The sequence below is a fragment of the Pseudonocardia sp. Ae717_Ps2 genome (assembly GCF_001932475.1).
Classification (GTDB): domain Bacteria; phylum Actinomycetota; class Actinomycetes; order Mycobacteriales; family Pseudonocardiaceae; genus Pseudonocardia.
Window position 1 is genome coordinate 111251 of record NZ_MCIS01000007.1, and the last position, 47706, is coordinate 158956.

General features: G+C 70.8%; 37 protein-coding genes and 6 pseudogenes (1 of these 43 running past the window's edge). 35 read left to right on the forward strand and 8 right to left on the reverse strand.

Annotation, left to right across the window (positions count from 1 at the left end; all coding sequences use genetic code 11):
* The 6 genes from Ae717Ps2_RS31290 to Ae717Ps2_RS31315 all read left to right on the forward strand — a co-directional run.
* A protein-coding gene (locus Ae717Ps2_RS31290) for a polysaccharide biosynthesis tyrosine autokinase (protein WP_083702673.1) crosses the window boundary here: on the forward strand, positions 1-270 show its 3' portion. Its footprint begins 1365 nt before the window's first position; the window shows 270 of its 1635 coding nt (coding positions 1366-1635); its start codon lies beyond the left edge, outside the window; its stop codon occupies positions 268-270.
* A gap of 12 nt (positions 271-282) precedes the next feature.
* Complete coding sequence (locus tag Ae717Ps2_RS31295) at positions 283-1362, forward strand: glycosyltransferase (protein WP_075334611.1); 1080 nt, start codon at positions 283-285, stop codon at positions 1360-1362.
* Positions 1359-2465, forward strand: a complete 1107-nt coding sequence (locus tag Ae717Ps2_RS31300; RefSeq protein WP_158071592.1) for a glycosyltransferase family 4 protein — start codon at positions 1359-1361, stop codon at positions 2463-2465. Before Ae717Ps2_RS31295 ends, Ae717Ps2_RS31300 begins: the two co-directional genes overlap by 4 nt.
* Positions 2466-2533: 68 nt before the next feature.
* Positions 2534-3898, forward strand: a complete 1365-nt coding sequence (locus tag Ae717Ps2_RS31305) for a lipopolysaccharide biosynthesis protein (RefSeq protein ID WP_075334613.1) — start codon at positions 2534-2536, stop codon at positions 3896-3898.
* A gap of 5 nt (positions 3899-3903) precedes the next feature.
* The gene (locus tag Ae717Ps2_RS31310; protein WP_143510737.1) at positions 3904-5061 is read left to right on the forward strand and encodes a glycosyltransferase family 4 protein; all 1158 of its coding nucleotides are present in this window, start codon (positions 3904-3906) and stop codon (positions 5059-5061) included.
* Positions 5058-6509 carry a hypothetical protein gene (locus tag Ae717Ps2_RS31315; RefSeq protein WP_075334615.1) on the forward strand — a complete coding sequence of 484 codons (1452 nt, stop codon included), beginning with the start codon at positions 5058-5060 and terminating at the stop codon, positions 6507-6509. The genes Ae717Ps2_RS31310 and Ae717Ps2_RS31315 overlap by 4 nt, the downstream gene beginning before the upstream one ends.
* Before the next feature lie 210 nt (positions 6510-6719).
* Here Ae717Ps2_RS31315 and Ae717Ps2_RS31320 read toward each other — a convergent pair whose 3' ends face one another.
* Both Ae717Ps2_RS31320 and Ae717Ps2_RS31325 read right to left on the reverse strand, forming a co-directional pair.
* Positions 6720-7445 (reverse strand): sugar transferase, encoded by a 726-nt coding sequence (locus tag Ae717Ps2_RS31320; protein ID WP_083702675.1) that lies wholly within the window; start codon positions 7443-7445, stop codon positions 6720-6722.
* A gap of 229 nt (positions 7446-7674) precedes the next feature.
* Positions 7675-7998 (reverse strand): histone-like nucleoid-structuring protein Lsr2, encoded by a 324-nt coding sequence (locus Ae717Ps2_RS31325; protein ID WP_075334616.1) that lies wholly within the window; start codon positions 7996-7998, stop codon positions 7675-7677.
* Between the two features lie 330 nt (positions 7999-8328).
* Between Ae717Ps2_RS31325 and Ae717Ps2_RS31330 the strand changes: the two genes are divergently transcribed.
* From Ae717Ps2_RS31330 to Ae717Ps2_RS31345, 4 genes are all read left to right on the forward strand, one after another.
* Positions 8329-9582, forward strand: a complete 1254-nt coding sequence (locus Ae717Ps2_RS31330) for an MFS transporter (protein WP_075334617.1) — start codon at positions 8329-8331, stop codon at positions 9580-9582.
* A gap of 1119 nt (positions 9583-10701) precedes the next feature.
* Complete coding sequence (locus Ae717Ps2_RS31335) at positions 10702-11925, forward strand: GGDEF domain-containing protein (RefSeq protein WP_233147861.1); 1224 nt, start codon at positions 10702-10704, stop codon at positions 11923-11925.
* A gap of 94 nt (positions 11926-12019) precedes the next feature.
* The gene (locus Ae717Ps2_RS31340) at positions 12020-12877 is read left to right on the forward strand and encodes a hypothetical protein (protein ID WP_075334618.1); all 858 of its coding nucleotides are present in this window, start codon (positions 12020-12022) and stop codon (positions 12875-12877) included.
* A 136-nt stretch (positions 12878-13013) separates the two neighbouring features.
* Positions 13014-13697, forward strand: coding sequence for a hypothetical protein (locus tag Ae717Ps2_RS31345; protein ID WP_075334619.1), 684 nt, complete (start codon positions 13014-13016; stop codon positions 13695-13697).
* 46 nt (positions 13698-13743) lie between these two features.
* Here Ae717Ps2_RS31345 and Ae717Ps2_RS31350 read toward each other — a convergent pair whose 3' ends face one another.
* The 5 genes from Ae717Ps2_RS31350 to Ae717Ps2_RS31370 all read right to left on the reverse strand — a co-directional run bounded on the left by Ae717Ps2_RS31350 (position 13744) and on the right by Ae717Ps2_RS31370 (position 19585).
* Entirely contained in the window at positions 13744-14934 is a 1191-nt protein-coding gene (locus tag Ae717Ps2_RS31350) for a DUF6545 domain-containing protein (protein WP_075334620.1), read from the reverse strand.
* Positions 14931-15497, reverse strand: a complete 567-nt coding sequence (locus tag Ae717Ps2_RS31355) for an ImmA/IrrE family metallo-endopeptidase (protein WP_075334621.1) — start codon at positions 15495-15497, stop codon at positions 14931-14933. Before Ae717Ps2_RS31355 ends, Ae717Ps2_RS31350 begins: the two co-directional genes overlap by 4 nt.
* Positions 15498-15626: 129 nt before the next feature.
* Complete coding sequence (locus Ae717Ps2_RS31360; RefSeq protein ID WP_083702676.1) at positions 15627-16979, reverse strand: diguanylate cyclase; 1353 nt, start codon at positions 16977-16979, stop codon at positions 15627-15629.
* 28 nt (positions 16980-17007) lie between these two features.
* A complete protein-coding gene (locus Ae717Ps2_RS31365) occupies positions 17008-18909 on the reverse strand; it encodes a prolyl oligopeptidase family serine peptidase (protein WP_075334623.1) in 1902 nt (633 codons plus the stop codon).
* Between the two features lie 151 nt (positions 18910-19060).
* Entirely contained in the window at positions 19061-19585 is a 525-nt protein-coding gene (locus tag Ae717Ps2_RS31370; protein ID WP_075334624.1) for a helix-turn-helix domain-containing protein, read from the reverse strand.
* A gap of 515 nt (positions 19586-20100) precedes the next feature.
* Here Ae717Ps2_RS31370 and Ae717Ps2_RS36740 point away from each other — a divergent pair.
* Positions 20101-20490 (forward strand): hypothetical protein, encoded by a 390-nt coding sequence (locus Ae717Ps2_RS36740; RefSeq protein ID WP_143510742.1) that lies wholly within the window; start codon positions 20101-20103, stop codon positions 20488-20490.
* Here the strand turns inward: Ae717Ps2_RS36740 and Ae717Ps2_RS31380 are convergent.
* Complete coding sequence (locus tag Ae717Ps2_RS31380) at positions 20487-21035, reverse strand: helix-turn-helix domain-containing protein (protein WP_143510744.1); 549 nt, start codon at positions 21033-21035, stop codon at positions 20487-20489. The two genes, Ae717Ps2_RS36740 and Ae717Ps2_RS31380, sit on opposite strands and share 4 nt — an antisense overlap.
* Before the next feature lie 609 nt (positions 21036-21644).
* On the opposite strand from Ae717Ps2_RS31380, the gene Ae717Ps2_RS31385 reads away from it, so the two are divergent.
* The 24 genes and pseudogenes from Ae717Ps2_RS31385 to Ae717Ps2_RS39595 form a co-directional block, all read left to right on the forward strand.
* The gene (locus Ae717Ps2_RS31385; RefSeq protein ID WP_143510747.1) at positions 21645-22277 is read left to right on the forward strand and encodes a hypothetical protein; all 633 of its coding nucleotides are present in this window, start codon (positions 21645-21647) and stop codon (positions 22275-22277) included.
* A 350-nt stretch (positions 22278-22627) separates the two neighbouring features.
* A complete protein-coding gene (locus tag Ae717Ps2_RS31390; protein WP_233147862.1) occupies positions 22628-23590 on the forward strand; it encodes a MinD/ParA family protein in 963 nt (320 codons plus the stop codon).
* A complete protein-coding gene (locus Ae717Ps2_RS37610; RefSeq protein ID WP_083702679.1) occupies positions 23590-24873 on the forward strand; it encodes a glycoside hydrolase family 16 protein in 1284 nt (427 codons plus the stop codon). Before Ae717Ps2_RS31390 ends, Ae717Ps2_RS37610 begins: the two co-directional genes overlap by 1 nt.
* A 54-nt stretch (positions 24874-24927) precedes the next feature.
* Positions 24928-27435, forward strand: a complete 2508-nt coding sequence (locus Ae717Ps2_RS40125; RefSeq protein WP_075334628.1) for a transglycosylase family protein — start codon at positions 24928-24930, stop codon at positions 27433-27435.
* A 6-nt stretch (positions 27436-27441) separates the two neighbouring features.
* On the forward strand, positions 27442-28395 hold the full coding sequence (locus tag Ae717Ps2_RS31410) for a serine protease (protein ID WP_143510754.1): 954 nt from the start codon (positions 27442-27444) through the stop codon (positions 28393-28395).
* Positions 28392-29417, forward strand: coding sequence for a hypothetical protein (locus Ae717Ps2_RS31415; protein WP_075334630.1), 1026 nt, complete (start codon positions 28392-28394; stop codon positions 29415-29417). The genes Ae717Ps2_RS31410 and Ae717Ps2_RS31415 overlap by 4 nt, the downstream gene beginning before the upstream one ends.
* 52 nt (positions 29418-29469) lie before the next feature.
* A complete protein-coding gene (locus Ae717Ps2_RS31420; protein WP_075334631.1) occupies positions 29470-29790 on the forward strand; it encodes a hypothetical protein in 321 nt (106 codons plus the stop codon).
* Positions 29791-29801: 11 nt separating this feature from the next.
* Positions 29802-30632: a hypothetical protein gene (locus tag Ae717Ps2_RS37615; RefSeq protein WP_158071593.1), complete on the forward strand. Its 831-nt coding sequence runs from the start codon at positions 29802-29804 to the stop codon at positions 30630-30632.
* An 86-nt stretch (positions 30633-30718) separates the two neighbouring features.
* Positions 30719-32458: a hypothetical protein gene (locus tag Ae717Ps2_RS31430; RefSeq protein WP_075334632.1), complete on the forward strand. Its 1740-nt coding sequence runs from the start codon at positions 30719-30721 to the stop codon at positions 32456-32458.
* Between the two features lie 73 nt (positions 32459-32531).
* Entirely contained in the window at positions 32532-34061 is a 1530-nt protein-coding gene (locus Ae717Ps2_RS31435; RefSeq protein ID WP_075334633.1) for an SCO6880 family protein, read from the forward strand.
* Positions 34058-35755 carry an ATP-binding protein gene (locus tag Ae717Ps2_RS31440; protein WP_075334634.1) on the forward strand — a complete coding sequence of 566 codons (1698 nt, stop codon included), beginning with the start codon at positions 34058-34060 and terminating at the stop codon, positions 35753-35755. Before Ae717Ps2_RS31435 ends, Ae717Ps2_RS31440 begins: the two co-directional genes overlap by 4 nt.
* Positions 35756-35763: 8 nt before the next feature.
* Positions 35764-36903 carry a C40 family peptidase gene (locus tag Ae717Ps2_RS31445; RefSeq protein WP_075334534.1) on the forward strand — a complete coding sequence of 380 codons (1140 nt, stop codon included), beginning with the start codon at positions 35764-35766 and terminating at the stop codon, positions 36901-36903.
* The gene (locus Ae717Ps2_RS31450) at positions 36900-37634 is read left to right on the forward strand and encodes a J domain-containing protein (protein WP_075334535.1); all 735 of its coding nucleotides are present in this window, start codon (positions 36900-36902) and stop codon (positions 37632-37634) included. The genes Ae717Ps2_RS31445 and Ae717Ps2_RS31450 overlap by 4 nt, the downstream gene beginning before the upstream one ends.
* A gap of 95 nt (positions 37635-37729) precedes the next feature.
* Positions 37730-37972: a hypothetical protein gene (locus Ae717Ps2_RS31455; RefSeq protein WP_075334536.1), complete on the forward strand. Its 243-nt coding sequence runs from the start codon at positions 37730-37732 to the stop codon at positions 37970-37972.
* A complete protein-coding gene (locus Ae717Ps2_RS31460; RefSeq protein WP_075334537.1) occupies positions 37972-38748 on the forward strand; it encodes a hypothetical protein in 777 nt (258 codons plus the stop codon). Before Ae717Ps2_RS31455 ends, Ae717Ps2_RS31460 begins: the two co-directional genes overlap by 1 nt.
* Positions 38749-38803: 55 nt before the next feature.
* Positions 38804-40246, forward strand: coding sequence for an alkaline phosphatase PhoX (locus Ae717Ps2_RS31465; protein WP_075334538.1), 1443 nt, complete (start codon positions 38804-38806; stop codon positions 40244-40246).
* A complete protein-coding gene (locus Ae717Ps2_RS31470; RefSeq protein ID WP_075334539.1) occupies positions 40246-42177 on the forward strand; it encodes a type IV secretory system conjugative DNA transfer family protein in 1932 nt (643 codons plus the stop codon). The genes Ae717Ps2_RS31465 and Ae717Ps2_RS31470 overlap by 1 nt, the downstream gene beginning before the upstream one ends.
* A gap of 3 nt (positions 42178-42180) precedes the next feature.
* Positions 42181-43470, forward strand: a complete 1290-nt coding sequence (locus tag Ae717Ps2_RS31475; RefSeq protein WP_233147847.1) for an acetylxylan esterase — start codon at positions 42181-42183, stop codon at positions 43468-43470.
* 166 nt (positions 43471-43636) lie between these two features.
* Positions 43637-44450, forward strand: a pseudogene (locus tag Ae717Ps2_RS31480) (transposase family protein).
* Positions 44451-45090: 640 nt separating this feature from the next.
* Positions 45091-45693, forward strand: a pseudogene (locus Ae717Ps2_RS40640) (MFS transporter); the annotation flags it as partial.
* Positions 45617-46440: pseudogene (locus tag Ae717Ps2_RS38605) on the forward strand (MFS transporter). The pseudogenes Ae717Ps2_RS40640 and Ae717Ps2_RS38605, both read left to right, overlap by 77 nt.
* A 390-nt stretch (positions 46441-46830) precedes the next feature.
* Positions 46831-46935: pseudogene (locus tag Ae717Ps2_RS40645) on the forward strand (hypothetical protein); the annotation flags it as partial.
* Positions 46917-47312: pseudogene (locus Ae717Ps2_RS40650) on the forward strand (mannitol dehydrogenase family protein); the annotation flags it as partial. The pseudogenes Ae717Ps2_RS40645 and Ae717Ps2_RS40650, both read left to right, overlap by 19 nt.
* 60 nt (positions 47313-47372) lie before the next feature.
* Positions 47373-47706, forward strand: a pseudogene (locus tag Ae717Ps2_RS39595) (mannitol dehydrogenase family protein); the annotation flags it as partial.

Below are 47706 nucleotides of genomic sequence, written 5' to 3' on the forward strand. Positions count from 1 at the left end.
AACCGGGTGGACCCGGCCAAGTCCGAAGTCTACGGCAAGTACCACCGCTACCACGCGGACGGATCCGCGGCCGCCGCGAGCACCGACTCCGCCGACGGCCCGTCGCGGGCGGTCACCGCCCCGGCCCGCGCCGCCGACACCAGCCGTATCCAGCAGCCCAGCGGGCGCCCCCCGGGGCAGCCGCAGCCCCCGGGATCCGGAGGTCCGCAGCCCTGGCCACGGCGGCTCGATCCCGATCACCGACCTGACCACCGACCCGATCACCGTTAGGAGCCGTTCGGGATGCGAGTCGCACTGGCTCACGACTATCTGACCCAGCGGGGCGGCGCCGAGCGCGTCACGTTGGAACTGTGTAGGGCGTTCCCCGACGCTCCGCTGTTCACCTCGGTGTATCAGCCGGATCAGACCTTCGCCGGGTTCGCCGACGTCGACGTGCGCACCAGCTGGTTGCAGAAGGTCCCGGTCCTGCGTTCGGACCCGCGCCTCGCGCTGCCCCTGCTCCCGTTCGTGTGGGACCGAAAGTCGGCGGAGCAGTTCGATGTGGTGCTGGCCAGCTCCAGTGGTTGGGCGCACGGCGTCGACCTCGGCACCGCGGCGAAGGTCGTGTACTGCCATAACCCGGCCCGGTGGCTCTACCAGGCTGATGACTACTTCGCCTCGGACCGAGTGGCCCGGCTGTTTCATCGAGGCTCGTCGGGGCTGCGGCGCTGGGATCGCAGGCAGGCCGGCACCGCGACCACCTATGTCGCGAACTCCTCGGTCGTCCAGCAGCGCATCCAGGACCAGTACGGGCTGGCCTCGGAGTTGCTGTTCCCGCCCGTGTCGTCCCACCTGGCCCACGGCCCGGCCCAGGCCCCCACGGGTGTCCAGCCGGGGTTCTGGCTCACCGTGGCCCGCGGCCGCGGCTACAAGAACGTCGAGCTCATCCGGGCCGCGTTCGACACGATGCCCGATCAGCGCCTGGTCGTGGTGGGTGGACGGGCCGACGACGACACCGGGGCCGCCGGGAACATCACCGCACTCGGGGTGGTGGCCGAGCCCGAGCTGCGGTGGCTCTACCGCCATGCCCGCGCCCTGGTCACGGTCGCGCACGAAGACTTCGGGCTCACCCCGATCGAGGCGAACTCCTGCGGGACGCCGGTGCTGGCGCTGCGCGCCGGCGGGCATCTCGACACCGTCCGCGAGGGGGTGTCCGGGTGGTGGATCGAGCAGGAGAGCATCGACTGCATCCGAGAGTCGGTCGAGTCGTTCGTCGACATCGACCCGTCGGTCGTGGCGGCCCACGCCGAGGGCTTCTCCGTCGAGAACTTCGTGACCCGCCTCGAGTCGATCGTGCAGAACGCCGCGCGGAGCGCGGTGTGAGCGCTGTCCGCCGCCGCGTGACGCACGTGCTCAACGACGTGCGGGAGGTCGGTAACGGCATCAACAACAGCACCGTCGATCTGGCCTGCGAACAAGCCCGCAGGGGCGACGACGTCACGGTCGTCAGCCGCGGCGGGGACTTCGTGCCGCTGCTGACCGAGTGCGGGGTCGGGAACCACACCATCGACGCCGCCTCGCGCCGGTGGGAGTTTCTGCAGTACGTCCGGGTCATCCGGGGCCTGGTCCGCACCGGCGGTCCCCGCATCGTCCACGCCCATACCCTCGCCGCAGTGCTGCTGAGCTGGATCGCCGTCCAGACGACACGGATGCCCACGGCACGAGCGACCGTGACGCTGGTGTCGACGATGCACCTGGAGAACAAGCGCGGGGTGTGTCTGCACGGCCTGTCGCAGGCGGTGATCCTGCTGAACGAGACCGCCCGTGCCCGACTCCCCCGCCTCCGACGCGCCCGCGGTGTCGTGGTCGCCCAGGGCACGATCGGTGGAGCCCGCGATCGCGCGGCGAGCGACAGCCCGGCCAGGCAGACGAGCGCAAGCGGAGGCGATGGAGTGCGGATCGTGACCGTGTGCGGCCTCTACCGGCACAAAGGAATCCTGACCTTGGTCGAGGCCTTCGCCGGGCTCCGGGACACGATCCCGGCCGCGACGCTGGTGTTCGTCGGCGACGGCCCGGACCGTGCGCTGCTCGAGCAGCGCATCGACGCCCTCGGCCTCCGGGGCTCGGTGACGCTGGCCGGCTTTCAACGGGACCCTCGGCCGGCCATCCGCGACGCCGACCTGTTCGTCCTGGCCAGCCACTCCGAGCCCGCGGGTCTCGTCCTGGCCGAGGCGCGCTCGGCCGGGACACCGATCGTCGCCTCCGACGTCGACGGCATCCCGACCATGGTCGATCACGGCCGCTGCGCCGTGTTGGTGCCGCCCGGGAACGTGCCTGCGCTGGCCGAGGCGATGCGGAGGGTCCTGACCTCGGAGCAGCTGCGTGCACAGCTGCTCGCACGGTCGGAGGCGACGCTGGAGCAGCTGTCGATGGCTCGGGTGGAGCGCGACGTCGCCGACGTCTACGCCCGGGCCGGTCGGCCCTGATCCTCGACCCGTGCCCCTCCCCCGCGTGCTGCCCGACGTGAGATGCCGACCAGGACAGAGCAGATGACATGGTGAACCAACAGCGGTCGCTGGGCCGGGTCATGGCGACGAACAGCGCCCTGTCGCTGGCGCTGCCTTTGACCGCGGTGGTCACCGGCCCGCTGCTGGCCCGAGCGCTGGGCGCTGAGGGCCGCGGCGCGCTCGTCGCGGTGATCGCACCGACGTTGTTCGCGGCCAGCCTGGTCAACCTCGGCCTGCCCACCATGTGCGCCTACTTCGGCGCCCGCGGCCGCCGTCCCCGACGCACCGCCCTGACCTTGGCGATGATCTCCGCGGCCGTCCTCGGCGGGCTGACCAGTGTCGCGCTGATCCTGCTGGCCCCGGTACTGCTGCCGGACTACCGCCACTACTGGGGCGTCTACTACGGGGTCTGCGCCACCCTTCCCGCAATGCTCGCGGTGGAGAGCCTTCGCGCCTCGGCGCAGGCCTCAGGCCAGTACTCGACGCCGATCATCGAGCGCGCCCTCGCCGTCGGTACCCGTTGCCTGGGTGTGGTCGTCCTGTTCGCGTTCGGCGCGCTCACCGTCCCGACCGCCGCCGTGGCCACCTGGGGTCCCGGCGCCGTCGTCGTCCTGCTCTACACAGCGTTCGCGATCCGCACGATCCGCACCCCCGCACCCGCACCCGCCCCTGCCTCGGTAGCTGTCGGTTCAGATGTCGCCGCCGGTGCTGATCGGGACGAGGTGCAGATCGGGCCGATGCTGCGCTTCGCCATGCTGTCGTGGGGTGGCAGCGTCGCGGGCGTCCTGGTGCTGAAGCTGGACCAGCTCATGCTGGTGTTCCTGACCTCGGCCGCCGAGATCGGCTACTACATCGTCGCGGTCTCGGTGTCGGAGATCGTCGTGGTCGCCGTCGTCGCCCTCCGGGAGATCCTGACCGCCCAGAGCGCGTCAGCCACCGGCCCGAGCCTGGTGATGCGCACCGCTCGACTGGTGCTCTACGGGGGCCTGCTCGTCGCCGCGGCGGGCGCGGTGGCATGCCCGGTCCTGCTCCCGCTGCTGTTCGGCGCCGACTTCACACACGCCGTGCTGCCCACTCAGATCCTGTTGGTCGGTGCGGTGTTCTCCGGTGTGTCGATCGTGCTGGGCGCCGGACTCGCCGGCGCCGGTCGGCCGGGGCTGTTCTCGACGGCGCAGGCCTTCGGGGTCGTGGTCACGGTCGTGGCGATGCTGCTGCTCGCGCCGCGCTACGGCGGCATCGGCGCCGCGGCCGCCAGCTCGATCACCTACGCCGCGACCGCGCTGGTCACGATCCTGATCTACACCCGGGTGGCGTCGGTGGCCTGCAGTGACATCCTCCGCCCCGCCCGCGGCGACCTCGCCCCCGTCCTGCGCCTGGCCCGGCGTCTACGCGCCGGCCGAAAGGAGCTGTGAGCCCCGTGCCCGAGCCGACGTCTGTGCTGTTCGTCGACCACACAGCGGTGCTGTCCGGCGCCGAGATCAAACTCCGGCGCTACTGCAACCACCTGGCGGGTCGACCGGAGTTCGACGTGCGGGTGCTGCTGGGCGCCCACGGCCCCCTGGAGACCGCCTTGCAAGGTGACGGGGTCCCGGTCGAGGTGATCCCACTCCCCGAGCAGGTCGCGACGCTGCGGCGCGCTCAGCTGCGGGACGTACGCAACGTCCTGCGGGCCTGCTGGCTCATCGCCTCCTACGTGCTGCGCCTACGCGGGGTGCTGCGCCGCTCCGGCGCGGACTTCTACCACTCGTTCTCGCTGAAATCGAACATCTACGTCGGCGTCGCCGCCCTCGGGCTTCCCGGCCGCCACATCTGGCAGGCCAACGACCACGTCTCCGCGGACTACCTGGGATCCAGCGTTGTCGCGCGGGTCGTGAGCGCGCTGCCCCGGGTCTTGCGCTCGCACGTGTCGGCGAACTCCGTGTCCACCGCGCAGACCTACCCGGAGGCGACACCGCACAGTGTCGTGTATCCGCCGCTGCCCACGGGATGGCCCGACGACCTCGAGCAGTGGACGCCCATCTCCGCGCCCCGGATCGGGATGGTCGGACGCATCTCCCCGTGGAAGGGCCAGGACGTGTTCCTGCGCGCGTTCGCGGCCGAGTTCCGCGGCAGCAGCGTCGAAGCGGTGATCGTCGGCGCGGCCTTGTTCGGCGAGTCCGACTACGCCGACGAGCTGATGGCCTTGTGCGAGTCTCTCGACATCAGCGACCAGGTCACGTTCGCGGGCAACAGCTCGGATGTGCCCGGTGAGCTCGCACAGATGTCCTGCCTGGTGCACTGCTCGGTGCTGCCCGAGCCCTTCGGCAACGTCGTCACCGAGGCGATGGCCGTCGGAGTCCCGGTGATCGCGGCCCGCGCCGGTGGGCCACTGGAGATCATCGACGACGGGCAGACCGGTCTGCTGGTCGCCCCGGGTGACGAGGACGGGCTCCGCGTCGCGATGCGGCGGCTGCTCGACGACACCGCGTTCGCGGCCGCGCTCGGCCAGGCCGGTCGGGACGCCAGCCGCCGCTTCGGCGACAACGGGTTCGTGGCGGCCCTGCAGTCGATGTTCGACCACGCACGAGCACGATGAGCGACCCGACGACCGGAGGCCGGCGGCCCACGAGGTGGTTCGCCGGTGCCGTGGGGCTGACGTCGCTGGTCGCCGCCGTCCTCCTCACGCTGGCCTACCGGCGCGAGTTCTCCCCGCAGATCCTGCTCGCCTGCGCCATCGCCCTGATCTGCTGGGTGGGCTTGTGCCGCGCGATCGTGGGCGGCGCCCGCATCGTGCAGATCCTGTTCTGGGCGTTCGTCGGCTGCTGGCTGGGTGTCGCCCCCATCTACCAGGTCTGGACCGGGCAGCTGGCGTGGTACGACGCCCTGTCGAACTACCAGACACGCAGCATCGTCTACGCGCAGGTCGTGCTCGCACTGACCCTGCTCGCCTACCTCGCAGGATCCATGCTCGCAGCGCACCGCCGGCGCGGTGGGGTCACCGGCCGGCCGGTCGACATGGGCAGGCTCCACAGAGCAGCAGGGGCGGTCGTCCTCCTCGGCCTGCTGATGCTGCCCGTCGCCGCCGCAGCCTCCGGCGGGTTCGCAGGCCTGTTCGTGGCCCGCTCGGACCGAGCCGAGGCGTTGAGCGCGCAGGGAGTCGACGTCGCCACCGGCGGCGGCCCGACCCTGGGCTTCGTCAGCCTGCTCCCGGCGGTCCTGGCGATCACCGGCGCCTACCTCGCCCTACGGAGCCTGGTCCATCTGCACGGGCACCGCCCGTTCCTGCACTGGCCGATGTCATCAGTAGTCCTGACACTGCTCGGCGTCGCCCTCCTGATGATCTATGTCAACCCGCTGGCGAACTCCCGATTCACCAGCGTCGCGGCCCTGTGCTGCTGCATCATCGCCGTGTTCCGACCCAAGCGTCCCCTCGCCGGCACGATCGTGGCCGCCGTCGCCGTCGCGGGTTTCCTGTTCGTGTACCCGCTGACCTACGCGTTGCGGAACTCAGCGGCCGGGTCGGTCACCTTCGACATCTCGGACTGGGGCGGTCAGGACTTCGACGGCTTCCAGCAGGTGATCAACACAGTCCTCTACGTCGAACAACGAGGACTCGAGTACGGCTCGACCCTGCTGTCCGGGGTGCTGTTCGCCGTGCCGCGCTCCATCTGGGAGGGCAAGGAGACCCCGGCCTCGATCACCATCGCCGAGTTCCGCGGCTACTACTTCACCAACCTGTCCCTGCCGTTCCCGGCCGAGCTCTACCTCAACTGCGGCCTGGCCCTCACAATCGTGCTCATGGCCGGGCTGGGGTACGTCTCCGAGCGCATCGACCAGGGATGGCTGACCGGGAACCTCTCAGTCATGAGCGTGATCGCCCCCCTGGTGGCCACCCAGCAGCTCGGCCTACTCCGCGGGCCGGTGGGATCCCTCGCCCCGGTGATCGGAAGCGTCGTCGTGGTCGTTCTCCTCGCGCTGTGGTGGGCACGCCGGACGCCCCACGTCCCCCTCGCCCCCGACGAGACTGTCACCCCACGTCGATAGCCCCGGGCCCGACATTCGTCGTGCCAGGTGCCGCGGCCTGCACCAGATAGGGGGGGCGGACGGGCCGGCCGATGGGTGGGTGGCTAGAACCCGCGGTCAGCGTGGCGTTCGTCGACGCCGATCAGGGCCCCGCGGGCCGCAGCGCCATCATCGGCTGCCCCGCCTCGTGCCTCGCCTCAGCAAGGCGGGGGAACACCACCGAGCGCAGGTTCAGTACGCTCCGCCACCGCGCAGGACCGGACCGATCGTGCGGACCAGGATCGACAGGTCGAACAGCGGCGACCAGCGCTCGACATACAACGCGTCGAGCCGGACCGACTCCTCCCAGGACAGATCACTCCGGCCCGAAACCTGCCACAGCCCCGTCAGACCGGGCTTGACCGCCAGCCGGCGGCGGGCCAGCGGCCCGTACTGCGCCACCTCGCTGGCCAACGCAGGGCGAGGACCAACCAACGCCATCGTGCCGCCGACCACGTTGAACAGCTGAGGCAGCTCATCGAGGGAGAACTTCCGCAAGACATGACCGACCCGGGTGATGCGCGGATCCCGGGCCATCTTGAACAACGGCCCGGCACCCTCGTCGAAGACCCGCAGCGCGTCGAGCCGCGCCTCAGCATCCACCACCATCGACCGAAACTTGATCATGCTGAACTCGGCGCCGTCCCGCCCCACCCGGGCCTGACGGAACAGAACCGGACCACCATCGAGCAGCACCGCGACCGCGACCGCCACCAGGACCGGCAGCAGCAGCACGATCAGCAGCAACGCGATGATGGCGTTGAGGAGTGCGTAGCCGGCGCCGGCCCGTCGAGCCGAGGCCGGGGGCTTGGTTACCGCAGACTCGGCGGCCGCCCTCGCGGGAGTAGCAGCGGTCCCGCCGTTGCCGCTCACCGGGGCGAGGTCGGCGAAGATCGCGGGGGGCATCGCGGCGGTCATCGTCACTCCTGGAACTGATCCGGGCGGCCTAGCAAGCTGTCTGCCAACCGCATCGGGGGCCGTGATCAGTCCATTAGCGACCCAGTCACCGAGTCATCAGTCTTGTGGAGTCGACGTGGGCCAGAGCACACCGCACATGCCCACATCCGCGCGGACCTACTCCCGAGGCAACCTCGCCGAGATGGCCGCCGCGAGGCGGGGGATCGGACGGGCGAGCTCAGGTCGTGGTCTACGACCGGTCGGTGTCGAGGCGTTCGCTCGAGCCAGCGAGGTCGTCGACGATCTGATCAAGGTGGGCGAGGGCACGGCTGTCGGCGAGCTGCTGTGCAGCGCCCCAACCCGAGACTGTGTCGGCCATCTCGGCACGGCGGCGAGGACCGAGGACGTCTCGGGCCGCGGCGATGAACGGCGCCAGTCCCTGCCTGAGCTGCTCGGCGTTGGCGGCGTTGAGGTCGACGAACCACTCCTCGCCGTCGAGGGCGAAGCGGATCCGTTCGGTGGCGGGGCCGCCGCTGAGGTCGTCGACTCGCCGGAAGGTCACCTGCCGAGTCATCGTCCTCCCCTGAGCAGAGCCTGGCTCACTGTGCAGGATCGTCCGGGATCAGTGCGAACCGAGAGCGGGGTGGATCACTAAGGGGTGGTACTGGCTGTATCGCAGTCATCGGGATGGCCGAGGACAAACCGAGTGCGACGCCTGGCGGCCGGAGAACCATCGCCGAGTGGTCAACGGCGAGATCACTGGCGTCAACTGAGCTCCGAGACCCAGTCGGCCGCGCTCCGGTAGCGCCACCGTGAGGCCGATCGCTGCTCTTGATCAGCGGCTCGGTGGCGGGCACGCTGGGTGTCGGTCTGGTCGCGCGGCGCGTCCGGGTCGGCCCTGACTATGGAACCCACCGATCGCGACGAGTCCACCGCCCACTCACCCCGGATCAGCACCGTCTTCGCGAACCCGGAGTTCCGGGCGCTGTGGGCAGCGGAAGCCTTCTCGATCCTCGGCGACCAGCTCGCCCGGATCGCCTTCTCGGTCCTGGTCTACGACCGCACCGACTCGGCCGCCCTCTCGGCGCTGGTCTACGCCCTGACCTTCCTGCCAGCGTTGCTCGGCGGGGCATTGCTGGGCTGGATCGCCGACCGATACCCGCGGCGGCGAGTGATGATCGCCAGCGACATCACCCGCGCCGTCCTGACGGTCCCGATGGTCTGGCCGGGCCTGCCACTGCCTGCACTGTGCGCCCTCATCGTGGCGACCGTGCTCCTCGGCGCACCGCACACCGCAGCCCAGGGCGCGCTGCTGCCCGAGGTGCTGCGCGGGGACCTGCTCGAACGCGGTTACGCCGTCCGTCAGATCACCAGCCAGACCGCCCAGGTCGCAGGGTTCGCCTCCGGCGGCGCGGTGCTGCTCGTACTCGATCCCCACACGGCTCTGCTGGTCAACGCGGCCACCTTCGCGGTCTCCGCAGTCGCGCTGCGCCTCGGGGTTCGCGCCCGACCGGCCCCGACACCGCGAGCTGGGGCGGGATCGCCGCGGTGGTGGGCCGAGATCGCCGGCGGGGTCCGGACGGTGTTCGGCGACCCGATGCTGCGGACCTTGGCCCTGCTCGTCTGGCTCGCCGGCTGCTACATCGCACCGGAGGGGATCGCGGTGGCATACGCCGCCGAACTAGGCGGCGGCCCACTGGCGGTGGGCCTGCTGATGGCCGCGATCCCGGCCGGCAGCGTCGTCGGCGCGGTGGTGTGCACCCGGTGGGTGTCGCAGCCGGTGCGGGAGCGAGCGATGTTGCCGCTGGCGGTCCTGGCCGGGCTCCCGCTCCTGGCCAGTGCCTTCACCGTCACCGTCACCGCGGCGGTGGCGCTCTGGGCCGCCAGCGGGGCCTGCGTCGCGGCCGCGCTGATCCAGGCTCAGGCCAGCTTCGTGCGACACACCCCGCCCGAGGCGCGGGGTCGCGCGACCGGGCTGGCCGCCTCCGGCCTCGTCGGCGCGCAGGGAGTCGCCCTGCTCGCCGCCGGCCTCGCCGCCCAGCGCTGGTCATCCGCGGCAGCGGTCGGCGCAGTCGGCGCAGCGACCCTGCTTCTGCTGGTCGCCCTGCTCCTGACCACTGCGGCACGGACGCTGGTGCGATCCCGTCCCGCGAGATGACGGCTGTGCAGCACCCCAGCTGATCTCGCGGCCAGAGACGCTGCCCGCCCCGTAAGCCAATACCGAGCAACAGCCCCGAGGTCGCGCCGTCCGGCACCGACGCCCAGCGTCTTCCCGCAGGGTTCGAAGTGTGCGCCGCGCCTGGCCAGCGGTCGAAGCGATCGCCCTCCCCGCAGGGCTCGCTTCGTCACTGTCGCTACGGAACGGCGCTACCTAGTCACCAATTCCAGTTACGCACGATCCGACTCCTCATCTCGCCAGTCGCTGCTTCCTCGTCCGCCGCTCGGCGGCACCACCGTCACCAGTTCCAGTTGCGCATGACAGAACTCCTCTCGACTCCATCGCGCTAGTTCGGGGACGCTTCACCAGTTCCAGTTGCGCACGACTCTGCTCCTTTCATTTCCACCGCATCGTTTGGACGCATGCCAGTCACCAGTTCCAGTTACGCACGACTGACGACCTCCTTTCTGTTTCGCATCGAGAGCGGACTTCTTCACCAGTTCCAGTTTCGCACCGCAGCACCCCTCGTTCGCCTGGTCGATTGAGCTGTCGGAATTCACCAGTTCCAGTTGCGCACGACAGTCACCTCCTCTTGTTGTCGTCGAAAGCCCGGCACGGCGTCACCAGTTCCAGTTGCGCATTACGTTCTCCGTTTTTTGTCATGCTGCCGCTTAACAAGCCCCTCCGGTCACCAGTTCCAGTTGCGCACCGCATCCACCCCCTCCGTCTCGCGGACGGTCCAGTTCGGCCGAACACTCTCGGGGCGACCGCCAGATGATCACTCCCTGCGGCGGTTTCACTCTCCTGAGTAAGTACGCTCGACAGGGTAAGCGACGGACATCGCCACGTCAGCGGGTCAGTTGATCTTGATTGACTGGAAGTTCGACATTGCCAGGACCGTCGCCCCACCCCGCGCCCCACAACTGACCTGCGACGAGTGGCTATCGGCAGGGCTATGCTGGGGGCTCGAAAACGATCAAAGGTTCGAGGGTCTTGTCTGAGAATTCCGCTCCGAGGGGCGTCGGGGACTCTCGTCTCCGGTCGTTCCTGCGGGGTTGGTCGCTGTGGAATCTCCCGACCCGGGTACGCCTGTTACTGCTCACGGTCGAACTCACGGCTGTGGGGCTGGTCACGGCCGGCCTGGTGGTCGCCGGTGGCATCGCCGCCGCGCCCGGGGGGTGGGCGACCGCGGCGGCGATCGTCGTGATCGCCGGGCTGCATGCTGAGATTTCGTTGGGCGCCGAGCGGATGCGGCGGCGGATAGCCGAGACCCGCTATATCGACCTCAGCTCGGTGTGGACATTCGCCGCGGCCTTGCTCCTTCCGCCGCTTCTTGCGACCACGACCGTGGTCCTGATCTACACGCATCTGTATTTTCGGGTTTTCCGCCCGGCCGGCACTCCCCCGCACCGTCAGATCTATTCGACCTCGACCGTTGTCATCGGTGTGCATCTGGTCGCGGTCATCCAGTACCTATTCGGGATCGGCGATGAGTTCTCCAGCCCGCTCGGTGTGTTGTGCCTGGTCACCTGCTTGCTGGCCTACACCGCGACGAACACCTTGCTGGTGGTCAGCGTGATCCGGCTCGCGCAGCCGGGAAGCAAGTTCTTGGTGATCCTGGCCGGCGGCGACATCGCTCTGGAGACCGCGACGCTGAGTCTGGGTGCGCTGGTGGCAGCGGTGATCGTGCCGGACCACTGGGTGCTGCTGGTGCTGTTGCTTCCCCCGCTGGTGCTGCTCGAACAGACGACACTCATCCGGCAGCTCGAGACACGCGCCGAGACCGACGAGAAGACCGGCCTGCTCAATCCCGACACCTGGCGATCCCGCGCGCAGCGCGGCCTGGCCGGCGCCGAGCGCGACGGCGCCGCGGCGGGGGTGTTGATCCTGGACCTGGACTACTTCAAGGAAGTCAACGACCGCTACGGGCACCTCGTCGGGGACGCGGTGCTGCAAGCGGTCGCCGACGTCATCACCAGCGAGGTCCGCGACGACGACGTCGCCGGACGCTTCGGCGGCGAGGAGTTCGTGATCGCCCTGAGCCCCGTGCGCCCGGGAGACGACGGCGGCGAGGCGGCGGTCCGTGAGGTCGGCGAGCGGATCCGTCGCCGGGTGGAGACCCTGCAGGTGCAGGTCTCCGCAGCCCCCACGCTGGTGATCGAGGAGCTCAGCGTCTCGATCGGCGCCGCGCTGTACCCGGCGACGGCCGACGAGCTTGACACCCTGTTGTCGATCGCCGACGAGGCGCTCTACGCCGCGAAGCGGGCAGGACGAAACCAGGTGCAGGTCCGCAACGGGACCCCGCCGCTGGGGATCCCGGCGCCCGATCACTCCTCCAGCTGAGCCGGACGACCGCCGCCGCGCCACCTGCCGAAGCCCGCCGTCTACCGTCGGAGCCGACCGGACCGTCGACGAGAGGGTGCCTGGCGGTGGCGCAGTGACCGAAGGGCTGACCTACCCGGCGTTGTCGGCGCGCTTCGCGGCCTCAATCGGTTCGCCGGAGCTGCGGCGGACCTATCGCCGGGTCCTCGGGTCGTTGGAACGCTGGGCGGCACATGAGGGCGTGAGCCCACTCGATCTGTCCGCGGCCGGCCTGGCCGCGTTCTTGGCCAGCGGCGCGGTGGGGCACGCTCCGATGGACCAGGCCCGGGCTCGCGGTGCGCTGACCGAGTTCTTCGACTTCGCTACCGCGTGCGGGGCCCTGTCCGGCTCACCGGCCGCAGCGCAGGAGATCCTCGCGGACGCGGCCGGGGCGGGCCCGTTGGACGCGCACGAACTGCTGTGGCTCGTCGATGCCGCCGAGCTCGTCGATCAGCCCATCTGCACCCTGGCCCTGCTGCTCGCGGTGAACGGGATCGGAGTGCAGGAGGCCCTGAGCCTCGACGTGGAGAGCTTCACGACCAGCCGCGGCATCGCTGTCGCCCGGCTTCCCCGCCGCTGGGGGCGCCGCTCGGTCATCCCGTTGTGTCGCACGGTCCAGGCTGCGACCCGGACCGCCCGGGACGGTCGGTCCTCCGGGCCGCTGCTCACCGCGGCGATGAGCACCGAGCGGCTCGGCCTGATCGAAGCAGGCCAGCGGCTCACCACCGCGGCCGCGGCCGCCGGCATCACGAGCCCGATCACCCCCGAGGTACTCGAACAGACCTTCGTGGCGCTCGCGGTGGAAGCCGGAGTCCCCGCGGCCGAGCTGCGCCATGCCGCCGGCGAGGTAGAGAACCGGGACAGCCACACCTCGTACGCGGCGTTCACCGTCTCCGCCCACATGTCAACGCTCGACCCGAATCGCTTTGCGTGAGGCTGCTGCCCTACCCGGGTGAAGGACAACGATCCGTCTGGTCGTCCCCCGCGCGGTGTGCTGTATTCAATCGGTCATCCTCTGACGGATCCGTCGGAGCGTTGGCGGTGCACATCGGTCCCGGAAGGCGGTCAGCGTGACGGCGAGTGGCAGCGAGGTCGACGGCCCGACCGCCGCGGCCGGGGTGCGCTGGTGGGGCGCGGCCCTGCCCCGCTCCGGCCAGCTGGTCGTGGCCGACCCCCTGCTGGCGACGCCCCTGCTGCGGGCGTTGCTCTCCGACGCCATCGACGGCGGCCACACCCCTCAGCGTTCGCCACGGCGGGTCCCGCTCCTGCTACTGGTGATCGGCGTCGTCGGCGGCTGCGGCGCGGTGGTGCTCGTGGTGCCCGGGGCCGTGCAGTCGCTGCTGTTGGTGCTGCTCGCGGTCGGGTTCGCCGTATGGGCATGCACCGCGCAGAGCCGGACCGCGGCCATCCGGCACCGGGAGGGCGCGCGGCCGTTGTTCGCGATCCGCGCAGCCGGCGGGCCGGCGACATGGGCCCTGGTGGCCCATCTGGAAGAGGTCGGCGGCGACTGCGAGGCTGCCCGAGGCGCGGTGCGGACCCTGCTGTGGCGCGTCGCCCACCTCAGTCCTTCTGGGGATCCGGCCATCGCCACGTTGGCCGACCTGGCCCGCTCGGGTGGCCTGCACACCGACGACGACCTTCACCAGGCGACCGAGCGACTCCAGGCGATGCCCGCGGCAGCGCCCGGCGATGTGCGTCGCACGGTGCCGCAGCTGAGTACGTTGTTCCGCTACGAGGCCCGCGAACGGGGCTGACGACGTCACCCTCGCTGCCGATTCTGCTAGGCAGTGCGGTACCCGGTCAGGCCGGGCCGGGTGACTCGGCGGCGTGATCGAGCTGTCGCAGGACCTGCCGGGAGGGTGCGCGGCGGCGATGGAGCAGGCCGGAGATCCGGAGCTGGAAGCGTGCCTCGGCGAACAGCTCACCGGCGCCGGGTGGCTGTTCCTGGTCAAGGACCTGGAAGGACACCGGGGCGCTCGCATGCGGATCGCGTAGGGCCCAGCCCAGCCAGGTCGCTTCGGCCAGCGCGGCCCGACCCGCAGTCGAGGTAGTAGAGCCGTGTCGGTGGGCGTGGTCGACCGCCTCGGCCACAACCTCGGGCGGGACCGTGCTGAGCAGCGCTCGTGTGGTGTCCCAGATGACGACCATGCGGGCGTAGAGGGCGTTGGCCGGTTGCTCATGCCACAGGCTGGGCCGAGCGATCGCCTCACCGCGCTGCCAGCGCGGCATCGCGCCGACGAGTAGCTCCTCGAGCCGACGCAGGCGCCAGAACAGCAACGCTGCGGTCATCGACTCGACCCACGGCCGCAGCCGCCGGCGCGACCGGGTCCCGATCAGGCAGAGCCCGAGCAGACTGGCGCAGGCGAACACCACGATGTCGCCGATCATGACCAGGTGAGCACGACCGGGAAACGCAGCCGGGGTGAGCTGCAGGGCAGCCAGGCCGATCAGAGCCACCGTGAGCAGGCCCAGTAGCAGAGCCGCGGTGCGCAGCACCGCCCTCATCGGGCGGCTGCCGATGTAGCGCAGCACCTGCCGCCCGATCGCGACCAGCACCCCGGCCCCGACCAGCGGCCAGAGCGCGGTCAGCAGCACCAGCAGCAGCAGCTGCGGGTGGTGCCCGGCGGCCGGCCGAGTAACCGGTGCGAGCGCGCCGTCGACGACGAGCAGGACCTGCACGATCAGTACGGTGCCGCCGACCGCCAGGGGGGACATGGCGCGCAAGCGTCGCGACAGCGCGGCCGCGGTGGTGAACAGGCCGGTTCCGGCCAAGCCGACCGCGACGACGAGCCCGGCCGTCACACTCACCGGGTCCGTCGGGTAGAGGGCGGGGACCGAGCTCAGCAGCGCTGCAACGCCGGCACAGCCGGCCGCGACGGTGATGCCCACCGCGGGCTGTCCGCATCGACGGGCCCCGAGCAGGGCCGCGACCAGCAGCGTCGCCGCGGCGGTGAGGCTCAGGACCAGGTGCAGTGCGGCGCCACCGGTCACGTGAACGCGGCTTCGAACCGTGCCGCCGCGGCCCGAACCTCGGCCGAGGCGACCCAGCGGTGGGCGCGCCGGCTGGGCCCGTATCCGAGCAGCGCCGCCCCGAGTGCGTCTGCCTCGGCCTCGTCGTGGGCGGTGTAGGAGGGGTCGCTTCCCATCCAGGCGGTGATCCGGTCCTGGGAGTTGGTCAGGGCCCGGGTGAGGCTGGGCCGATGCTGCGGGGCCTGGGCGGTGTGGTCGTAGAACAGGTGCCCCAGCTCGTGGGCGATGTTGTGCCGGCGAGAGAGCTCGCTGGCGGCGTGGGCGTAGTAGACGACCGCGACCTGCGGGTACGGGCGCACGCAGAGCCCGCACAGCTCGCGCGCGGCCGCACCCAGCTCGACGGCGAGCATCCGGATCGTCAGTCCGCGGGCCTGCCCGAGGCGGGCCGCGAACGCTTCCAGATCGACATCGTCGTCCGGGCAGGGCTCCAGGCCTTCGCGGGCGAGGTTCTGGCGGGCCCGCTCGACCAGGGCGGTCCAGCTCTCCGGCTCGGTCTCGATGCCGCTGCTCTTGCGTCCCCGCACCCCGGCCTGCCCCCTCCAGTCCCTCGGAGGAGTCACAGTAGATCGAGTACTTCGTGACCTCAACCAGTAGTGAACCGATCAGGTGGCGCTACCTCTTCGCGTTACTCGGCGTCGCCGACCGCTGGTCCGTCAGGGCGACGCTCCGGTCCGGCGCGCGACGACTGCGGCTGCCTCGCTAGTCGCTGTAGTCGTTGCGACGCTGACGACGCCGGTGCCGCTGAGCTTTGCTTCATGGAGCTGGTCGTCGGCGCGGGTGAGCAGCACGTCGATGCTGTCGCCGTTGTCCGGCCATCCGGCGGCGCCGATGCAGGCGGTCAGCTCGGGGGCGTCCTCGCGTTCGAGCGACAGGATCGCGGCGAGGTCGATCGCAGCGATGGTGGCGAGGACGCGCTCGGCGAGGGCAGCGAGGTCGGCGCCATCAGCGGCGGGTGCGGCGACGACGAACTCCTCGCCGTGCATGCGGCCCAGGACGTCGCCGTCACGGACAGCGGTGGGCAGGACCCGGGCGACCTCGTCGAGGACCCGGTCGCCCGCACGAACGCCCCAGGCGTCGTTGATCCGCCGGAACCCGTCGAGGTCGACGGCCAGTACCCCGAGCCCGGTGCTGCGCCGCCGTGCGCGCTGCAGCTCGGCGGTGGCCGCGCGGTGCCAGGCGCCGGGGCTGAGCAGTCCGGCGTCGCGGTCGGCCATGCCGACGTCGGAGACGAGGACGCTGCGCATGAGCAGCCACAGCGTCGGCACCAGCAGCAGCGCCAGCCAGGGTGAAGGGGAGGCGAGCAGGAACGCCACGGTCGCGCCGATGCTGAGCTGGGAGAGTTCGAAGCCGTGCTGGCGGACATCAGTGATCATGTCGCGGGCGGCGAGGCGCCCGGCGGCGAGCAGCACCATGCCGGCGATGAGGCCTGCCTGCACGACGGTGTAGGCCGCGATGGTGACCAGCGCGGCGACGACGGGCACGAGGGTGGGAGCTCCGTCGGCGAGGTCCAGGCCGAGCCCGCGGGCGGTGTAGTGAGCAGCGATCCCGGCCAGCACGACGGTGGTGGCGGTGAAGGTCGTGCGGTAGACCGGGCCACGCTCGCGCGGCATCCGGGGCCGATCGATCCGCAGGATCCGGTAGCCGTAGATCACCGCGACGGTGGCGGCCATCAGCCAGGGCGGGAACAGCAGCGCCGCCGCAAAGGTGTAGATCGAGTTGGTGACCAGGTGCCCGGTGTCGTTGCTCTTCTCTCGCTTGATGGTCGCGCGGCGATAGCCGCGCTCGGCCGACAGCGCGGCCTCGTGCTGGATCAGGCAGGCCAGCACCAGCAGCGCGGCGAGCCCGAGCTGTGTCCGGGTCGCGGCCGCGGGTGCGGTCGCCACTGCAGCCAGGGCCACCACCTCGACGGTCACCACGTAGGTCAGTGCCGGGCCGGGCAGGCCCAGCATCACCAGGCGGCGACGGCTCTCCGCGGACGGTTCCTGCTCGGTGGGCACTGCACTCATCGGGCTCCTCCTCGCCGCGCGAACCCGATCAGGCCGGCTGTCGGCCGTGGACCGGCGTCGGGGCTCCCGGCTGCTCGTGCATCACGGCCTCGGCGAAGGCGACCGAGATCTGCAGGAAGTCCTCGAGGGTGCCGCTGACCTGGCTGCCGTGGCCGCCCCCGAAGCGGAACACCGCAGGCGGGCGACCGAGCGCGGCGAGCTTCTCGGCGTAGGCGTCGACCTGCTGGATCGGGATCCGGGTGTCGTTCTGCCCGGCGATGATCGCGATCGGGACCCGGACGTGGTCGGCCACGGCCAGCGGGGACGCCGCGGTGTAGCGGTCGGGCACCTCGTCGGGGGCCCCGCCGAACAGTGCCCTCGCCATGGCGCGCAGCGGTTCCTGGCCCAGCTCGTAGCTCATCGCGTGGTCGGTGACCGGGACGACGCCGATCCCGCCGCGCCAACGTTCGGGCTGCAGCCCTGCTGCCAGCAGGGTCAGGTAGCCGCCCCAGGACGATCCGGCGAGCATGCACGCGTCCGGGTCGGCGATGCCCTCGGCGATCGCCCAGTCGTGCACTGCGGCGAGGTCTTCGAGCTCGGTGAGCCCGGGGCGCCCGACGATCGCCTGGCGCCAGACGGCGCCGTAGCCGGTCGATCCGCGGTAGTTCGTGGAGATCACGGTCCAGCCGGCGTCGGCCCAGACCGCGAGCCGTGGCGAGTAGACGTCGGCATCGTCGAGGTCGGGGCCGGGATGGAGCCAGAACAGCGTCCGGCCCGGCCCGGCGGGGGCCGTGGTGGGGCGCACGACGAGCACGGGGATCGGCCCGCCGGGGCCCTCGACCCACTCGACCGAGGCCGGCGCGCCGTCCGGTGGAGCCTGCTCGTCGTCGGGGAACATCAGCGTGGCGCCCTGGTCGAGGCTCCAGCGATAGACCCGTGTGGCGGTCTGGGACGAGGTCCAGGAGTACTCCAGGGCGCCGTCGGGTCGTCGGGCGACGCTGAGGACGCACCCCTCGTCGGGGCCGATCTGGGTCAGGTCGCTGCCGTCGAGACGGCACCGGTGCAGGGTGGCCCGGCCGTGGTGGGCGTGGCGCACGGCCAGGTGGTCGGCATCGAGCCAGATCGCGTCGAGCTGACCAGGCAGAGCGATGGTGATCTCGCGCTGCTCGCCGGTGTCGGTGTCCCACAGCAGCAGCTCATCGCGGCCGTGACGTTCGTGGCGCACCAGAAGCCGTGGATCGCCCGGGGCGGGGGCGAAGCCAAGCGGGCACAGCAGCTTGCCGTCGTCGCGCATCTCGGCCAACGAGTCCCCGGTGGTGACGTCGAGCACCCGGATTCCCGGGGTGCTGGCGTCGCCGTGCTCGGAGTGGCGGATCGCGACGCGGGTGGCGTCGGTCGAGAGCGGACCGGACATGCCGTCCTGGTCGTGGCGGTAGATCGCCTCGGCCGGCTGTCCGTCGAACTGGCGCCAGACCGCGATGCCCTCCCGGACGGCGAGGGCGAACACGGCGACCGGCCCGTGCGGTCCCTGGCCGAGGGCGAGTCCGCTGGCGATCCCGTCGCCGGCCTCCGGGGCGACGTCCTGCGCCTCGCCGCCGACGAAGGGCTGGCGGACCCAGCGGCCGAACTCGTTGCCGCCGGTGTCGGAGAACCACCACAGCCACTCGCCGTCGGCGGAGAGCTCACCGTGCTCGGTGCCCGAGTCGCGCGAGGTGGCCTGGCGGAAGGTGTCCTCGGTGCGGTCCCACAGCCACAGCTCGTGGGTACCGGAGCGGTTGCTGCCCAGCACGCTGCGCTCAGGCCGGCGTCCCGCGGACCGGGGTAGCCCCATGGCCAGCCCGTTGACCCGCGCTCGCCAACGGGCTTCCCGCTCCTGGTCGGCGAACAACTGCTGTGGTGCCGTGAACGTCAGTCCGGGCTGCTGCCCGGACGCGACGGCCGCCCCGTCCATCGCGGTCCTCCCTCGTTGCATGGTGCCCGTCTGGCGCGCCGTGGATCCGAGAATGATCACGAACGGCCGCAGCGTAAACCGGGCTCGGAGGACTCCGAGGCCCGTGGTCATTACCCGCCGGTCGTCGCCGCCCGGGATGTGGCGGCGCTGGTCAGAAGGTCCGCTTCTTCTTGGTGTCGCCGGTGGGGTCCTCGCCGCCCGGGCGCAGGCCCTCCAGCGAGCGCGCGTGTTCCAGGGCGGCCTCGACGGCGGCGAGCCCGGCCGGCGACAGGTCGCGGGCGCGGTAGGCCAGCTGTGCGGCGCCGGAGTCCTGCAGGTTCTTGAGCGTGGCGAGCTCGCTGGTGATCTCGCGGTACTTCGTCTCGCTGAGGAAGTAGTCGGCACCCACCCCGAACAGAGCCCCGAGCGACTCGAGGTGCTTCATCGTGGGGTTGTTCTTGACGCCCTTACGCAGCTGCCAGATGTACTGGTGCGAGATGACCCGCCCGGCGCGCTGATCCTCGGGTAGCTCGCCGACCATGCGCTCGATCGCCGCGGCCGCCCCCGGGTTGCTGTAGGGCTTGCCGGTCGTCGGGTCGTTGACGTTGACGAACAGCTGCTCCAGCTTGTCCGCGAGGGTCGCCGACGAGCCCACGGCCTCGGCCCCGGCACCGGCCGGGTGGTCACTATCAGTCATGTCCGGCGCGAGATCGGCAGCCGACAACCAGTGACGCAGTCGATGCAGTCAACTCGCTCCCCCTTTCTACGTGGGTAGAGGCTAGCCGGTGACGGTACAACTACCAAGACCCACCGCGCCACGCCGAACCGAGCGCAACAGGACCCGCCACACGGCCAGTCATGACCTATCCGCGCAGTTCACGCGGCCCACTTCTGCCTGACGCCCACCTCCAGCCTCCAGCAGAGCGATCGGCGAGCGCTCGCCGCCCCCCGCCGATCCCGCAGGAAGCGCGCCGAGCGACCCGACTTGACGGGCGTTCTATATGAGTTTACGTTTCGGACTGTTCGGCCGATCGAGTACAGCTCCGATCGGGTGCTGAGAGTCGAGAGGGGTGTCGCTGTGACTCGCTGTGACCCTGGACCAGGCAGATCGCGCAGAGGCTCCGTCCGATGACCGCCGCACCGACCACCGCGACGTCCGGCGTGCCCGAGCCCGCCCGGCCGGGGCAGCGCCCAACCGCAGGGGAGGGTGCTGTGGACGAGCCCACGGGCACGCCGGCCGCCCGGGACGACCGGAGCGAAACGGCGCCCGTCGTCGACCCGGTGAGCCTGCTGCTCCATCGCGAACAGGCTCGCCACCACTCCGAGCTGGCTCAGACACGCGAGCAGGTCACCGCCCTGCTTGCCTCACCGACGGCGTCGCTGCTGACCGCACTCGACGCCGACCTCGCCGACGTCGCGACGACTGCGGTCGAGGCGATGGCCGTACTCCGCCGCCACCCTGGCCCCGAGCTGGCCCCGGACCAGGTCGACGAGGTCAGCGGTGCGGTCGGCGACTATCTGGCGACCGTCGCTCGGCTGTGCCGCTCCACCCTGGCCATCCATCTGACCCTGGAGGCACAGGTGCACTCGGATACGTCCTAGCCCCGGCGGGGTCGATGCCCGGAGCTGTGCATCCGGTGCAGGTCTTCGACGATGCGCACGACCGAGTCCTTGGTCTCTCGGGGCAGTTCACCGAGCAGCTCGACGAGGTCTTCGAGGTTCGCCCGCCGGACCACGGTCAGGATGTGACGGTCGGCGTCGTCGGTCTCGCTGAACTCATCGGCGAACAGGTAGCCGACCGGCACCCGGAAGAAGCGGGCGATCCCCTCCACCGCGGCCTTCGTGGGGTTGTCCCGCCGTCCGTGGCGGAGGTGGTTGAAGTACTGCGCCGACAGACTCGGCCCGCCCACCGAGCGGATCCCGTCGACGACTTCCTCGTCGGTATAGGGACCGCGCTCCGGGGGATGCACCGTCGCGACGAGGCGATTGAGCCGGTCTCCGAGCGTCCGCGCGGCACCACTGGATCGCTCGTCCGGCACGCGCCCCCTCCTCCCAGACCGACGACCACGACGGTCGCCCTCCTGCTGACGCAACGGAGCGACGGTAGCCGGGTCAACCAGTAGGAGAAAGTCGAGGTCGCGGTTCATACCGCCCTCCCTCTCCCGCTACCGGGCCAGCGCCGCACATCGAGACCGATGTGACCGCGCTCGACCTGGTCAGAACCCATTGACACCGAAAAATCGCAACAGGATAGTTGCACCCGTCGATTCCTACTAGGAGTAGTGGACCGGCGCTAGTACTACTACGAGAAGGGAGTGTGCCGTGCCCGACTTGAAGGCAGCGGCTGCACCGCACACCGCCCTCGACCGAGGGACGGGCCGGTAGCAATGCCCAAGGCCAAGACGAGGCAGGCGCCCCGATGGCGCACAGCACCCGGGCTCGAGCAGGGCGCGCCGGTGCCTAGCACCGAAGTTCCCGCGGCCACCGTGGACTCGGCGATCCGGCCCCGAGCCACCCGCGCCGACATCGACCGCACTCCCCCGACCCCGGCCGCCCGTTCCTCGCGTCGCGGCAGTGCCTTTCCCACAGCAGCGGCAACCGCCGTCGCATCCGGGGCCGGCTCCGAGACCTCCGCGGCATCGAACTCGGCGAGGATCGATGCCGCGCCGCAGAGCACCCCTACACCCGCCGAGATCAGCGGGCAGACCGGACGCAGCTGCTCCCCGGTGTCCCAGTCCGACGAAGCAGCCTCAGTCTTGGCCGCTCCTCAGATCCGGCTGGACGCTGAGCTGCCGATCCCGCCGGCGCAGCCTCGGGCCGATCCCCGCCCCAGCAGCGATCACCGCTCCGCCCCCCGCCGGACGATGCTGGCCCGGTACGGGCCGTCCGAGCAGTCCTTCTCCCGCTCGGTGCGGTCGTTGGAGCCCATCTCCGACCACGAGGCGGCGGCGTTCGCCGGACGGTTCGCCGCGGACTTCCAGTCCTTCGACGAGGACCGCCCCACCCGTCGGGCAGAGGTGTTGCGGTCTCTGCTCGCCGATCCCCAGGCCTGCACCTGGGGATGGTCGGGCGCGGGCAGGCAGCGCGCCGACTCACCGTTGCCTGGCCGGATCTACCGGTCCGCCGAGACGGTCGTGTTCGTCGAGGTCGTCGTGCGCGCGACGACCTACGCGCGCGCCTGCCCGCCCCCCGAGCGGCCCGAACGCCGCGCTGCCGCCGAGAGCGAGCCGGCCGGGGTGGTCGGCCCGTCCTGTGCGCCGTCGGAGTCCGATTCCGGTTGGGTCGCGGTCGAGGCGAACTGGCTGCGGATGACGGTGCCGATCACCCGTGACCCCGATGACGGCCGGCTGGTCGTCGACCCGCACCTGGTCGCCGACCAGTCCTCCTGACCCCCACCAGAGGAAGTCCGCTCATGTCGACCAATCACGTCCGGCCCGACGAGTCGAAGCCGTCCTGGCTCAACGACAACGCCAGCACCGCCTGGGCCGCCGGACCCGCTCCCTCATCGGGCCAGACCTCCGCTGCGAGCCACAGGCCGGTCGAGCCGGACTCTCGCCCTACCCCGGCGACTGCGCCCGAACCGGCACCCCAGCAACGCTCGTCCGCACCGCCGGTCACGGCTCCCCCACTCGGACCGGCACCGGCTCCGGAATCCGCGCCCGCCACGCCTGCCGCGCCCGCCGAGTCCGCAGCACCCTCGGCGCAGGAGTTCCGGCCGCCGTGGGACGACGAGAGCGGCGTGTTCTCCAACGCCGTGCGGGTCCGCAAGTCCCCGCCGAAGCAGGGCTGGCGGGCCGCGGTCTACGCCCTGTCGGGCGGGCGCTGGAACCCCGGCCTGTCCGATGCCGAGGAGCGGCTGCGTGAGCAGCTGGGCAAAATCCGGACCCCGCTGCCCGGCCCGCACAGCGTGGTCGTGTCCAGCATCAAGGGCGGCGTCGGCAAGACCACCGTGACCGCGCTGCTCGGCCTCGCCCTGGCCGAGTACCGCGGCGACCGAGTGATTGCGATGGACGCCAACCCGGATGCGGGGACTCTCGGCGACCGCCTGGTCGGCGAGGAGCAGGCCTCGAAGACCACCGTGCGCGACCTGCTCGACAACCTCGACCAGATCCGCTCGTCGACCCAACTCTCGGGCTACACCCACCTCGCCGGACGCCTGCAGGTCCTCACCAGCGAGCAGGAACCCGAGCTGTCGGAGATGTTCTCCGCCGACGACTACGAAGCCGTCCTGCGCACCCTGTCCCGCTACTACGAAGCCCTGCTGACCGACTCCGGCACCGGGGTCGTGCACTCGGCGATGCAGGGCAGCCTGCGCCACGCCGACTCCCTGGTCATCGTCGGCGCACCAACCCAGGACGGGGCCTCGCGGGCCTCGCGCACCCTGCAATGGCTCGCCACCCACCAGGACTCCCAGGGCCTGTTCCCCTACCGGCAGCTCGCCCAGGACGCGGTAGTGGTGCTCTCGTGTGACCGGTCCTCGCCCTACGTCGACGAGTCGGTCATCTGCGAGCACTTCCGGGCCCGCTGCCGCGCGGTGGTCGAGCTGCCCGCCGACCCACACCTGTCCACCGGCGGCATCGTCGACCTCGACGCCCTGTCCCCCGCCGCCCGCGACGCGGCGCTGAACCTGGCCGCGACCGTCGCCGAGGGCTTCCAGGGCCGCCGCACGACCGGGCTGGCTGCGCACGGGTTCCGCGGCTGATGAGCTCGAACCTGCTGGTCGGTGCCGCGCTGGCGCTGACGACCTCGCTGGCCGCGTCCGGGCTGAGCCCTGCCGCTGCGCCGCAAGACGGGGTCGACTGCGGCTTCCGGATCACCGTGGTCCACGTGCTCGCCGAGCTGTCCGGCGACACCTCGCCGAAGGCGGAAAAGCTGCGCCAGGACCTGATCGACATCGGCGCCGACCAGTCCGGGTTCGTCCCCGACGAGTGCTACGACGGCGGCTCGAACACCGGCGACGCCGGTTCCGGTGGATCCGGCAACGACACCGGCTCGGGCTCGGGCAACGGCTCAGGGACCGGTTCGGGGAGCGGGAACGGCTCGGGCTCGGGCTCGGGCTCCGGCTCCGGCTCCGGCTCCGGCTCCGGTGACGGTGCAGGGAACGGTGCGGGTTCGGGTGCCGGTGGTTCCGGTGGTTCCGGTGGTTCCGGGAGCAAGTGCGCGACCACCGCGGCGGACAAGCTCGGGTGGGGATCGCCGCAGGTCGAGGACGACTTCGACGGCTCCGAGGTGTCCGGGGACTGGAACATGTACGACGGCCCCGGCCACGGCGGCAACGGCACCCGCACCCCGGACGCGATCAGCGTCGCCGACGGGATCCTGACCATCACCGGGTCGGAGAACGGCGACGCCGGCGGCATGGCCTGGTCGGCCAACTCCCAGCAGTTCGGCCGGTGGGAGGGCTGCGCCCAGTCCCCACCCGGCGCCTCTGACTTGCACACCTTGTTCCTGCTCTGGCCCACCGCCGAGGACTGGCCTGAGGGCGGCGAGGTCGACTTCATGGAGATCTCCGACCCCTCCCGTCAGGAGGTCGGCGGGTTCCTGCACTACGGCGCGGACAACTCCCAGACCGAGGGCACCACCCAGGTCGATGCCACCGAGTGGAACGCCTTCGCCGTCGAGTGGACCCCCGACAAGATCACCTACCTGGTCAACGGCGAGCCGTGGTTCGAAGACACCGATCCCTCGCACAACCCGCCCGGCCCGATGCACCTGACCATCCAGCTCGACAACTTCGGCGGCGACCTCGCCGGCGGCGCGGAGATGCACGTCGACTGGGTCCGCCAGTACGCCGCCGAGGGCGGCGAGACCAGCGGCGAAGTGAGCGCCGGCGCCGAGACCTCCACCGGCGACACCGGCGACTCCAGCTCGGACTCGGACTCGAGCTCCGAATCGGACTCGGGCTCGGGTTCCGGCAGCCGCAACGACAGCGCCAAGGACAGCGGCGACGGCGGCTCCGGTGGTGAGTCGCGTGGCGATTCCTGACCCGTCTCCCGACCGGCTGCGACAGCCCCCGATCACACGTCGAAGGACCTGACCATGCGTTTCTCGCGTAAGCCCCGCCCGGCCTGGGCCGATCATCTTCCGCAGTCCTCAAGGGGCCCGGTTGCCCGCCGCTCTGCGGTCGCGGTCCTGACCGCGGGCGCCCTGCTGGGCGGGACGGCGTTCACCCTGTCCCCGCTCCCGGCGCAGCTCGGCCTCGTGGTCGAGTCCTGCAACCAGGGCAAGGTCGTCCGCCAGCTCGCCGCGGCCCGCGAGACCCGCACCCAGACCCGCGCCCTGCTCACCGACCTCACCGTCTCCACCGACCCGGGCGCCCAGGCCCTGGCCCGCGAGATCGCCGGGCTCGGGTTCACCCCCGCCACCCAGCCCGCCGGGTGGCGGCAGAAGGCCGTCGACACCTCTGATCAGCTCAACCAGCTCGCCAGCACCGACCCCCAGATCCGCGAGGTCGCCGCGCGGCTGGCGAAGGCCGGGCTTGGCCCGACCCCGGCCGACCTGCTTCCCAAGGAGCCCCCGCCGTCGGACCCGGGGCCGCTCGGGGGGATCGGGCAGTCCCTCGGTGGCGCTGCGGACAGCGCGGTGGGCGCGGTCGAGTCGGCCGGGGACGCGGTCGCCGACGCGGCCGCACCGCCACCTGCGGCGGACAGCTCGTCGTCCGGGCGTCCGGCCGCGTCGAACCCGAAACGCCAGGCCGAACCGGCTCTACCGAAGACGTGTGTGGACCAGGCCGAGGCCACCGCCGCACCCGCAGCGCAGAGCCCCGCCGCAGCCCCGGCACCACGCCGGCCCGCCCCGGCACCCGCCGCCGCTCCCCCAGCACCGGCGGCGCCTGCGGCGCCGGCGCAGGACAGCGACGAGCCAGACGAGCCCGAGGCCGCCGAACAGCCAGATGACGGCTCCACCAGCAGCGAGCCGCCCTCTGGCGGCACCGACGAGCTCACTGACTCCGGATCGAGCCCCACCGAGGATGACGACACCGGGGCCGACGGCGGCGACAGCACCGACCCGGGCGACGACGCCAGCAGTGACACGAGCAGCGACGAGCCCACCTCCTCCGGCAGCAGCCCGACCGCAGACAGCACTGACAGCAGCAGCACCAGCTCGGAATCTTCCGATGCCGGGTCGGGCTCGGGTGAGTCGTCGAGCTCGGGCAGTACCGGGAGCGGATCGGCCGAGGACCTGGACAAGGCCCAAGCAGCGATCGAGATGGTCGGCGAGCTCATGCAAGCCCTCGGCGCCAGCCCCGACACCGGCGCAGACGACTTGAAGAGCTCGGTCCTGCAGGTCCTCGACCGCGAACAGCTGGAGAAGCTCGGCGCCGACTCCGCCGACCTGGACAAGCTCGACGAACTCCGCACCTCCGACACAGGCAGCACCGACACCGGTAGTTCTGACACCGGGTCCTCCAGCACCGACACGTCCGACAGCAGCTCGTCGTCGAGCAGCGACAGCAGCTCCTCCGGCAGCGACAGCTCGGATTCGGGTTCCGCGGGTTCCGATGATTCGACGGCAGCCGAGCAGCCCAGCACGGACTTCGGCGGGTCCTCCGACACCGACTCTTCGAGCACGCCGAGCACGGACTCGGACTCCGAATCCGGTTCGTCCTCGTCCGGTGCTGCCGACGATCCGGGCGAGAACAGCACCGGTGCAGGCAGCGAGTCGGGTACCGGCTCGGCGAGTGCTGAGCCGGGGAGCCCGATCAGCCGTGGCGGTGGCGCCACCAGCGGCGGTGGCTCCGACAGCTCGGGTACGGACAGCTCGGCCACCGGTGGTGGTTCGGGGTCGGGCGCCGAGCAGGCCAGTAGCGACGCCGACTCGTCGTCGGGTTCCGTGCAGCCCGCGGCCAACATCGACTCCACGGTCCAGAAGCTGACCGAGCAGGCCGAACAGGCCGCCGACACCGACCCGGTCGCCGAGCAGCTCCTCGACAAGCTCAACGACGCCGACCTCAGCGGCGCCGGTGACCAGCAGGACTCGCCGACCAGCAGCGACTCCAGCACCACCGACGGCGCTGATACCTCCGACAGCTCCGGTAGCTCGGCCGCTCCTGACAGCTCGGAGTCGACCGACAGCTCCAGCGCAGGCGCCGATTCGGAGAACACGGGTGGGCAGCCGGGCTCAGGCAGCGCCGACGCCGACCAGGACAGCTCCGGAACCGGCGGCGAGCAGCCGTCGGATCAGGGCGGCGGTGAGCAGCCCGAGGCCCAGGACGGCCCGGCACCCGCCGGCGATGGCGAGGGTGAGCAGCCCCGGGACCCGGAGGGTGCCCAGGGCGACCCGGCGGTCGCACCGACAGGGGGGACCGACTCCGCGACCTGGGACAAGCTCGCCGAGTGTGAGTCCGGCGGCGACTGGTCGACCAACACGGGCAACGGATACCAAGGCGGCCTGCAGTTCTCGAACGCCACCTGGCAGGCCTTCGGCGGTCAGGGCGACGCCCACCAGGCCAGCCGCGAGGAGCAGATCGCGGTAGCCGAGAAGGTGCAGGCCGAGCAGGGCTGGAACGCCTGGCCCTCGTGCTCCCGCCAGATCGGCCTGTCGTAGGCCGCCATGACTATCCGCAGGTGGAGCACGGTGTCAGTGGCCGCGGTGATGACCGTGGCCCTGGTGGTCGTGCTGTGGTCCTCCGGCGCCCCGCAAGGGGGCCGGGTGGTGGGGCTCGGGTCGGTCGTGCCGTGGGGGTCGGCCGACCCGAGGTCCCCGCTCCAGGACCCGCCGCCGGTGCGGGGGCAGGCCGGCCCGATCGTCGGCGGGCTCTCGGCGTCGTCGGTCGGGGTGCTGGTCGTCGACGGCGGCCGCCACCAGTGCTCGGCCACCGTCGTCGCCTCCCAGTCCCGCCGGCTGCTTGCGACCGCGGCGCACTGTGTGTGGCTCGACGGCGGCTGGCGCGTCGACGGTGCGACGTTCATCCCCGGCTACGCCGCCGGCGAGGAACCCCACGGCCGCTGGACGGTCGACACCGCCTACGTGCCCCCGGCCTGGCAGGACGCCAACTCCCCCATCGAAGACGTCGCCGCCGACACCGACTTCGCTTTCGTCTCGCTCCTCCCGCGTGACGGGGTACTGCCCGAGCAGACCCTCGGCGCGCAGGGCATCCGCTGGTCGACGCCCGACACCGTGCCGGTCGCCGCCCTTGGCTACCCCTCGCTGGGCTCCTATGACGGGCAGTCGCTGCGGGGCTGCACCGGCCCGGCCGCGGTCGAGCCGTTCGCCCGCGCGAGCTCTCCCGAGCCTGGGCAAGTCCTGGCGCTGGAGTGCGACATGACCGAGGGCGCCTCCGGCGGCCCCTGGCTGGCCGGCCCCGACGCTGCCAGCGGCCGGGGCCAGGTCGTCGGTGTCGTCTCCGGCGGCGATGACACCGCGCTGGTCTCGCCCCGTTTCGGGCCGGTCGCGCGCGGGGTCTACGACGCCGCCGACTCGGCCTCCCAGATCACCACCCCACCCACCCCGACAGCGCCCGATGCGAGAACTGCCCAGATCGCCCCACGAGGAGGCAGCCGATGACCACCGCCGAACAGCAGGACCGTGCCGGACCTGCCCGCGCGCCGCGCACGCCGTTCGAGCTCAACCACCGGCTCGGTTTCGCGGCGCGCTCGCGCGCCCCTCATCTGGGATCGGTCGACAACGAGGCCATCGTCGATGCCACCTCCGCGGCCGCCGCGGGCGGGCACGGCCCCGACCCTGCTGACACGGCAGCGGAGCTCGGCGCTGCGGCCGAGACGACACAGGAACGGGCTCGGCTCGAGTTCCCCGACACCCGCCCGGTGTCCTGGGCCGCGTTCGGCGCCCTTGTGCCGGTACTCGCCGGATCCGCCGGGTCCGGCGCCTCCTGCGTGGCGGCCGCGATCACCGACGCGCTGCAGGCCGATCAGCGGTGCGCGCTGCTCGTCGACGCCGACGACCCCGCCCGCTCCGGCCTGGCCTGCGCGTCCTCGCAGGAAGGCCCCTGGCTCCGGCCGGTCAACGAGCACGTATCGGTCCGCTACAGCTGGCGCGACGACGCCCTGCTCGCCCGCCTGGAAACCCAGCTCCCGACGATCACCCCCGGGATGGTGCCCATCCCCCCGGACTGGCTCCCCGACCCCGCACCGGACCCGCTGCACACCACTGTGGTCGACCTCGGCCACGGCGGCTGGCGCGCCGCCGCCACCCCGATCTACGGCGCCGGAGGCTGGCTACGCCGCGGCCTGCCCTCGCAGCGCCCGATCCTCGTCGTCCGCGCCACCCGGCCGTCGCTACGCCAGGCCGAACAGCTCCTCGCCCGCCTCGAACCCTGGGTGCAGCGCGGCGTCGCCACCCCGATCTACCAGCTGGTGGTCAACGGCGCCCGCAAGTGGCCGGCCGGCGTCGCGGGTGCGGCCGGGCCGCGGGTCGCGGCGCTGATCGACGAGGCGCTGTTCGTCCCCCACGAACGCAGCTGGGAGATCGCCGGAGTCACCGACGACCCCAGCCCCGACCGCGCCGTCGACGCCCTACGACCCCTGCTCGCCTCATGGGGCCTGGTCACCTCCCCACGACGCCGCTGACCAGACCCAACCCCAACACCGACTAGCCCCCCACTGCCTGCGGAGGCACCCCATGTCTGTCCCCCACCTGCTCGCCGACTCACTCGCTCAGGTTCACGTGCTGCCTGCGCAAGAGATCCCGAACCCGGGACCGCAGGCGCCGCCCGGTGCCGGTGCGATCGAGAACGTCGTGAGCTACGTGCGCTGGATCGCCGGGATCTGCATCCTCGGCCTGTTCTTCGGCGGCATCGTCGCCGCCACGGCCGGACGGCTCTGGGACCACCACGGCTCCGGGCGCCTCGGCGCCCGCATGATCGTCGGCAGCCTCGCCCTGGCCGTGTTGTTCGGGCTCGGCTACACCCTGGTCTCCCAGTTCGCCGCCTCCGCCGCGTGATGGCCCGCCTGATGAACACCGAACGGAGCGCCGCCGGCGGGAGTCGACGTCGCGCGCTGCTGATCCTCGCCGGCGCCGCACTGCTGGTGCTGGCCTTGTTGGTCGGCGTGGTCGTGTCGCTGTCCAGCATGTTCAGCGCTGACGAGCCCAGTTCCACCTACCAGGGGCCGCCTGCCGCGACCGGCCCGGGCGCGGACGGCGGCGGTGCTGGTGGAGGGAACGGCCCGGAGGCTGAGGCTGCGCTGGCACACGCGCCGATGCTCGAGGTGCCCGGCCAGGCCGCGCTGCCACACACGCTCTCGACACGCAGCGCCGGCCCTCCGATCACCCTGCCTCAGCCCGAGCAGGCCAGCGGCGTGCTGGTGCCTACCGGGTTCCCCGACACCGAGCAGGGCGCGATCGCCCAGGCGGTCGAGCTGACCCGCGTCGGGTTCACCGGCGCGGACCCCCAGGTCTGGGCACAGGCCTACGACTCCATGGCCGAGCCGGGTGCCGCACCCGCGGCCCAGACCCCGGCATCGCAGGACCTGGTCGCGTTCCGGCGCGCGGCGAACATGCCCCGCACCGGCCCGACACGGGCGACCGTGACCTGGACTCCCACCTCGGCCCTGGTCAAGGGCAGCACCGACGACGGCAGCTATGTCGTGACGTGTGTGCTCGGTGAGCTCGTCACCGACTACAAGGGCCGCGTGGCCACCGGCGGGCTGGGCAACTGCCTACCGATGCGCCGCGTCGGTGACCAGTGGCTGGTCGCCTCCGGCCCGCGCGCCTGGGTCGCCCCGGCGACCTGGCCGGGCAGTGACGAGGCCGTCTCGGTCGGCTACCGGGACATCATCCGATGACCGGGCTTCCCGTTTCCAGCTGGTACCTGCCTGCTCAGGATCCCGCCCCACCACCCGGCGGGAGCGGCGGCGGAGACAGCGGCAGCATGCTCGGTGACTTCGCCGGATCCATCGCCGAGTCGGCATTCAGCTCCGCGATGCAGGCGGTGTGGGACTCGGCGATCTGGCTGCTCAAAGGCGGCTTCGACATCGCCGACACCGTCTCGCGGGTCGAACCGGGCGCGATCACCGGCAACGACGCCGACAACCCCGACCCCGCCGCCGGGGCCACTCCCCCACCGGCGCCGCCGGAAGGTGCCGAGAGTGCGGTGGATCTGGGCTCGTTGTGGTCGACGATGATCTGGCTGGCCGCGCTGATCGCACTGGGGTTGTTCTTCTACCAACTCGCTTCGGTCGCCGTCCGCGGCGGACGCGGGATGTTCCGCGCGGTCACCGGCCCGGTCCAGTTCGGCATCGCCCTCGCAGTGACCACCGGCGCGGTCGCAGTGCTGCTGACCGGCGCGGACGGGCTCACCACGATGTTCCTGTCCAACCTGGGCGAGCAGGGCAGCTTCACCGCGATCCTGGACAACCCCGCCGTCGCCGACCGCTTCGGCGACAACCCCGACCTGGGTGCGGATGTCGAGGACGGGGTCCGGTCGATGATCCTGGGCATCGCCGCCCTGTTCGGGGTCATCCCGGCCGCGATCGGCTTCGCCCTGGCCATGATCTTCCGCGCGGCGGCGATCATGGTGCTGATCGCGACCATCCCCATCGCCGCAGCCTGCCTGATCTCCGACTCGACCGCGTCGATGTTCTGGCGGGTGGTGCGCTGGCTGCTGGCCGCGGTGCTGATGAAACCCGCCCTCGCCCTGGTCGTGGTGATCGGCGTGAACATCATGTCCCGCACCGAGGGAGTGGCCGGGCTGCTGGCCGGCACGGCGGTGCTGTTGATCAGCCTGTTCTGCCCGATGGTGCTCTACCGGCTGCTGGCCTTCGCCGACCCCGGCACCGGCGCCGGGATGGCCGTGCGCTCCGCCGGCGGATCACGTTCCGCGGGTGAGCCGGGTGGCGACAACGGCACCAGCGAGATGATCAACAACGCGCGGGCCACACAGAAGGCCTACGACGTCGGCAGCGGCGGCTCCGGCGGCAGTGCGGCGGGCGGCGAGCTCGGCGGCAGCACCGCCGCGACCGGAGGCGCCTCCAGCGGCGCAGGAGCCGGTGCAGGCGCGGGTGCGGGTGGTGGGGCTGGTGGCGGCGCGGCTGCGGGTGGTGGGGCTGGTGGCGGCGCGGCTGCGGGTGGCGGCGCTGCCAGTGGTGGAACGGCTGCGGCCGGTGCCGGGGTCGCCGGTGGTGCGGTCGCCGCGGCAGTGGTCGGCGGCTACCTGGCCACCAAGGCCGCCGGACAGGCGGCGGGTGGCTACGGGTCGTCGCAGATGGCCCAGACCGGCATCGGCCACCCCGGCCCCGCCCCCGCCGCCGGGGCCAGCAGCGGGCAGATCAGCTCCGCCGCCGGCGGCGCCTACAGCGCAACGTCGAACCGGATCGCCCAGAGCTCGGGCGACGACAGCGGCCCGGGCGAACCCGGCGAATCCGGTGGCGGTGGTGATGGCGGTGATGGTCCGGAGCCGCCGCCGGTCGATCCGGGACCGCCCGATTCCGGCCCACCCGGCGGTGGCGGCGGGCCGCAAGACCCTCCTGAGCCCCCTCCGGTCAACGCCGGCACGGACGGGGCCACCACCACTGCGCCGGCCCCCGACCCCGCAGGCGCGTCCGCCCCTGGCCCGGCGCCCGAGCCCGCGCGTCCGGCCCAGCCGGGCGCCGACCGAAAGGACGACCGCTGATGCCTACCAGCGTCGTCGTCGGCACGACGACTACGACTACCCATGCCCTCACACAGCCCGGCGGTGATCTCCGATGACCACCAGCCCGTCCCCCGGCCCGCGGGTGTATCGGGGCCTCAACCACAAGGAAGGCATCGGCTGGATCGCCGGGATGACCCCGGTCCAGGCGTTCCTGCTGATCGGGGTCTGCGCCCCCGCGCTGATCGCGATGTCACGCAACCAGTGGTCGGCGGCCCTGTCCTGGGCGGTGTTCGCCGCGATCGTCGCCGTGCTGATCCTCATCCCGATCCACGGCCGCCCCGCGTTCCGGTGGCTGGCTGACCTGGTCATGTTCCAGACAGGAGTGCTCATGCGCTGGTCCCCGTGGCAGTCGCGCGCCGCCGTCGGCCTGGCCGGTGACCGCACCGAGCCCGACCTGCCCGGTGTGCTGGCCCGGTTGGAGTTCCCTGACGGCCCGGAGTTCCACGGTTCGCGGATCTGCCTGATCCACGACACCGCCGAAGGACGCTGGGGCGCCACCGCGAAGCTCACCCACTCCGGGGTCGGGATGCTCTCCGACGACGAGTGCGAACGCCTCGCCGCCCGCCTCGGCTCGATGCTGGTCGGTCTCGGGCACCGCGAGGTCATCGACCGGGTCTCCCTGCTCGTGCGCACCGTCCCGGACGACGGCACCGAGTACACGGTGTGGCGCGACCGCCACCAACGCCCCGACGCCCCCGCCCTGGCCCGGCAGGTGACCGCCGAGATCGACCGCGACGTCGCCTCCGTCTCCGTGCGCACCGAGCTGTTCGTGACCGTGTCCGGGACCGAGGAAGCGCTGCGCCGCCCGGCCAAGGCCGCCGGTGGTGGGATCGCCGGACGGGCCTATGCCTTGTACCGGCTCCTGGAGGGCGTCGCTGACGGGTTGCGTGGGCTGGGGGTGCAGTCGGTGACCTGGCTGTCCTCCACCGGTGTGGCGGAGGCGATCAAGACCGGGTTCAACCCGGCTGCGGCCGCGGGGCTGTCGTTTCGGCATCTGACCAGCCCGGATCCCGACGGCACCGTCGGGCTGCCGATCTCCCAGGCCGGACCCGCTCTCGCCCCGACCCCGGCGGCGCGGGCGTATCACCACGACGGCTACAGCTCCGTGGCCTACGCGGTGCAGCCCCCCGAATCAGGGACGATCTTCGGCTCCCTCGGCCCCCTGCTCGCAGTCCGGACCGCCGGGGAACGGCGGACCCTGCAGATCCACTACGAGATCCTCTCCGCCGCCGCCGGCGCCCGGGTCGTGAAGAGCGACCGGTTCCGCAACAACGTGCTCGTCGACGCCAAGGCCCAGCGCGGGTTCAACACCACCGCGATCGACTCGCGGCGCCAGCGCGGCGCGCGAGATCAGGAAGCCGCCGTCGCCGCCGGACACGCCGTCGTCCGGTTCACCGTCGCCTCCTCGATCACCGTCCCCGCCGACTGGAACGTCGAGGACCACGCCGCCCGCCTGGAAAACGACGCCTCCGGCAGGTTTCACCTGCTTCGCCTGGAGCTGGCGCAGGACTCGGCGTTCGTCGCGGCCGCCCTGCCGGTCGGGATCGGGCTGCCCCGGGAGAAGAGGGCCTTCGACTCATGAGCCGACTGTTCAACCCCTTTAACGGCGGCCGTCGTGCACGGCGGGCCGAGCCGCGCAGCACCGGCGAGCTGCTCAGCCAGTTCACCGACCTCCAAGGAATCCCACTCACCACCCCGCCGGCCCCCGACACCGGGGACGACGAGACCAGCACTGGCCGCGGACGGCAGCGGGTCAACCAGGCCACCGCACCCCGCCAAGGCCCGCGCGAGCCCGGCCGGGGCTGGGCCGCGGTCGACGCGGCCCGGCGGGCTCCGGTCTACAAGGCCACCACCGCCGAGGTCGGTGGGCTGTTCCCGCTGCTGGCCTCCAACGGCGTCCCGGCGATCGGGGCGCGGCTGGGCTATGACACGCAGTCCGGTGGGGCGTTCTACGTCCACCCCACCGAGTGGGTGCTGCGCGGCATGGTCACCAACCCGAACCTGGTGGTGTTCGGCGAACCGGGCCGCGGCAAGTCCTCCACCGTGGTCGCGCTGATGCTGCGGATGATGCTCTTCGGTGTCCGCTCCCTGATCTCCGGGGATGTGAAGGGCGAGTACACGCCGCTGCTGCGCTCATTGGGCATCACGCCGATCGCGCTGGGCCGGGGTAGCCCGCACCGGCTTAACGCCCTGGACCTGGGCCCGCTGCGGGCCCGCTGGAGCACCTGGGGTGCCGAGCGGCAGAACGAAGAGCTCACCGGGATCCTGGCCCGCTGGACCCGGCTGCTCACCGCTCTGGCCGAAGCCCAGGGCTACTCGCCGACCGTGACCGACGAACTCGTCATCTCCACCGTCCTGCGCCGCCTGGTCGGCGCCGCCGACGGCTACTCCGAGCTGCGGCCCATCACCATCCCGCAGGTCGTGGCCCAGCTCGCCGATCCCGACGACGACCTGTGGCAGGCCACGCGGTTTGCCTCCCACCGGCAGTTCGTCGATCACACCCGCCAGATCACCGACGCCCTCTCGAACCTGGTCGTCGGTCCCCTGAGTGGCCTGTTCGACGAGCCCACCAACTTCGACCTCGACTGGGACGCGCCGGTCCAGTCGATGGACCTGTCGCTGCTGCGCTCGCGTGGGGATCAGGCGATCGCAGTGGCGCTGACCTGCCTCGGGTCCTGGTCGTCGATGATCACCGACCTCCAGGATGACGGCGACGTCCGCATCGTCGTGCGCGACGAGGTCTGGCGCCAGATGCGCCTCGGCCTACGGGCGGTCCAGGCCGTCGACTCCGACCTGCGCCTCTCCCGCGCGGAACGCAAGATCCAGCTCCTGGTCATGCACAAGCCCTCCGACCTGCTTTCGGTCGGCGCCGCAGGCTCCCAGGAGGTCTCCATCGCCAAGGACCTCCTCGCGCTGTGCAGCTCGCGGATCCTGCTCGGACAGTCCACGAGGGTCGGCGACGAGCTCGCCGAAGAACTCGGCCTGTCCGAACGGGAACAGGCGGTCATCACCGGGTGGGCGATGGAAGGCCCGGGCCGGGCGCTGTGGAAGATGGAGAACGCACCCGGGATGAAGATCCAGACGGTGCTGTCCGCGACCGAGAAGTCGATCTTCGACACCAACGCCGGGCTCCGCGGAACGACCGATCTGCCTGCGGAAACAGACCTCGGCAAGGGTAGCGGGGCCGCGCCGCGGCTGGTGTCGGTGCCCGGGGCATCGGGTCCGGCCGAGCAGGTTCGGGCGTCGGCTGTCAACGGCTCGGCTCCGCACCGGTGAGCTGAACGGTGGATCAGAATAAGGGCACCATCGCCCTCGCCGCGGCCGCGGTGGTGCTGACGTTCCTCGCCGCGGTACTCAGTATGGGCATCGCGATGTTCTCCGCCGTCACCGACGGCCCCCTGGCCGGGGGCTGTGGCGGCGACGGCGGCATCGGCGGCGGCTCGCAGAGCATCGGTGGCACCGACTGGAACGCCGAACAGACCGAGAACGCCGCCACCATCGTCAACCGCGTCGTCGAACGACAACTCCCCCGCCGCGCCGCGGTCATCGCGATCTCCACGACGATCGTGGAATCACGGCTGGTCAACGTCGGCTACGGCGACCGCGACTCCCTGGGCCTCTACCAGCAGCGCCCCTCGCAGGGCTGGGGCAGCCCGGCGCAGGTGCTCAATCCGGTCGGGGCCACCGACACGTTCCTCGACCGTCTCGTCGAGCTGCCCGGCTGGGCGACCATGGCACCGGGTGAGGCGGCCCAGGCTGTGCAGCGCTCGGCGTTCCCGGATCGCTATGGCCCCGAGGAGGCACCGGCCGCGGCGCTGGTCGACCAGTTCTGGGTCGGCCCCGACAACCCCGTCCCCGCCCCCGCCACCCCGGGCGGGCCGAACGTGCAGCTGGCCTCGTCCGTGTTCGCCTGTCCTGATCAGGGCGGAGCGGGTGTTCCCCTCGCCCCGTCGAACATCGACCCCAAGCAGTTGCCGCCCGGATTCACTCCGCCCGCTGATCCGGCCCAGCGGGCCGCAGTCACCTACGCCCTGGCCCAGCTCGGCAAACCCTACGTCTGGGGCGCGAAGGGCCCCGACGGATTCGACTGCTCCGGGCTCATGCTCGCCGCCTGGGCCTCAGCAGGAGTGCCGATCCCAGCCGGGACGGTCAACCAGAAGAACGCCGGCACACCCAGCTCACCGGCCGCGATCGCCCCCGGGGATCTGGTGTTCATTCCGGGCTCGCTCGGCTCGCCGGACAACCCGCGCCACGTGGGGATGTATGTCGGCCAGGGCCTGGTGGTCAACGCCTACGACTCCTCCACCGGTGTCGTGCTGCAGCCGCTGTCGGACTGGGCCGCCGAGATCACCCACGTCCGCCACATCGCCGGCCCCGCAGGCCAGCCCGCACCGGCCACCGCGCTCGCCGAGGCCGCCCCATGACCACCCCCACCAGCGGTCGCGGTGCCGACCTGTATGCGGTGCTCGGCGTCGGCCCGGACGCCGACCGGACCCAGGTTCGGCGCGCGTACCGCCGCCAGGCCCTGGCACTGCACCCCGACCGCAACCCCGAACCCGACGCCACAGCACGGTTCCGGGCCGTCGCCGAGGCCTATGCGATCCTCGCCGACCCGGTCCGTCGCGACGCCTACGACACCGCCCGCACTCCACCAGGGCCCGGCACGGGTGGGCCCGGCCCTGCCCGCCCCTTCACGCCGCCATCGCCGGCGAAGGGGCCCGCACACACCACCAGCGCCATCGCGGACTACACCCCGGCCGGGGAACCGGTCGCCCACACCGACTATGCCCCGACCAGCGGCTATGCGCCCCCTCCCCCGCCGCCCGGTTGCCAGGCTCCGAGACCGGCTCAGGGTGAGCTGCTGCCGGCCGGATGGCCGGTCGGGCGGATCGACCACCGCCGGCTGGTGGGACGGCTCCTGCTCGGGGTGTGGCGCCTGGCGCCACTCCCGGCGGGCCGGATCGCCGCCGGTGCGGTCGTGGCGGCGACCCTCGCTGCCGCGGCGCTCGCGGTGACTTCCCGCAACGAGATGCCGCTGGAATCGCGGGTGATCGGCTTCCTCGCCGTCCTCGCGCTGGCCTGCTGGACCGTCCGGGCCCTGACCTTCGCCGTCCTGCACCTCCACCGCCGAGCCGCCGATTGGACACGCCGATGAAGCTCCGCCCCCGCCGTACCGCCACACCCCCGCCAGCACCAGCCATCCCCGTTCTCGCGCCCGGGCAGCTGTGGTGCACCAAGGACAAACTCACGATGGCCGAGCTCGCCGGGCTCGCCGAGCGGCGCTCGGCAGCGCGTCCGATGTTGGTCACCGACGTGGCCGGGCAGCACACGAGCACGTCGGTGGTCCAGCCGGCCGAGGCCATCACCAGCACACCTCGCCGTAGCGCCGTCCTAGTCACTGCCGTTGCCGTTGCTGTTCCCGCCGCTGCGCTGGCCCAGCTCGCCCTCCGCCACTCCAGTAGCAGCCGCATCGTCGGGCGGAGGCCTCGCTGATGGGGTTCCTCGCCCGGCGCACCACTCCGCCCGTTCCCACCCCGTCGCCCGGGGCGTCCCTGCCTGCTCCGGCCACTCCGGACGCTGCGCAGCAGGCCGCACGGATCCGCTGGCACCAGTCCGAGCAGGTCGGCTGGAACAAGCTCCCCGAACCGGCCCGCGACGCCCTGACCCGCGCCGGGCACACCACCGGTGAGCCGCTCGCCGCCGGGACCTGGGCTCCGACCACCCGCCGCGACCCGGCCGGGCGGTACTGGCGCGACACCGACGCCTGGTGGATCGAAGCCACCCAACTACTGGTCGTCCGTGCCCGAGAGGCACTCGCCCACCGCGGCACCGGCCGCGACGGGCGGCCACGGCTACGACGCGGCCGCGGCGGGCACGTACAGGCCACGACGCATCAGCTGAGCGGGCCGGCACCTACTGGGCAGCGCTGGAGCCGCCCCCAGAGCCCGCCGGGTTCCGCCGGACCGAGCGATCCGCCTGGAGCGCGGCTCACCGAGCGCGTCATCGAGGTCCTGCCCCACGCCGTACAGGCCGAACTCGGGCCCCCGACCGGGCAGATCGCGATCCGCCACTACCCCGCCCACGGCGGATACCACGACCAGGTCCTGGCCTTCCGCCGCATCTCGCCCACCGAGCTGATCGCCGTCGCCGCCGTCCGCGAGGCCGGCGCCTACCCCGACCCCGACACAGCGATCGACGCCGCGGACTGGCACATCACCACCTACCGCCCCCAGATCGGGCCACCCACGTCCACCGAGCTGCAGATGTGACCGCGCCACGGAACCACCCCAGCGACCTCGCTCACCTGCCGATTCGGAGCTCATTGTGGGTATCACCCGGCGTTCGTTCCTCACCCGCACCAGCCAGACCGGGCTCGGCATCGCCCTGACCGGATCCCTGCAGAGCCTCCTCGGCGCACCCGCTGCCGCGGCCCAACCGCCCGCGGGATTCACCGGCTACGGCCCACTGGTCGATGACCCCAACGGCAGGCTCGCGCTCCCGGAAGGCTTCTCCTACCGCCTGGTCACCGAGGCCGGGAAGACCCGCCTCTACTCCAAGGACCCCTCCCCCGGGATCCACGACGGCGCCGCAGCCTTCGAAGCGCCCGACGGGAACGTCCTGGTGGTGCTCAACCACGAGGTGAGGGGCGGCCCGGACGACGCCGGGGCCGTCCCGCACCTGTCCGGCTACACCTACCGAGACGACGCCGGCGGGGGCTGCACCGTCATCAAGACCACCCCCGATGGCGAGCTGATCTGGGAGACCGTCGCCCTGGCTGGCACCTCCACCAACTGCGCCGGCGGCATCACCCCCTGGAACACCTGGCTGACCTGCGAAGAAACCGAAGACGACGGACACGGCTGGGTGTTCGAGGTCGACCCGGTCGACCTCAAGGCCAACCGGGACCCGACCCCGATCGCGGCGCTGGGCCGGTTCGTGCACGAAGCCTGCTGCATCGACCCCGACACCCTGGCCATCTACCTGACCGAGGACGCCACCGACCCCTACGGCACCGTCTACCGCTGGACCCCACCACGCGCCTTCCGCGGCGCCAGCGGCGCACTCAAACAGCTCGGCCCCAGCGCCGGAGAGCTCGCCGCGATGGCCTGCACCGACACCGAGGGCAACCTCGTAGACGACCTCGATCAGGCTGCCGAGCCCGACACCGCCTACACCGTCGATTGGGTCCCGGTCGGCGACCGCGCCGCCGAGAACGGATCGTTGCGTTCCCTCGCCGGCATCACCCGGGCGGCGAAGCTCGAGGGCGCCTGGTGGGCCGACGATGGCGCCTACCTGGTCAGCAGCTACGCCGACTCGCATCGCGGTCAGATCTGGCACTACGACCCGGCCGAGGCAACGCTGACCCTGACCACCGTGTTCGCCGTCGACGCCGACGGCGAGACCGTCGAAGCCCCCGACAACATCGTCGCCGCCCCCTACGGCGGGCTGATCGTGTCCACCGACGGCGACGGCGACAACCACCTCGCCGGCATCACCCCGGCCGGGACCGCCTACCCCCTCGCGCGTAGCCAGATGGGCTCGGAGTTCACCGGCCCGACCTTCTCCCCCGACGGCCGCGTGCTGTTCGCCGGGATCCAGAAACCCGGCGTGCTGTTCGCGATCACCGGCCCCTGGCGAGGGCCTGCAGCGACAGGCCGCCCGGACCAGCGATCGACCGCCGGCACGTCGGAGCGCTCCGAGGAGACCGGTTCGCCACGTCGTGGCGGTGCCTCTCAGTCCCCCACCCGTGAAGGAGTTGCTGGGTGATGACCCGTTCCCGTACTGATCGTTCCTGGGTCGAGGAGGTGGCTCTGCCGGCGACGGCGCTCGGCCTGGCTGTCGCCGCGGTCGTGGTCCTGGAGCTGGCCGCGGTGGCGACCGGGGCACTGTCCGGCGCCGGACGATTGCTGCTGGTCGGCTTCGCTGATCTGGCCGAGCTGCTCCGATCCTGGCTCGGCGCACCACTGCCCGCCGATAGCGCTGTCGGGCACCTGACTGAGCACTCGACTCTGTTCGTGACCTGTGTGATCGTCGCCGCGCTGGGGCTCGTCGGCCTCGCTGTGGTGGCTCGGGTGTGGTGGGCCAAACGCTGGGCTCCTCCTCCGCCTGGGCATGCCAGTTGGGAGCAGATCAGCGCGGAGCTCTCGGAGGCTGCGGTACGCCGCAGCGCGGAGCGCACGAGACCGTCGATGAGCAGCGCGGAGTTGCGTGGCGCTGCCACGACCGAGCTGGGCTTCCCGCTCTATCACTATCGCAACAGACCGCTATACGGGTCTTTCGTGAACCTGACCGGCACGCTGGCTCCGACCCAGTCCGGGAAGTCCCGCAAGGACCTGGTGCACAAGGTGCTCGATGCCCCCGGGGCGATGCTGTGCTCGACGACCAAGCTCGATCTGGTCGAGTTCGCGGCGCTGTCGCGGTCGCGCCGGGCGCTGGCCGGGCCCGTGATCGTCTACGACGCGACCGGTCGGCTGCGCTGGCCCGCGCCGCTGCGCTGGTCGCTGATCGAGGGTTGCCAAGACCAGCAAGAGGCCAGCCGCCGCGCATTCACCCTGGTAGAGGCTGCTGCCCTGCGTGTCGAGGCCGGTGGAGGGGGCGGCGCCGGCAACGACCGTGTGTTCCGCGAGCGCGCCGTTGTCGTGCTCACCGCCTACCTCGTGGCCGCCGCGGTCTCCGACTCGTCGGTCGACGCGATCCGTGCGTGGGCCACCGAGCCCCCGGAACCCGGCGCCCCGAGCGCGCCGCCGTCTGAGCCGGGTGGCCGCGCGACCCCACCACCACCTAGGCCGGGGCGGCGGCTGCCAGCCGATCCCCGGCCGGTCAAGATCTTGCAGGACGCGGGTCGCGCGGAGATGGCGGCGAACCTGCGCGCGGAGATGGATCTGGACCCCCGGACCGCGTCAGCGGTATGGATGTCGGTACGCCGGGTCGTAGGCGCCTGGACCGATCCGCGAGTGCGGGACCTGCTGAGCCCGGCCCGCGGGCGTGGCCTGGATGTGCGCCGGTTCATCGGCCAGGGCGGCTCGCTCTTTCTGATCGCCGACCAGCAGCAAGCCGCGGAAGCCGTCCCTGTGCTAACCGCGCTGGCCGAGCACTTCCTGCGCACCGCGCAGGACATGGCCATGGACTACCCGGCACGACGGGCCGACCCGCCGGTCACCGTGGTGTTCGACGAGCTGGCCAACGGCACCCCGGTCCCGCGCCTGGCCGAGGTCATCTCCGACGCCGCCGGCCGAGGAGTCGTGATCCACTGGGCCGCTCAGTCCCTCGCCCAGCTCGAACGGCTCTTCGGGTCCGTCGGCGAGCGCGAGGTCCGCGACAACACCACCACCATCACTGCCTGGGGCGGGATCAAGGACGACCGCACCCTTCAGTGGCTCTCAGACATCTGCGGTACCTACGAACGCACCCGACGTCAGAGCCAGGCCGACGGGCTGTTCGGCCGCGAACGCCACAGCTACAGCACCGAAACCGTCCCGGTGATGCGCCCCGGACAGATCCGCGAGCTGCCCGCCGGGCAGGTGCTGGCGCTCCACCGCGGCGTTCGCTGCTTCGTCGCCGACGCCGTCGACGTCACCAAACGCCCTGATAGCGCCCAGATCGACGCCGACGTCGCCGCCCTGCGGGACGGCACCGCGATCCCGATCGACGACCGCGGCTACCGCACCGGGGCCCCGCACAGCGAGCGAAGGACCTAAGCCATGGTCATCCGCCAGCAGCAGCCCGCGGCAGGTCGAGGCCGACGCCGCTCGGCCGTGGGGCGGGCGTGCAGTGCCGCGTTACTGGCCACTGCCGTGCTCTGCACACCCTCCATCCACCCCGCTGCCGTACCCCCTGCGGCGATCGAGCGCACCGCGGGCTGGACGGTCCCGGCAGCACCGAGCCAAGACGACGACGATTCCACCTCCGAGAGCACACAGACCCCGAACCCGCTTGTCCTCGACAGCGGCGGACAGGTCGAGGACGTGCAGAGCTGGGAGCAGCAACGACGTCCCGAGCTGTTGGAGGCATTCCAGGAACACGTCTACGGCCAGAGCCTGCCCACACCAGAGGAAGTGACCTTCGACGATGGTGGAGCCAGCGGTGAGTCCGCGAAGACGGTCACCATCAGCGTGACCGGCCCCGCCGGCACGGCGAGCTTCACCCTGCGGCTGTTCGTGCCCGAGACCGGTACCCCGACGGGCACCTTCCTACTGATCGATCACCGAGGCTCGGTCGGCGACGATGCAGACTCGTCGTCGGGCTATGCGCCGACGGCGAAGATCCTCGACGCGGGCTACGCCTTCGCTGCCCTCAACGCCGAGGAGGTCGCGCCCGACGACGCCGGAAGCTATCGCGATGGCGTGATCAACGCCTTCTACCCCGCCGGCCAGGACTTGCCCTCCGACGCCGGGCGCACGATCAGCGCCTGGGCTTGGGGCGCCAGCCGAGCAATGGACTACCTCGAGACCGACCCCGACATCGACCCCAGCAAGGTCGCGGTCATCGGGCACTCACGCGGCGGCAAGGCCGCCCTCTGGGCCGGCGCCCAGGACACCCGCTTCCCCGTGGTCATCTCCAACAACTCAGGCTCCACCGGCGCCAAGCTGGCCCGACGCGACGACAGCGGCGAGTCAATCGCCGCGATCACCGAGCAGTTTCCTCACTGGTTCCCCGACACCTACAGCCGCTACGCCGGCAACGCCGGGTCGCTCCCGGTCGATCAGAACCAGCTCCTCGCTCTGATCGCGCCCGGCCGGGTCGTGGTCGGTAGCGCCACCGACGACGGCAACGCCGATCCCCAGGGCGAGTTCTTGTCCTACCTAGGTGCAGCACCGGCCTACGAGCTCTACGGCCTCGGCGACACCGGACTGACCTCAGATAGCTGGCCGCCCACCGAGAACGAAGCCTTCAGAGGCCCGGGAATGAGCTACCACCTCCGGGCGGGCAGCCACGGCCTCGAGGAGACCGACTGGGATATGTACCTCGCGGGCGAGCTCTTCGAGCGGTAGCTCTCGGCCAAACCGTACGGAACCGAACCGGGTCGGAGCTAGTGAGCTCTTGCCAACCTGGTGTTCGGGCAGGTCAGCGGGTGCGGCGTGGCCGTGACCTCGGATGGGTGAAGCTCCTGGTAGACGGGCGATTGCCTAGATCAATCCGTCCAACCAGGAGCTTCAAGTGTTGTCCTACCCGTCCGGGATGACCGTGTCCAGCCGCGCCGTCGGCGTGCTCTCGGATGCGCTGCGAGCGCACCGGAGCTCCCGCCGGACCCGGTGGCGCAAGCTGTCGGCCGGCCGAAGGGCCCTGCTCGTGCTCGCCTACCTGCGCAAGGGCGAGACCTACGCCGACCTGGCCTGTGGGTTCAGGGTCGGCACGTCGACGGTGTACCGCTACATCCGCGAGGCCCTCGACCTGCTCGCCGCCATGACCCGACCTTCGAGCAGGCGATCGAGGTCGCGAAACGGAAGGCATTCGTGATCCTCGACGGCACCCTGCTGCGCATCGACCGCGTCGGCATGACCTCGGGATACGACCGCGCCTTCTACAGCGGCAAGCACAAGGCCCACGGCCTGAACGCGGGAGGTCATCGCCGATCCCATCGGCAGGCTGGTCTGGATCTCCCCGCCGCTGCCCGGCGCCCGCCACGACATGGGCGCAGCCCGCGACCACGGCATCATCGACGCGTTCATCATCGACGCGTTCATCACCCACGAGATTCCCGCCGCAGCCGACACCGCCTACCAGGGCGCCGGACCGACGGTCGCGGTCCCGCAGCGGCGGCGACGCAAGGACCCCGACACCGGCCGGTTCCGGAAGCTCTCCCAGTCCCAGAAGGACGTGAACACCGCACACGCCCGCCGCCGCAGACCCGGTGAACGAGCGAACGCCGAGCTGAAGAACTGGCGCATCCCTGCGGAAAATCCGGTCCAGCCCGAACACCGCGGACAAGCTCATCGCCGCAGTTCAGACCCTCATGATCGCCAACGCTTGATCAGGTTGGCAAAGCCTCAGTGAACGGATCAACTGGTTGCAGCTTCCGACAGGCCACCACTCGATTGGCCCGGCTGGAGACGGTTCGGCCAGTTTCTACGACTGTCTATACGCAATGGGCCGCGGTAGAGCCTCAACAACCTTACTTCGGGAGGATCCACCACGGCGTCGAGTGCCTCCCCTATAGCGATCCCGGCCGCCGCGCGGCTGCGCTTATACCGCACGGTATAGACCCTCGAACGACCACCCGCAGACGGATCACGATGGGGCTTGACACCGGAGTCACGATCGACGTACCTTCACGTCATAAGCTCCGGCCAACACGTCCCCTTGGCCGACACGAACAGACCAACTGCTGCGATCCACGCTCGATGAGGAGATGAAGCACCCGAGCGTCGAGCACGACCAACGTGCTGCCGTCTCGAATTTGTACGCAGGTCGCTGGCAGCCTGTTGGACTGGCCGTCAAGTCGAGTCATCACAGCTGGATTCAGATTCGACTACTCGCGAATGAAGCTGGCCAACTCGGACCCGAGCACTTCCAGGACAAACTAGTTTTCGTATTGCTGCAACCTCCCAGGCGTCGCGTAGCAAAGGAGCTAGCATGGCCGAATCCTCGACACGGCTCGGATCTGGCGTCGAATCGCGTGGCGCAAACGGACTGGTCCTGCGCAGCGCCTTGGTCGCAGCACTGGGAGGGCTGCTATTCGGCTTCGACACCGCTGTCATTTCCGGGACGACCGGTGCCCTGCAACGAGTTTTTGACCTAGGGGGATTTGGCCTCGGGTTTACCGCGGCCACGGCTCTCATCGGAACGATTGTAGGCGCACTTTTCGCCGGGTACCCATCGAATCGCTTCGGCCGAAAGAAGACGCTCTTCGCATCGGAATCTTATACTTCGCGTCCGCAATCGGCAGCGGAATCGCGACTGAGGATACCGGCGGGTGGATCTTCTTTATGGTCGCACGGTTCGTCGGTGGTATTGGCGTCGGCGCTGCTAGTGTGGTTGCTCCGATCTACACCACCGAAATTGCGCCAGCGCGCCTGCGGGGCCGCCTGGTCGGGCTGGTCCAGTTCAACGTGGTATTAGGGGTGCTGACCGCATATCTCTCCAACTGGGTCTTGGCTTCGCTCGTCGCTGACAGCGTAGCCTGGCGATGGATGTTCCTTGTGGAAGCAGCTCCTGCACTACTGTTCTTCTTGCTCGTATTCAGGTCCCGGAAAGTCCCGTTGGCTATACGGTAAAGGATTCACGGACCAACGCATACCACGTTCTTTCCGGCTCACCAAATCGCCTCAAGAGCTGCGCGATGAGTTCGCGGAGATCGAAGAAGCGGCTGCGCTCGACCGGAGTTGGCGCAAGACCAGCCTGTTCTCAGCACGCTACCGCAAGATCGTGCTTTTGGCTGTCGGGATTGCCGCCTTCAACCAGCTCTCGGGAATCAATGCCGTCACCTATTACGCGCCATCCATATTTGAGATGGCGGGAGCCAGTGGGGATACGGCTCTTCTGCAGGCGGTCGCCATGGGCGTAGTAAACCTTATCGCCACGATGGCTGCGCTCTCCGTGATCGACCGCTTCGGTCGCCGCAAACTGATGATCATCGGCTCCGTCGGGTACTTGATCTCACTGGGGGTTGTCGCTTCGATCTTCCTGACGAGCGGACCTGACGCGGGATTCACCTCCCTTCGTCTGTACTGGTGCTACTCGGACTACTGGTGTTCATCGCCGCTCATGCGTTCGGCCCAGGGCTCTGTGATCTGGGTATTTATCGCGGAGATTTTCCCGAACAAGGTACGCGCTCAGGACAGGCGCTCGGTAGTTTCGTCCACTGGACGTTTGCAGCGATAACTACCTGGACATTTCCTGGGATCGCTGCCGGACTCGGGGGCGGTATCGCCTTCCTCATTTTCTTCCTGTGCATGGTGGGGCAATTGATCTGGGTGCTGATAAGATGCCTGAGACGAAACAGGTACCGCTCGAAGAGATGAGCGACACCCTAGGCCTACCTAAGAGCGAGTTCACCGAATCGAAATGATGAAAGAATGAATTGCACACTGGTTACGGGTGCCGCGCGGGCGCCGCCCTGTCAGGTGGTTCCTCACCTCTGCCAATCAGGCTAAGAGGTCGTCTATCGTCCGTCCCTCAGCGGCGCCTGAACACACCGGACGTCATCGTCGTCAGCACGAGTACTGCCAGCTTCGGCTGGAGAACCAAGGGGCGAGGCCGACGAAGGCGGTGATGCCCCCCAATCCAACGCTGCGTTACCGCACAACTGCTGATCTTGGGAGGATGACGATGACACACCTCAGCAACAACACGTTGGCATCCCTGGCCACCATCGCCACCCCGACTACGACCGCTCGCGACTGCGCCCGGGGATCGCCCACTTCGGCGTCGGCAATTTTCACCGTGCGCATCAGGCTGTCTACATCGACCGCTATCTCTCCCGACCCGGTTCGGAGGGTTGGGGGATTGTCGGTATCGGGTTAGCGACGGCGACAGCTCACGCGCGAAAGCACAGAAGTTCGCAGAACAGGACTGCCTCTACACGCTTACCGAGTTTGATCCCTCTGGCACAGCGGAGTCTCGGGTCATCGGGTCCATCATCGACTATCTGCATGCACCCTCCGAACCGACCGCAGTCCTTGATGCCCTTAGCGACCCCGAACTGCGTATAGTCACCCTTACGATCACTGAGGGCGGATACTTTACTGACGAATCGACCGGTGGATTCGCCGCTGAAGCCGACGACATTCGCCATGATGCCAACAGCGATGTGCCCCGAACAGTTTTCGGGTTCCTGGTTCGGGCCCTTGCCCGTAGGCGGGATGTCGGCGTCGCTCCGTTCACAGTTGTCTCGTGCGACAATCTTCCGGGCAACGGAGATGCCGCCCGACGTGCCGTCGTCGGCTTGGCACAAATGATCGACGAAACCCTTGCCAAATGGATCGACGGGAACGCCGGTTTCCCGAACTCCATGGTCGATCGAGTGGCCCCATACGTGCCGGACACCGACATCGCCTGGCTTTCGGAACGGACCGGGATCCAGGACCAGATGCCGGTGACAACCGAGAGTTACCTGCAGTGGGTCATCGAGGACGACTTCCCGACAGGCCGTCCGGACCTGGCGTCGGTCGGCGTGGAGTTCACTGAAGACGTCCGGCCGTACGAGGAAGTCAAGCTTCGCCTCCTCAACGCATCCCATGTCTTGCTGGCCTACCCGTCGCTGCTAGCAGGGTATCGAGTCGTTCATC

Coding starts and splice junctions, on each gene's coding strand:
- Ae717Ps2_RS31295 (WP_075334611.1), top strand. CDS start 283: ATGCGAGTCGCACTGGCTCACGACTATCTGACCCAGCGGGGCGGCGCC.
- Ae717Ps2_RS31305 (WP_075334613.1), top strand. CDS start 2,534: ATGGTGAACCAACAGCGGTCGCTGGGCCGGGTCATGGCGACGAACAGC.
- Ae717Ps2_RS31315 (WP_075334615.1), top strand. CDS start 5,058: ATGAGCGACCCGACGACCGGAGGCCGGCGGCCCACGAGGTGGTTCGCC.
- Ae717Ps2_RS31320 (WP_083702675.1), bottom strand. CDS start 7,445: ATGACCGCCGCGATGCCCCCCGCGATCTTCGCCGACCTCGCCCCGGTG.
- Ae717Ps2_RS31325 (WP_075334616.1), bottom strand. CDS start 7,998: ATGACTCGGCAGGTGACCTTCCGGCGAGTCGACGACCTCAGCGGCGGC.
- Ae717Ps2_RS31330 (WP_075334617.1), top strand. CDS start 8,329: ATGGAACCCACCGATCGCGACGAGTCCACCGCCCACTCACCCCGGATC.
- Ae717Ps2_RS31360 (WP_083702676.1), bottom strand. CDS start 16,979: ATGAGTGCAGTGCCCACCGAGCAGGAACCGTCCGCGGAGAGCCGTCGC.
- Ae717Ps2_RS31365 (WP_075334623.1), bottom strand. CDS start 18,909: ATGGACGGGGCGGCCGTCGCGTCCGGGCAGCAGCCCGGACTGACGTTC.
- Ae717Ps2_RS31370 (WP_075334624.1), bottom strand. CDS start 19,585: ATGACTGATAGTGACCACCCGGCCGGTGCCGGGGCCGAGGCCGTGGGC.
- Ae717Ps2_RS31380 (WP_143510744.1), bottom strand. CDS start 21,035: ATGAACCGCGACCTCGACTTTCTCCTACTGGTTGACCCGGCTACCGTC.
- Ae717Ps2_RS37610 (WP_083702679.1), top strand. CDS start 23,590: ATGAGCTCGAACCTGCTGGTCGGTGCCGCGCTGGCGCTGACGACCTCG.
- Ae717Ps2_RS40125 (WP_075334628.1), top strand. CDS start 24,928: ATGCGTTTCTCGCGTAAGCCCCGCCCGGCCTGGGCCGATCATCTTCCG.
- Ae717Ps2_RS31410 (WP_143510754.1), top strand. CDS start 27,442: ATGACTATCCGCAGGTGGAGCACGGTGTCAGTGGCCGCGGTGATGACC.
- Ae717Ps2_RS31415 (WP_075334630.1), top strand. CDS start 28,392: ATGACCACCGCCGAACAGCAGGACCGTGCCGGACCTGCCCGCGCGCCG.
- Ae717Ps2_RS31420 (WP_075334631.1), top strand. CDS start 29,470: ATGTCTGTCCCCCACCTGCTCGCCGACTCACTCGCTCAGGTTCACGTG.
- Ae717Ps2_RS37615 (WP_158071593.1), top strand. CDS start 29,802: ATGAACACCGAACGGAGCGCCGCCGGCGGGAGTCGACGTCGCGCGCTG.
- Ae717Ps2_RS31430 (WP_075334632.1), top strand. CDS start 30,719: ATGCTCGGTGACTTCGCCGGATCCATCGCCGAGTCGGCATTCAGCTCC.
- Ae717Ps2_RS31435 (WP_075334633.1), top strand. CDS start 32,532: ATGACCACCAGCCCGTCCCCCGGCCCGCGGGTGTATCGGGGCCTCAAC.
- Ae717Ps2_RS31440 (WP_075334634.1), top strand. CDS start 34,058: ATGAGCCGACTGTTCAACCCCTTTAACGGCGGCCGTCGTGCACGGCGG.
- Ae717Ps2_RS31450 (WP_075334535.1), top strand. CDS start 36,900: ATGACCACCCCCACCAGCGGTCGCGGTGCCGACCTGTATGCGGTGCTC.
- Ae717Ps2_RS31455 (WP_075334536.1), top strand. CDS start 37,730: ATGGCCGAGCTCGCCGGGCTCGCCGAGCGGCGCTCGGCAGCGCGTCCG.
- Ae717Ps2_RS31460 (WP_075334537.1), top strand. CDS start 37,972: ATGGGGTTCCTCGCCCGGCGCACCACTCCGCCCGTTCCCACCCCGTCG.
- Ae717Ps2_RS31470 (WP_075334539.1), top strand. CDS start 40,246: ATGACCCGTTCCCGTACTGATCGTTCCTGGGTCGAGGAGGTGGCTCTG.
- Ae717Ps2_RS31475 (WP_233147847.1), top strand. CDS start 42,181: ATGGTCATCCGCCAGCAGCAGCCCGCGGCAGGTCGAGGCCGACGCCGC.